Source organism: Fictibacillus enclensis, from assembly GCF_001457035.1.
GTDB classification, from domain to species: Bacteria; Bacillota; Bacilli; order Bacillales; family Fictibacillaceae; genus Fictibacillus_C; species Fictibacillus_C enclensis.
On record NZ_KQ758617.1, the window covers coordinates 1,655,188 to 1,712,858 of the forward strand.

Annotated in this window: 61 protein-coding genes, 1 other RNA gene and 1 riboswitch (2 of these 63 only partly in view); of the genes, 9 read left to right on the forward strand and 53 right to left on the reverse strand. The window is 44.3% G+C overall.

The window, feature by feature from the left end:
* From AS030_RS08485 to AS030_RS08515, 7 genes are all read right to left on the reverse strand, one after another.
* Nucleotides 1-151, reverse strand: partial view of a DUF421 domain-containing protein gene (locus tag AS030_RS08485; protein ID WP_061970509.1) — the start only. Its footprint begins 554 nt before the window's first position; 151 of the gene's 705 nt are visible here — the first part of the coding sequence; its start codon is at nt 149-151; its stop codon lies off the left edge, out of view.
* A 452-nt stretch (nt 152-603) separates the two neighbouring features.
* Nucleotides 604-1,740, reverse strand: a complete 1,137-nt coding sequence (locus AS030_RS08490; protein ID WP_061970512.1) for a THUMP domain-containing class I SAM-dependent RNA methyltransferase — start codon at nt 1,738-1,740, stop codon at nt 604-606.
* Between the two features lie 110 nt (nt 1,741-1,850).
* Nucleotides 1,851-2,243, reverse strand: an RNA gene (rnpB, locus tag AS030_RS08495) — RNase P RNA component class B.
* Between the two features lie 79 nt (nt 2,244-2,322).
* Entirely contained in the window at nt 2,323-2,631 is a 309-nt protein-coding gene (gene gpsB, locus AS030_RS08500) for a cell division regulator GpsB (RefSeq protein ID WP_420889640.1), read from the reverse strand.
* Nucleotides 2,632-2,815: 184 nt separating this feature from the next.
* On the reverse strand, nt 2,816-3,388 hold the full coding sequence (locus tag AS030_RS08505) for an SLOG family protein (RefSeq protein WP_061970517.1): 573 nt from the start codon (nt 3,386-3,388) through the stop codon (nt 2,816-2,818).
* Nucleotides 3,389-3,761: 373 nt separating this feature from the next.
* A complete protein-coding gene (locus AS030_RS08510; protein WP_061970520.1) occupies nt 3,762-5,012 on the reverse strand; it encodes a ribonuclease H-like domain-containing protein in 1,251 nt (416 codons plus the stop codon).
* Nucleotides 4,981-7,287 (reverse strand): DEAD/DEAH box helicase, encoded by a 2,307-nt coding sequence (locus AS030_RS08515; RefSeq protein ID WP_061970523.1) that lies wholly within the window; start codon nt 7,285-7,287, stop codon nt 4,981-4,983. Before AS030_RS08515 ends, AS030_RS08510 begins: the two co-directional genes overlap by 32 nt.
* 350 nt (nt 7,288-7,637) lie before the next feature.
* Between AS030_RS08515 and AS030_RS23535 the strand changes: the two genes are divergently transcribed.
* Nucleotides 7,638-7,787: a hypothetical protein gene (locus tag AS030_RS23535; RefSeq protein ID WP_156412561.1), complete on the forward strand. Its 150-nt coding sequence runs from the start codon at nt 7,638-7,640 to the stop codon at nt 7,785-7,787.
* A gap of 7 nt (nt 7,788-7,794) precedes the next feature.
* Here the strand turns inward: AS030_RS23535 and AS030_RS08520 are convergent, their stop codons facing one another.
* The 10 genes from AS030_RS08520 to mutM form a co-directional block, all read right to left on the reverse strand.
* Complete coding sequence (locus AS030_RS08520; protein ID WP_061970525.1) at nt 7,795-8,415, reverse strand: NTP transferase domain-containing protein; 621 nt, start codon at nt 8,413-8,415, stop codon at nt 7,795-7,797.
* Nucleotides 8,416-8,513: 98 nt separating this feature from the next.
* A complete protein-coding gene (locus AS030_RS08525; protein ID WP_061970527.1) occupies nt 8,514-9,254 on the reverse strand; it encodes a 5-oxoprolinase subunit PxpA in 741 nt (246 codons plus the stop codon).
* Nucleotides 9,255-9,434: 180 nt separating this feature from the next.
* A complete protein-coding gene (locus AS030_RS08530) occupies nt 9,435-10,232 on the reverse strand; it encodes a formate/nitrite transporter family protein (protein ID WP_061970530.1) in 798 nt (265 codons plus the stop codon).
* Nucleotides 10,233-10,399: 167 nt separating this feature from the next.
* Nucleotides 10,400-11,533: a Gfo/Idh/MocA family protein gene (locus AS030_RS08535; protein ID WP_061970532.1), complete on the reverse strand. Its 1,134-nt coding sequence runs from the start codon at nt 11,531-11,533 to the stop codon at nt 10,400-10,402.
* Between the two features lie 16 nt (nt 11,534-11,549).
* Nucleotides 11,550-12,572, reverse strand: a complete 1,023-nt coding sequence (locus tag AS030_RS08540; protein WP_061970535.1) for a Gfo/Idh/MocA family protein — start codon at nt 12,570-12,572, stop codon at nt 11,550-11,552.
* Nucleotides 12,573-12,589: 17 nt separating this feature from the next.
* Complete coding sequence (locus AS030_RS08545) at nt 12,590-13,738, reverse strand: GntR family transcriptional regulator (protein WP_061970538.1); 1,149 nt, start codon at nt 13,736-13,738, stop codon at nt 12,590-12,592.
* A gap of 110 nt (nt 13,739-13,848) precedes the next feature.
* Nucleotides 13,849-14,679 carry a carbohydrate ABC transporter permease gene (locus AS030_RS08550; protein WP_061970541.1) on the reverse strand — a complete coding sequence of 277 codons (831 nt, stop codon included), beginning with the start codon at nt 14,677-14,679 and terminating at the stop codon, nt 13,849-13,851.
* 15 nt (nt 14,680-14,694) lie between these two features.
* On the reverse strand, nt 14,695-15,549 hold the full coding sequence (locus tag AS030_RS08555) for a carbohydrate ABC transporter permease (protein ID WP_240482296.1): 855 nt from the start codon (nt 15,547-15,549) through the stop codon (nt 14,695-14,697).
* A 102-nt stretch (nt 15,550-15,651) separates the two neighbouring features.
* On the reverse strand, nt 15,652-17,034 hold the full coding sequence (locus tag AS030_RS08560; protein WP_061970544.1) for an extracellular solute-binding protein: 1,383 nt from the start codon (nt 17,032-17,034) through the stop codon (nt 15,652-15,654).
* A gap of 214 nt (nt 17,035-17,248) precedes the next feature.
* On the reverse strand, nt 17,249-18,058 hold the full coding sequence (gene mutM / locus AS030_RS08565; protein ID WP_061970547.1) for a bifunctional DNA-formamidopyrimidine glycosylase/DNA-(apurinic or apyrimidinic site) lyase: 810 nt from the start codon (nt 18,056-18,058) through the stop codon (nt 17,249-17,251).
* A 123-nt stretch (nt 18,059-18,181) separates the two neighbouring features.
* On the opposite strand from mutM, the gene AS030_RS08570 reads away from it, so the two are divergent.
* Entirely contained in the window at nt 18,182-18,538 is a 357-nt protein-coding gene (locus AS030_RS08570) for a DUF2512 family protein (protein WP_061970549.1), read from the forward strand.
* A gap of 64 nt (nt 18,539-18,602) precedes the next feature.
* Here the strand turns inward: AS030_RS08570 and AS030_RS08575 are convergent, their stop codons facing one another.
* Together AS030_RS08575 and AS030_RS08580 are read right to left on the reverse strand one after the other, a co-directional pair.
* Nucleotides 18,603-19,802: a phosphoglycerate dehydrogenase gene (locus tag AS030_RS08575; protein WP_061970551.1), complete on the reverse strand. Its 1,200-nt coding sequence runs from the start codon at nt 19,800-19,802 to the stop codon at nt 18,603-18,605.
* 112 nt (nt 19,803-19,914) lie between these two features.
* Nucleotides 19,915-19,993: riboswitch (ZMP/ZTP riboswitch) on the reverse strand.
* A 271-nt stretch (nt 19,994-20,264) separates the two neighbouring features.
* A complete protein-coding gene (locus tag AS030_RS08580) occupies nt 20,265-20,762 on the reverse strand; it encodes a metallophosphoesterase family protein (protein WP_082635744.1) in 498 nt (165 codons plus the stop codon).
* Between the two features lie 202 nt (nt 20,763-20,964).
* Here AS030_RS08580 and AS030_RS08585 point away from each other — a divergent pair, with 202 nt between their 5' ends.
* Nucleotides 20,965-22,353 (forward strand): peptide MFS transporter, encoded by a 1,389-nt coding sequence (locus tag AS030_RS08585; protein ID WP_061970553.1) that lies wholly within the window; start codon nt 20,965-20,967, stop codon nt 22,351-22,353.
* 301 nt (nt 22,354-22,654) lie between these two features.
* The gene (gene putP, locus AS030_RS08590) at nt 22,655-24,148 is read left to right on the forward strand and encodes a sodium/proline symporter PutP (protein ID WP_061970555.1); all 1,494 of its coding nucleotides are present in this window, start codon (nt 22,655-22,657) and stop codon (nt 24,146-24,148) included.
* Between the two features lie 40 nt (nt 24,149-24,188).
* Here the strand turns inward: putP and AS030_RS08595 are convergent, their stop codons facing one another.
* The 7 genes from AS030_RS08595 to AS030_RS08625 form a co-directional block, all read right to left on the reverse strand.
* Nucleotides 24,189-24,374: a hypothetical protein gene (locus AS030_RS08595; protein ID WP_061970556.1), complete on the reverse strand. Its 186-nt coding sequence runs from the start codon at nt 24,372-24,374 to the stop codon at nt 24,189-24,191.
* Between the two features lie 99 nt (nt 24,375-24,473).
* Nucleotides 24,474-25,385 (reverse strand): oxygen-dependent tRNA uridine(34) hydroxylase TrhO, encoded by a 912-nt coding sequence (gene trhO, locus AS030_RS08600; RefSeq protein WP_061970558.1) that lies wholly within the window; start codon nt 25,383-25,385, stop codon nt 24,474-24,476.
* Between the two features lie 169 nt (nt 25,386-25,554).
* Nucleotides 25,555-26,025 (reverse strand): hypothetical protein, encoded by a 471-nt coding sequence (locus AS030_RS08605; protein ID WP_061970560.1) that lies wholly within the window; start codon nt 26,023-26,025, stop codon nt 25,555-25,557.
* On the reverse strand, nt 26,026-27,249 hold the full coding sequence (locus tag AS030_RS08610; RefSeq protein WP_061970563.1) for a DEAD/DEAH box helicase: 1,224 nt from the start codon (nt 27,247-27,249) through the stop codon (nt 26,026-26,028). It lies immediately after the preceding gene.
* Nucleotides 27,250-27,254: 5 nt separating this feature from the next.
* Nucleotides 27,255-27,782, reverse strand: coding sequence for a hypothetical protein (locus tag AS030_RS08615; protein WP_061970565.1), 528 nt, complete (start codon nt 27,780-27,782; stop codon nt 27,255-27,257).
* Nucleotides 27,783-27,932: 150 nt separating this feature from the next.
* Entirely contained in the window at nt 27,933-28,307 is a 375-nt protein-coding gene (locus AS030_RS08620; RefSeq protein WP_240482243.1) for a YppE family protein, read from the reverse strand.
* Nucleotides 28,308-28,369: 62 nt separating this feature from the next.
* Nucleotides 28,370-28,888 (reverse strand): MerR family transcriptional regulator, encoded by a 519-nt coding sequence (locus AS030_RS08625; RefSeq protein ID WP_061970570.1) that lies wholly within the window; start codon nt 28,886-28,888, stop codon nt 28,370-28,372.
* Between the two features lie 191 nt (nt 28,889-29,079).
* Here AS030_RS08625 and AS030_RS24545 point away from each other — a divergent pair, with 191 nt between their 5' ends.
* On the forward strand, nt 29,080-29,202 hold the full coding sequence (locus AS030_RS24545; protein ID WP_276203847.1) for a hypothetical protein: 123 nt from the start codon (nt 29,080-29,082) through the stop codon (nt 29,200-29,202).
* Nucleotides 29,203-29,488: 286 nt separating this feature from the next.
* Here the strand turns inward: AS030_RS24545 and AS030_RS08635 are convergent, their stop codons facing one another.
* Nucleotides 29,489-30,475: a DUF2515 family protein gene (locus tag AS030_RS08635; protein ID WP_061970575.1), complete on the reverse strand. Its 987-nt coding sequence runs from the start codon at nt 30,473-30,475 to the stop codon at nt 29,489-29,491.
* Nucleotides 30,476-30,584: 109 nt separating this feature from the next.
* Here AS030_RS08635 and AS030_RS08640 point away from each other — a divergent pair, with 109 nt between their 5' ends.
* From AS030_RS08640 to AS030_RS08650, 3 genes are all read left to right on the forward strand, one after another.
* A complete protein-coding gene (locus tag AS030_RS08640) occupies nt 30,585-30,833 on the forward strand; it encodes a glutaredoxin family protein (RefSeq protein WP_061970577.1) in 249 nt (82 codons plus the stop codon).
* An 84-nt stretch (nt 30,834-30,917) separates the two neighbouring features.
* Nucleotides 30,918-31,544, forward strand: coding sequence for a Holliday junction resolvase RecU (recU, locus tag AS030_RS08645; protein ID WP_061970579.1), 627 nt, complete (start codon nt 30,918-30,920; stop codon nt 31,542-31,544).
* Between the two features lie 58 nt (nt 31,545-31,602).
* Nucleotides 31,603-34,299, forward strand: a complete 2,697-nt coding sequence (locus AS030_RS08650) for a PBP1A family penicillin-binding protein (RefSeq protein WP_061970582.1) — start codon at nt 31,603-31,605, stop codon at nt 34,297-34,299.
* A 45-nt stretch (nt 34,300-34,344) separates the two neighbouring features.
* On the opposite strand, the gene AS030_RS08655 is transcribed toward AS030_RS08650, so the two are convergent.
* The 19 genes from AS030_RS08655 to AS030_RS08740 form a co-directional block, all read right to left on the reverse strand.
* A complete protein-coding gene (locus AS030_RS08655) occupies nt 34,345-35,616 on the reverse strand; it encodes a glycosyl hydrolase family 18 protein (RefSeq protein ID WP_061970584.1) in 1,272 nt (423 codons plus the stop codon).
* A 54-nt stretch (nt 35,617-35,670) separates the two neighbouring features.
* Complete coding sequence (locus AS030_RS08660; RefSeq protein WP_061970587.1) at nt 35,671-36,135, reverse strand: YpoC family protein; 465 nt, start codon at nt 36,133-36,135, stop codon at nt 35,671-35,673.
* Complete coding sequence (gene nth / locus AS030_RS08665; RefSeq protein WP_061970589.1) at nt 36,122-36,808, reverse strand: endonuclease III; 687 nt, start codon at nt 36,806-36,808, stop codon at nt 36,122-36,124. The genes AS030_RS08660 and nth overlap by 14 nt, the downstream gene beginning before the upstream one ends.
* Before the next feature lie 56 nt (nt 36,809-36,864).
* A complete protein-coding gene (locus tag AS030_RS08670; protein ID WP_061971667.1) occupies nt 36,865-37,584 on the reverse strand; it encodes a DnaD domain-containing protein in 720 nt (239 codons plus the stop codon).
* A 192-nt stretch (nt 37,585-37,776) separates the two neighbouring features.
* Nucleotides 37,777-39,069 carry an asparagine--tRNA ligase gene (asnS, locus tag AS030_RS08675; RefSeq protein ID WP_061970592.1) on the reverse strand — a complete coding sequence of 431 codons (1,293 nt, stop codon included), beginning with the start codon at nt 39,067-39,069 and terminating at the stop codon, nt 37,777-37,779.
* Between the two features lie 78 nt (nt 39,070-39,147).
* Complete coding sequence (locus AS030_RS08680) at nt 39,148-40,332, reverse strand: pyridoxal phosphate-dependent aminotransferase (protein ID WP_061970594.1); 1,185 nt, start codon at nt 40,330-40,332, stop codon at nt 39,148-39,150.
* A gap of 18 nt (nt 40,333-40,350) precedes the next feature.
* Nucleotides 40,351-40,830, reverse strand: a complete 480-nt coding sequence (locus AS030_RS08685; RefSeq protein WP_061970597.1) for a hypothetical protein — start codon at nt 40,828-40,830, stop codon at nt 40,351-40,353.
* A gap of 14 nt (nt 40,831-40,844) precedes the next feature.
* Complete coding sequence (locus AS030_RS22975) at nt 40,845-41,015, reverse strand: YpmA family protein (RefSeq protein ID WP_074440488.1); 171 nt, start codon at nt 41,013-41,015, stop codon at nt 40,845-40,847.
* An 84-nt stretch (nt 41,016-41,099) separates the two neighbouring features.
* Entirely contained in the window at nt 41,100-43,910 is a 2,811-nt protein-coding gene (gene dinG / locus AS030_RS08690; protein WP_061970600.1) for an ATP-dependent DNA helicase DinG, read from the reverse strand.
* A gap of 83 nt (nt 43,911-43,993) precedes the next feature.
* A complete protein-coding gene (gene panD / locus AS030_RS08695; RefSeq protein WP_061970603.1) occupies nt 43,994-44,377 on the reverse strand; it encodes an aspartate 1-decarboxylase in 384 nt (127 codons plus the stop codon).
* An 8-nt stretch (nt 44,378-44,385) separates the two neighbouring features.
* The gene (gene panC / locus AS030_RS08700) at nt 44,386-45,243 is read right to left on the reverse strand and encodes a pantoate--beta-alanine ligase (RefSeq protein ID WP_061970605.1); all 858 of its coding nucleotides are present in this window, start codon (nt 45,241-45,243) and stop codon (nt 44,386-44,388) included.
* A 1-nt stretch (nt 45,244) separates the two neighbouring features.
* Nucleotides 45,245-46,078: a 3-methyl-2-oxobutanoate hydroxymethyltransferase gene (gene panB / locus AS030_RS08705; protein WP_061970608.1), complete on the reverse strand. Its 834-nt coding sequence runs from the start codon at nt 46,076-46,078 to the stop codon at nt 45,245-45,247.
* Between the two features lie 207 nt (nt 46,079-46,285).
* On the reverse strand, nt 46,286-47,272 hold the full coding sequence (locus tag AS030_RS08710; RefSeq protein ID WP_061971669.1) for a biotin--[acetyl-CoA-carboxylase] ligase: 987 nt from the start codon (nt 47,270-47,272) through the stop codon (nt 46,286-46,288).
* Nucleotides 47,257-48,444, reverse strand: coding sequence for a CCA tRNA nucleotidyltransferase (locus AS030_RS08715; RefSeq protein ID WP_061970609.1), 1,188 nt, complete (start codon nt 48,442-48,444; stop codon nt 47,257-47,259). The genes AS030_RS08710 and AS030_RS08715 overlap by 16 nt, the downstream gene beginning before the upstream one ends.
* A gap of 8 nt (nt 48,445-48,452) precedes the next feature.
* A complete protein-coding gene (gene bshA, locus AS030_RS08720) occupies nt 48,453-49,580 on the reverse strand; it encodes an N-acetyl-alpha-D-glucosaminyl L-malate synthase BshA (protein WP_061970612.1) in 1,128 nt (375 codons plus the stop codon).
* A 10-nt stretch (nt 49,581-49,590) separates the two neighbouring features.
* A complete protein-coding gene (gene bshB1 / locus AS030_RS08725) occupies nt 49,591-50,283 on the reverse strand; it encodes a bacillithiol biosynthesis deacetylase BshB1 (protein WP_061970614.1) in 693 nt (230 codons plus the stop codon).
* Nucleotides 50,280-50,696, reverse strand: coding sequence for a methylglyoxal synthase (gene mgsA, locus AS030_RS08730; RefSeq protein WP_061970617.1), 417 nt, complete (start codon nt 50,694-50,696; stop codon nt 50,280-50,282). The genes bshB1 and mgsA overlap by 4 nt, the downstream gene beginning before the upstream one ends.
* A 15-nt stretch (nt 50,697-50,711) precedes the next feature.
* Nucleotides 50,712-51,515 (reverse strand): 4-hydroxy-tetrahydrodipicolinate reductase, encoded by an 804-nt coding sequence (dapB, locus tag AS030_RS08735; RefSeq protein ID WP_061970619.1) that lies wholly within the window; start codon nt 51,513-51,515, stop codon nt 50,712-50,714.
* Nucleotide 51,516: 1 nt separating this feature from the next.
* Nucleotides 51,517-51,855 carry a nucleotide pyrophosphohydrolase gene (locus tag AS030_RS08740; RefSeq protein WP_061970621.1) on the reverse strand — a complete coding sequence of 113 codons (339 nt, stop codon included), beginning with the start codon at nt 51,853-51,855 and terminating at the stop codon, nt 51,517-51,519.
* 144 nt (nt 51,856-51,999) lie between these two features.
* Here AS030_RS08740 and AS030_RS08745 point away from each other — a divergent pair, with 144 nt between their 5' ends.
* On the forward strand, nt 52,000-52,872 hold the full coding sequence (locus AS030_RS08745) for a YitT family protein (protein ID WP_061970624.1): 873 nt from the start codon (nt 52,000-52,002) through the stop codon (nt 52,870-52,872).
* Between the two features lie 100 nt (nt 52,873-52,972).
* Here AS030_RS08745 and AS030_RS08750 read toward each other — a convergent pair whose 3' ends face one another.
* The 7 genes from AS030_RS08750 to AS030_RS08780 form a co-directional block, all read right to left on the reverse strand.
* Nucleotides 52,973-53,650 carry a zinc metallopeptidase gene (locus AS030_RS08750; RefSeq protein ID WP_061970626.1) on the reverse strand — a complete coding sequence of 226 codons (678 nt, stop codon included), beginning with the start codon at nt 53,648-53,650 and terminating at the stop codon, nt 52,973-52,975.
* Nucleotides 53,651-53,721: 71 nt separating this feature from the next.
* Entirely contained in the window at nt 53,722-54,522 is an 801-nt protein-coding gene (locus AS030_RS08755; RefSeq protein WP_061970628.1) for a sporulation protein YpjB, read from the reverse strand.
* 62 nt (nt 54,523-54,584) lie between these two features.
* Nucleotides 54,585-55,166 carry a lipoprotein heptaprenylglyceryl N-acetyltransferase LhaT gene (gene lhaT / locus AS030_RS08760; protein ID WP_061970631.1) on the reverse strand — a complete coding sequence of 194 codons (582 nt, stop codon included), beginning with the start codon at nt 55,164-55,166 and terminating at the stop codon, nt 54,585-54,587.
* Nucleotides 55,167-55,235: 69 nt separating this feature from the next.
* Nucleotides 55,236-55,994 (reverse strand): menaquinol-cytochrome c reductase cytochrome b/c subunit, encoded by a 759-nt coding sequence (locus AS030_RS08765; RefSeq protein ID WP_061970634.1) that lies wholly within the window; start codon nt 55,992-55,994, stop codon nt 55,236-55,238.
* 138 nt (nt 55,995-56,132) lie between these two features.
* Nucleotides 56,133-56,804 carry a menaquinol-cytochrome c reductase cytochrome b subunit gene (qcrB, locus tag AS030_RS08770; RefSeq protein ID WP_061970636.1) on the reverse strand — a complete coding sequence of 224 codons (672 nt, stop codon included), beginning with the start codon at nt 56,802-56,804 and terminating at the stop codon, nt 56,133-56,135.
* Nucleotides 56,805-56,807: 3 nt separating this feature from the next.
* A complete protein-coding gene (locus tag AS030_RS08775; RefSeq protein ID WP_061970638.1) occupies nt 56,808-57,311 on the reverse strand; it encodes a Rieske (2Fe-2S) protein in 504 nt (167 codons plus the stop codon).
* A 133-nt stretch (nt 57,312-57,444) separates the two neighbouring features.
* A protein-coding gene (locus AS030_RS08780; RefSeq protein WP_061970640.1) for a YpiF family protein crosses the window boundary here: on the reverse strand, nt 57,445-57,671 show its 3' portion. Its footprint extends 235 nt past the window's final position; the window shows 227 of its 462 coding nt (coding positions 236-462); the start codon falls outside the window, past its right edge; the stop codon is at nt 57,445-57,447.

The window sequence follows — 57,671 nt, forward strand, 5'->3', positions numbered from 1 at the left end:
ATATAGCCATGATAAAATCAAGCAATCTTAACTGAGATATCGAACGTTGACCCATGATTTTTGTTGATAACAATAAGAAGAAAAAAGAAAAAACGGCTCTTATAATCCATTGAAAAATTGACAACGAATCTTGACCATAAAAAAAATGCACATCTTTCACACCTTTCCAATCAAAGTATCCGTTGTTTTAAGGCTTATTATTCCTATATATATCTAGTGTAAAAAAGAAGCCGTTTAATGAAACAAGCCCTCCCCGTAAAAAGGCGTTTTATACAATCTGACCCATTCCTAAGTCGAATGGGTTATTAATTATGTATCTATTTATTTGTTTGTAATTCCATTTTCCAGCTAATGCGTTGTAGTGAAAAGACACGTGTAAGTCAGCTTTTGCGCATTAGAAAGTCGTTCGTAAAGGAACATATGTCATTTCAGAGCCGGTTTTGTACATTGTAATCGTGTGTGGTAATAAGTATCGGTATTCTGCAACAAAAAAGACCACATCCTTTTCCTAAAATGATTTAGAAAAATAATGTGGTCACCAAATTACTTTTTAAATATTACATTAACCAAACGACATAAAACCCTTAAAACCCTTGCTACGCTTTAGCTTCTTGGCGGTCTCTTGCCAAAATACTGGTAGTAATCGGTTTTAATATGGCCGTTGTACAGCTTTCGCTTCTTGGTAGCAGGTCTTCCGTAAAGCTGCTCAAATTGTTCATTGGAGGTGATAACATAAACCGACCACGTTTCAAGCGAACGGAATGCATTACCCATGTCACGGTAAAGCTGTTTCACTTCTTCCTTCTCACCGATCCGCTCACCATATGGCGGATTGGAAATGACATACCCGTATTCTTTCCTTGTGGTAAAGTCCCTCACCTGCATCTGCTTGAACGTGATAAATTCGCCGAAACCCGCTTCCTCTGCATTATTAATGGAAAGCTCAATCATCTTGTGGTCAATGTCTGAACCCTGGATATCAAGTGGGGTATCATATTTCGCCAGATCATTTGCTTCTTCAACAGCCCGGTACCAAACCTTTTTATCAATCCAGGACCATTCTTCGGATGCAAATTCCCGGTTCAGACCCGGTGCAACGTTCTGGCCAATCATGGCAGCTTCAATAGGAATGGTTCCGGAACCGCAAAACGGGTCTACAAACGGTTTATCCGGGGTCCAGTTGGTTAATTTAATCAGGGCCGAAGCCATCGTTTCCTTCAACGGTGCTTCACTGTGAAGCGCCCGATATCCCCGTTTGTGCAGTCCGGTGCCGCTCGTGTCAATCGTCAGTGTAGCAACGTCCTTTAACAGAGCCACTTCGATCCGGTAAAGGGCACCATCTTCCGGAAACCAGGTTTCTCTCTGATAGGCATTCTTCATTTGATCCACGACCGCTTTTTTTACGATCGCTTGACAATCAGACACACTGAATAATTTGGACTTTACCGATTTGCCAATCACCGGAAATTCGCCGTTCTCCGGGATAAAATCCGACCAGGGAAGCGCCTTCGTCTGTTCAAACAATTCATCAAACGTTTCTGCTTTAAACTCACCAACCAAAAGCTTTACGCGGTCGGCCGTTCTCAGCCAGAGATTGGATCTGCAAAGGGCGGATTCATCCCCCTTGAAGATCACCTTTCCGTTTTCCACTTTTACATCTTCAAAGCCGAGGTCTCTCACCTCATGGGCAACAAGAGATTCCAGCCCCATGGCTGCCGTCGCAATATACGTTAAATTCATAAGAGATCTCCTTATGTTTGATTTTCCAGTACTAATATACCCTAAATTTCTTATGTAAAAATAAAAAAGGCCTCTAGGGCCCTCTCATTTGTTAAGTGTCACCAATAACGTTCTGTAAGCCATGTTCTGTTCCATTGTACTGCATGCGGCTGCCGCCTCGTACTCCGGTGGTAATCATCTATCTCCAGATGGCTTTAACATCTGTTCTTCTTCGCGTTCATTTCCGCGAAGAAAACTCCCCTACCATAATTTGGGTTTCTCGCTCGTGGGGTTTACCGCGTTCCACTCTTTTCGTTTCCGAAAAGACTACGTCACTGTGGCACTTTAAAGGTAGTGTCACCATATCCAAAAGGACTTAGGTGAGTTCCCTGCCGTTAATCCAGTCGAAACCGGAATACCCTGGCTTATCGTTTCGCCAGGCACGAACACTACGGCCATCGCAGACCGTGCGAGCATGGACTTTCCTCAACATCTTTAAAAAGATGCCGCGATTACCCGAACGTTATTAGTTTGTAATTTATCAAAGCAAAATTCAGTATAACAGGATACGGATTAAAAATCAAATGGATAATAATAGCTGAATCAATCGTATAACTTGCTTCCGAACACGTGCTTCTCAAGGTTCGATAAGCGCTGAAGAATATCAGAATTGATGTTCATTGATGAAGTAGGAACTCTTCTTGTCTGTTCAGAAGAATTCTGAACTTCTTTTCGAAGTCGGTTGTTTTCCTGAATGACTTTGTCAAATTCTTTTTGGAAGTTCTCATAGTCCTTAATGATCAAATCAAGAAACTTATCGACTTCATCCTGATCATAACCTCTGAACCCTTGTTTAAAATCTTTTTCCAGAATTTCTTTCGCTGTTAAATTCAATCGCTTTTCACCATTCACTGGTCTCACCTCAATATTTTAGCTTGTTTTCATTTATACTTTACGGTGTAAAGCCATGCTTTACACTTGTAAAGCTTAAAACACCGTTGCATACCCTATTGAACGACTTGCAAATACATTAATCTAGCCTATATTTTTTCAAATGTTATAGAAAAAGTCAATTTCTATTCTCAGCCGGCTTGCTTCATTCCCAAAATTGCCCCTTTTGATCCTGTTCATCCTGATAAATCAGTTCAAGGTCATACGGTGTGATATATAGTATTTCGTAGGACGAGTCTTTTTCTTGCCTGCGCCTGGCCGGTTCAAGGTAAAAACGGGGCGTCCCTGGCGTATCTTCATCGTATAAGACAAGCATGCCATCCGTTTTTTCCACGAGAAATCCGTTTTTTGCAGCAAGTTGCTTGGGACTGATATACGTCTTGTTGGAAATCGATTCAACAAAATCTGCCTGCGCGAGGAGAGAATGATACTGCTCCTGCCGGCCCTCATTCCAGTTTGCTTCCTGCTCCAGAAAAGGAGTAAGGACTGCCAATTTAAGTTCCGGATAGCTTTTATCCCTTAGAGCGACAACCACTTCTCCTGCCCACATCTCCACCCCTGGCTGGCCGCTGATGATTACCCACTCCAATCCTTCCCTGAGCAATGCGGTCAGCTGTTTTTCCAGCGCTTTTTTAATATAGTGTACCCCGGGATCTTTCTCTTTAAAAATCCCAAGTTCATGGGATTTATATCCAGTTACCAGCAGATTTTTTACCATGAACTTCACCTTTTTTACTCCAGATTTCAAAAAAAGAACCAATCAAAAATGATTAGTTCCCTCACGTAGCATGACTTAATTCATTTGCAACAAACAACGTTAGACCCAAAACAAGAAAAAAAGCAAACAAAACCCATTGCCTCACGGAAACATCTCTCCATTACATAATATACTAGTATATTTTTACAGGAAAATGTCCGATTCCCCAATTTTTTACACACACTTATCATTTTTTGCGAATTTCGTCAAAGCGGCGCACTTTTTGCGCTTGCCTGGGGAATAAATTATTATTTTCCTATGAAAATCTCCATTCCTATTCTACACAATACAGGACAAGATTAAAATACATTTATCCACCAAAATTTATATTTTTTTAGCACAATTCACATTTTTTTCTTAATCGCTGGATTCTGTTTCCGAAGGCCGCCTTTTCCTTTTCTTCCGTCCGTTTTAAAAGCCGTTTTTTGTTTTTCCAAACCCCATACGCCGCCTCTGCAAAATGCAGGGCTTTTTGAGCATCTTTTCTCTGATGTTCGTACCATTTAGATAATTCAATAAAGGGAGTTTCGTCATTTTGCAGAGCATCCTTACATAACTCCTCCCATAACGGTACGGCAAGATCTTCGCGTTTTTGTTTTTTGTACAGAGCTGCAACCGCCTTTTTGGCCAGCCGGCTATGGCTGTTTTCAGTCGCAAGAAGCGCGCTGTACTTTTGCAGCGCAAGTTCATGCTGTCCAACCGCTTCATACCATCTCGCACTCTCAAATTGTTCCACGGTGGTCATTAGTGTGCTGCTGCCCTGCAAGAGTTTGGAAATATGAATATAAAGGGTGATCAGAGAAAGTACATCCCATTCGTTATGGGTCATTATCCCTTTTACAAGTTCGGGATCGTTGTTCTTCAGGTATTGAAAATAAAGCATGGGCGCCAGGTATCCAGGCGTGTCATGCTCCCGCTTTACATCCAAAATCTCCTTTTCCACCACAGACAGCCGAACGGATTCCAAACTGCTCTTCCACAGTCTTCTCGAACCATGCAGCAGATCAAAATGACCAAAGGCAGGCAATGATGGGACAAAGTCACGAATGAGCGTGTGTCGTGTTTTTACCTGTGGCCAGTCAAATGATTTTCCGTTATACGTGACCAAGTTCTTCAGTTCTTTCACTTGCGTTAAAAAATAGTGGTACATGGCTATTTCGGCACCCGGCCCCGGGAGGAAGTGTTGCTTCACCTTCACTTCTTGGTCTTCCACCTGGCTGTGGCCCAGTAGAAAAATTGTATTTCCCGCTCCTCCGCTTAAACCCGTCGTTTCCGTATCGAAAAACAAAAGATCAGAGGGAGTCAGCTGGCCGGACGACAGCGGATGGCCATCACCCGCCTGCTTCCATCCCTCCATTACTCCTTTCAGTTCTTCAAAAGAATAACGCCCCCAGCGGTGGTTGATGGGATAACGAACTTCTCTGATCAGGCAAAATGCATCCTCATAAAAGTAGGGAGACGTCTCAAATGATGCCCAGGTTTCACCATGCTCGATATCCTGAACTGGAAGGGGTTTGATAACGGGGGCTTTTTTCTCCGAAACTAGATGCTTCTTAAAGCGCTTCAGTTTGGACTGCATCGACATGGAGATCTCTCCTTACTTTTTTCAGCAGCTTAAGCGAAAGTTCTTTCGCATTTTCGCCTTCAAGCATGGTGCCGGTACAGGAAGGACATCCTGACTCACAAGGGCAGGTGTCAATAACATGGTACGCTTCACTGATGACGGTGTCCCAGATCTTATACACATTTTCACTTAAGCCGATGCCACCAGGATAGCGGTCGTACAGGAAAATAGTCGGCTTGCCCGAATGGACCGCTTTAATCTGCGGCACTACATGCAGGTCATTTGGGTCACACATCACGAACAACGGAGCTACATTCTTTAGCACATTGGCAATTCCGATCAGGCCCTGTTCCATGGAGCTTTCAGCCACATCATCAAATGACTTCCGGTCAAATTCCAGCCATGTCGCTGACGTGTGAAGCTCCTCTTCAGGCAAATGGATCGGTCCGGAACCGATATTCTCATGCGTTTCAAATTTGATTTTTTTAAATATCGTGGCCATGGCATTGACTGTAACTTCCCCAAACGCCCTTTCCTGACCTTGTAAAACGGTGTTTTTATCGACTTCAAGTACTTTCAGCGAAACTGCAAGATTTGCGTCCGTAAAATAATCTACATCCACTTCTCTTACATAGGCTTTCTTTTCCTCATAATCCAGTTTCTCCACTTGATACTGAACACCCTGATGCAGATAAATGGCCTCTTCATGCAGAAGCGTCATGGAACTGAACCGGTCCATCTCACCAATGATCCTTACGTTCGCCACATCACTCTGGTCGACGATCACAACATTTTCCTGTGAAGCCGAGCGCAGAGAAATATTATGAGCAGGAAAGGAATCGTTCATCCAGAAAAAACGTTTCCCTTGGTGATGAAGCACCTGCTCTTCTGTTAAAAACTCAAGGATATCCTCAATCTCAACCTCTCCAAATGTGTCCCCTTCACCAAAGGGCAGCTCATAGGCGGCACATTTCACATGATCCACCAGAATAATGAGATTTTCAGGATTAATGCGGGCAGATTCGGGAGAACGGTCGAAAAAATACTCCGGCTGGCTGACGATGTATTGATCCATTGGGCTTGAGCTCGCGACCATGATGACCACAGACTCATCCTGCCGCCGGCCGGCCCGTCCTGCCTGCTGCCAGGCACTCGCGATCGATCCTGGATACCCTGTCAAAATACAGGCATGCAGCTGACCGATATCCACTCCAAGTTCCAGGGCATTCGTACTAACAACGCCCATGATTTCCCCATTGCGCAGCCCTCTTTCAATAGCCCTGCGCTGGGTTGGCAAATAACCGCCACGATATCCCTGGATGGATTTCATGCCGTACTCCTTTTTGGCCAGTTCCTGAAGGTACGTAAGAAGAATTTCAACCCGTACCCGGCTCCGTGCAAACACAATGGTTTGTATCTTGTTTTTTAGAAAGTATCCTGCCAGATCCCTTGCCTCCAGGGTGGCCGATTTCCTTACATTGAGCGGCTTGTTTACGACAGGCGGATTATAGAAAATAAAGTGCTTCCTGCCGCTTGGGGCCCCGTTGTTATTAATCAGCTTCATGGGTGATCCTGTCAGCTTTTCAGCCAAATCCTTCGGGTTAGCGATGGTGGCTGATGTGCAAATAAAAATCGGATTGCTGCCATAGAAAGAACAAATTCTCTTCAGCCGCCGGATTACATTGGCTACATGGCTGCCAAACACCCCGCGGTATGTATGAAGCTCGTCGATCACGATATATTTCAGATTTTCAAACAGAGATACCCATTTCGTATGGTGCGGCAAAATCGCCGAGTGCAGCATATCCGGATTGGTCATTACGATATTACCTGCTTTTCGGACAACCTGCCTGATGTTGGCCGGTGTGTCCCCATCATACGTATAACTTTTAATATCCAGTTCAATCGCATCAATGAATGCGTTCATTTCTGCTTTTTGGTCCTGAGCGAGCGCCTTGGTCGGAAAAAGATACAATGCCCGGCTATCAGGATGATTGGCAATCTCCTGGAGCACTGGGAGATTGTAGCACAGCGTTTTACCGGATGCCGTTGGTGTTACAGCTACAATACTCTTTCCTTCGAGCGAAGTTTGAAACGCCGTAAGCTGATGTGAATACAGAGAGGTTACCCCCCTGTCTTTCAATGCTTTCTTTATATGTGAATGAAGGGAGTCAGGAATTGCTCCTGTTACCGCCTCTTTTTCTTCGATGGTTTCCCAATGAACAATCTGATTTGAAATAGAAGGCTCCGTTCGTAATAATGCAAGCAATTCCTGCATTGTTTTTTTGATTTCCATATCGTCACCTCATCTCCTATTTTATCGAATAAACGTTCGCAAGAAAACCATTAACTTTTCATTTGACATATATACTCTAATTAAAGTATGAAATGAAGCATGCCAGATTGAAAAATTCTACATTTGGAGGGACGATTTTATAAATAAAGAGATTATTTCATTGAAGGAAGCCAGGGGCGTGATGCCCTTAAAAAAGACATTTATAAAAGCTTCCAAAACTTTAGTAATCTCCGTTCGTTATACGCCTCTCTTTTTTTAAAAAACAAGTAGACCTCGGAAAAATTATCGATCTTACGGAGAAAGCGGTTGAACGGACAAAAAGGAGATTTCAACTGCTATATGATTCTCAAATGCCTGAATGGTGGGGAATTTACAGCGAAAAAGTCTCGGAAAACATATACTTTATTACATCGCACGCCAGAAGCAACATCGAGTATGACCTTGGATGGCTTGAAAAGCTGCTGATTTTTCTTCGCAAGATGGCAACAGATAACGGTTGAGACAGGTTCAACTTGATGTATATTTTATTGCTTTTTCATAGTCTTTTATTTGATCTACATCAAATAATAAACGGTCATCCTTAAAATCGATAAATGATCCCTGTCCGATTTGGTGATTTGCAAAAAGGGATTTTGCACCCTGGTCTCCCTCAAGCTTTAGCAAACTGGGGAAAACACGGCTGGAAAACAGAACGGGAGGCTGAATAATCCCCTGTAAACGGGCCGCAACAAATGGAGGATCAAACCTTTCATACTGATTAATCAAGTCCTCAATTATTTCTTTCGTTACAAAAGGCTGGTCCGCCAGCATGATCACTATAGCATCTATCTGTAATTGTATCGCTTGCTTAATGCCGGTTTTTAATGATTCTGCCTGCCCGTGGTTTTCAGTTCCGCAACGGACAAGATTCAAGCCGTTATTTTTCGTATTGCCTCTTAGGGCAGGATCTAACCAGTCAAGATCATCCTCTTTTCTTACAACAACGATTATGTCATCGAGTCTTGAGCTCAATGCATTTTCCAAACCCAGGCTTCCTACCGTTGAGTGTTTTAAAGGAAGAGCTAGTTTATTTACACCCATCCTCCGGCTATATCCTGCTGCCAAATAAATCCCCATCATTTTTCGCATAAATTGATATCACCTTCTAATAGTATATTGATGAAAAAGCACTAATCATATGTATAAGTAAAGAACCTCAATTTATTACGGCAAATAAAAACTCTTGGCTAGACCAAGAGTTTTTTACATGAGCGGATACTCCACCCAGCATGAAAAAGTGTATTGTGAACCAGTTTCATAATATGTGGGGCATCGGGTGTATCGCTATGTACACAAACGGTCTGTAAATCATATGAATCCTGGTCGAGTACCTTTAAAACCGTTTCAGCAATTTCGAAAGGGCTGCCGATCTCCTCTTCGCACCATCCAAATCGTTTTTCACCATTCTTACCATATGGCCGATCAGCATAATACTCATTCATGACCCGTAATCCAGCCTGGTCTGCCCTTATGCTCAGTTCTGACCGTGGCAATGCATAAATATCCAGTTCAGGGTTGTACGCTTGAATCGCCTCAATGGTGGCACAGCTAATGTCTTCCTGTTCCGAAGCCATCATATAGAGGGAACCATGAAGCTTAATATGTGACATGGACAATCCTGCTATTGTTAAGAACCCGTCCAGGGCACCAAGCTGGTAGATGATATAATCATAGACTTCCTGAGCTTTTGCTTTTATTTCGCGGGTTCCAAATCCTGCCCGGTCCGGAAATCCAACATGGGCTCCTATGCGTACGCCATAAGAAGCGGCAAGATCAATGGTCTTTTTAATGACGTGTGGATCTCCTGCATGAAATCCGCAGGCGATATTGGCAGAACTGATGAAAGGCATCATGGCTTCATCTGCCCCGTATCGATAAATCCCAAAGCTTTCTCCAACATCACAATTTAAATCCATCTTTTTTTTCACACGCCATCATCCCCGTTTAGAAAGTTTTCCTAAGTAACTTGAGCATATAACATATACTACCTCGTTTCATGTTATATGTAAGGTTTTCTAACACCATTTCTTTGCTCCACCAAACACACGTGTGAGATTATCCAAACAAAAAAAGCTCTTACGATTCTTCGCAAGAGCTATTCGAACACTTTAGGAAATTTTTCTTTTCGCTTTGTCCTTTATATTTTTATGGTAGGTAAAAAAGTAAACGAATCCTACAAATACAGCTCCACCAATTATGTTACCAATAAAGGTAGGGATGACATTTGCGATGAAATCCATCCATGTGTAATAACCGGCAAAGATTGCAGCCGGAATGAGGAACATATTAGCGACCACGTGCTGAAAGCCAATAGCTACAAACGCCATGATTGGAAACCAGATTCCTAAAATTTTCCCGACAACATCATCAGCTCCATACGCCAGCCAAATGGCCAGACAAACGAGCCAGTTGCAGCCAATACCTGAAATTAACGTTTGGAAAAACGACTCTTCCAGTTTTCCCTGTGCAATGGCCAGTGTCTTAGCGAGAAAAGGTCCTGTTTCCGTCAGTCCCACTACATGTCCAAAAAAATAGGCCACAAAAAGTGCTCCGATCAAATTGGCAATCGTGACAAAGACCCAATTCTTCAGCAGGCCTTTCCATGTAATCCTTTTCGCGTACAATGCCATTGGCACAGACATCATATTGCCCGTAATTAACTCACTTCCCGCAAGAACAACGAGTACAAGCCCGACCGGAAAAACGGCTGCCCCAAGAAAAGAGCCAAAGCTTCCCCAGTCTTTCGGCAGGTTGCCACTGACCCGGATATCAAGCAAAAACCCAAGTGCAATGAAAGCTCCGCCTAAGAAACCGAGGATTAGGAGCGTCAATACCGGTGATCGTGCTTTATCAACGCCTGCCTCAATGGCGATTTCACTAACTCTATCCGGCTTATTAAATGCCATGGTGATGCCTCCCTGTTGATAGTTTAAAAGCCAAATGCAAATACTTATATATTTTTAGAATTTAGCCCAATATTAGGAAGTATAAACCTGTAAAGGTGTTATGTAAACTAAAATTCCCCTATAAAAAAAGCGGCAGAGAGCTTCTCTGCCGCTTTTTAGCTATTCAATTATTGTAGCACCTGATCTGTTCTTTTTTCATCGGGTATTTCCTTTTCATTATCGTCAAAATAAACCGCCTGCCCTGTTCTTGCCGATTCGTATATCGCTTCCAAAATTTCCGTTACAACGAGCGCTTGCTCCGGTTTCACCACTGGTTCCTTATTATTCAGGAGAGCATCGATCCAAAGTCTTGCTTCATGATCAGCATCGCTTTCCTGGTCTGCATCATAGAACGCAACGCCTTTTCCATCAATTTGAATTTGATTGGTGTAAAGTTTGCCGAGATCTTCTCCATTGATCCTCAGGCCATCGTGCATATCTGCTCCTCCCTCTGTTCCGCATAACGTACAGCGGGCTTCACCTGTATGCAGTGTATTGAGCGCCCAGCTGGTCTCAAGCGAAATGGTCGCGCCATTTTTCATCGTAATCATGCCAAATGCAGAGTCCTCTACTTTAAATTTGTCAGGATCCCAGGAACCCCAGGCATTGGCTGCATCTTTTTTCTGTCCTAATTTATGAAACGTCGTGCCAAGAACAGCTTTTGGTTCATAGTTGTTCATCATCCACAGCGTCATATCCAGTGAATGGGTTCCAATATCAATGAGTGAGCCTCCACCCTGCTTTTCTTCGTCTAAAAAGACTCCCCATGTCGGTACCGCACGACGGCGGATGGCGTGAGCTCTTGCATAATAGATGTCTCCAAAGTCACCTCGCTCGCACAGCTTGTGCAAATGCCAGCTGTCGGCACGGAATCTGTACTGATATCCGATAGTCAGCTTCTTCCCTGTTCGTTTTGCTGCATCGACCATGCGCCTCGCATCGGCCGACGTCTTGGCCATTGGTTTTTCGCACATGACATGCTTGTCGGCTTCAAGCGAATCAATGGTAATTTCTGCGTGAGAGTGATTGGGCGTGCAGACATGCACTACATCCACGTCTTCATTTTGAAGGAGTTCTTTGTAATCGATGTAGACTTTTGCATCGTTTATTCCAAAATCCCTGGCTGCTTTTATCGCCCTTTCTTCCTCAATATCACAAAAAGCGATAAGCTCCACCTCATCAATCTTTGACAAACTCGGCATATGCTTTCCATTGGCAATTCCGCCGCACCCAATGATTCCGATTCTAATTTTTTTAGACATATATGTTCCCCCTTAATTATTTATTAAATTGAACTTCCTTCATTTCAGAAACCAATATTCTTCGTCCTTCACGATTAGACTTTTCAGCCGCTTCATTAATGAGAGTCAGGTCACAAACATCCTTTTTTGTGATCGTTGTTTTCTCATCCTTTACGATGGAGGATATCCATTGTTCCATCGGCATAGGGAGTGCTTCAGGCAGTTGGTCTGGAGTTATCCAACCGTCTTTCCCAACAGAAGAGCTGTTCAGCCTGACCTGATTTTCCTCGATGAGCAATGCTCCTTTTGTGCCGTATAGCTCCAGCTTAAACGGGCTGTTTTCCGATAAAAAACCCGTTTCTATCGTTCCGAGAGCCCCGGATTCGTAATGAATCAGCACGGTTGCATTCTCTTCCACCACTCTTTCACTGCTTTGCTGAAAGATGGCGGTGACAGAGGCAGCAGGGCCAGCCAGTCTGTTGGTCAAATAAATGGGATGGGCGCCGAGATCGATCAATGCCCCTCCTCCGCACGCTTCTTTATCAAAAAAATGTTCAGGAAGCCAGCCATTTTTACTGCCAGCTGAGGGAACCGCCCCGTTATGCGCGAGCCGGCAGCGGATCGAGGTTAAATCACCAATCCAGCCCTGATCCAAAGCATGCTGTGCATACAAATAATAATCCGAAGTTAAACGGGGAAGGGAAACCATCAGCTTGATTCCCGCTTTTTCGGCCGCGTCATAAATTTCTTCACACTCTGCTGTCGTAAATGCCAGCACCTTTTCCGTAAACACATGCTTCTTGTGCTCGATGGCAGCCATAATGATTTCTTTGTGCTTGTTGGTCGGCGTATTCACGATGACGGCATCAATTTCGGGATTTTCCAGTATAACTTCCAAATCTTTTTCGAATCCCACACCCAGTTCCTGAGCCCATTTTCTCCCGCGGTCTTCCTCCTCATCCCAAACCATGTGAATGGCAATGGAAGGATTATTGTTTGCGTCTCTGGCGTAGTCATCGGCATGAACATGCCATCGGCTCAGCATTGCGGCTTGTATCATTTACAATCACACTCCTGTTAAAATGATTTACTGGTTTGTTTGACAGGTATTCTGTTCATCGAACACGTCGAATTTCCTTCAACAAGTTGGGCATCCAGAAATTCTTTTTTTATTTCTAGATTTCCGTTCATCATCTCCACTAAGCGGTTCATGGCCAAGCGTCCCATCTCTCTTTCATTTTGCCGCAGGTGTGTAAATTCCCAACCGCTTAAATTATTATCGTGTGCATCAAAGCAAAGAATGGACAGATCCTCAGGTACACGCAGACCGAGCTGGTCAGCCGCTCGTTTGGCCAGGACAGCAATATTGTGCTCGATCGCGAACAATGCAGTCATTTCCGGATGCTTCTTCAGATGATTCTTGATGATATCAATGTCATGCTCAGGCGTGATGTTCTGGCTGAAGGCAATCGGCAGCGACTTTTTTAAGTCCGTACACCATAATTGCCGGTTCACGATTTTGTTTTGTTCCTCATAGGCTTGCAATATGCCCGAAAAACGGTCGACAATCGTGGTTGTTTCAATGATGGAAGGCGCGAGAACGCCAATGTGTTCATGACCTAAATTAAATAAGTGTTTCATTCCTTTTTTCGCTGCTTTAATGTTGTCAGTGGATACAAAAGCTGCCCCGACTCCTTTAAACGTCCGGTCAATCAGAACCAGTGGATACTCCGCGATAATCATTTTTAAAATTTCCGTTCCATAATGCTCCGCCTGAGCAGGATAAAGGATTAATCCATCTACCCCATACCCTATCAGCTGTCTGATCGCCTCTGCTTCTTTTTCAACAGAGCCAAGCGTCCGTTTGAAGATCACAAAGCACCTCTCACCGGCCGCTTCTTCAATGCTCGATATCACTTTTGATACATAGCTGTCATCAAAATCTGTTATGACAAGTCCCACCAGAAAGTTATTTTTACTTTTTTCGAGAGTTTCCGAACTTTCCTGGCTGTCCTTCATGTCGGAAACAAATGTGCCTTTTCCACGCTGGCGGAAGACGAGTCCTTCTGTAACCAGCAGTTCGATGGCTTTTTTGCTTGTGATTCTGCTCACCTGAAAAGAGTTCGATAACTCTTTTTCAGAAGGCACACGTTCGCCTGCCGCGTATTTGCCATTCATGATGTTTCTTTTGATTGATTGATAGACTTGTTTGTATAAAGGCTCCATAAAACCACTCCAAAACCAGAAATATGTATACAAAAATTCGGAAAACGCATACATATTTATTATACCTGAATGGTCAGATAATTCTAACACTCATGCTTATTTCTGTAAATTTATCCCTTGGAAGCTCCACCAAGGCTGAAGCCCTGTGACATAAACCGCTGAGAAAAAATATAAAGCACGATTGCCGGGAAGGTATACATAATCGAAAAGGCAGCAAGTTTTCCATACTCCACCATGCCAAAGTTCCCGAAAAACTGATAAATGGTAACCGAAGCTGGCAATTTTTCCGGTGTTTGAATCAAAATATATGGAACAAAGAAATTGCCCCAGCTTCCTGAAAAGGTAAAGATGCCGACTGTACAAATTCCGGGAATCATTAAGGGGGCCACAATCCGTTTGAGTCCTTGCCATACGGACGCGCCATCAATCCATGCTGATTCTTCAAGTTCGAGCGGAACAGCATCCATAAAATTCTTCAGCATCCAGATCGCATACGGCAAGCCGGCAGCTGTTAAAAAAAACATTGTTCCCCAAAGGGAATCTTGAAGCTTCATATAAATAAAAAGCTGATAAACCGGGACCATGACTGCCGTTATTGGCAAAGAGGTCATGAATAAAATGGTGAACATAAACGGCTTTTTATACCTGAGCTGATACCTGGATAGAGGGTACGCAGCAAGACCCGCCACGAGGACAACGAGCAGCCCCTGTCCCATTGAAAGAAGAAGCCCGATGATAAACGCACGGATATTCACAGGGTCCGTTATGACACTTTTAAAATTATCCATTGTAAATGCTGACGGCACTTTAATCGAAGAATTGGCATTGGGATCAACCGAAGCAACAACCACCCAAAGCAGTGGCAGAAGGAACAAAACACCAATCACCGTTAAAATGCTGTACGGCAGCACTTTTTCAACCTTTATCGATTTCCGTTTCATTATTCTTCTCCCCCCCTACACTTTAACCTTCATCGATTTTAAATAAAGTACACTTACAAGCACTCCAATTAACAAAAGGATCAGCGAAATGGCCGTGCCATATCCGAGCTGATAGTTTACAAAGGCCTGGTTGTACATAAAAATAGGCAGTGTCTGTGTTGATGTTCCAGGACCCCCTCCAGTCATTGCGTAGATCAAAGTGAACACGCCTAACGTTTGAAGAGTAACCAGTATCATATTGGTTACTACTGAACCTTTGATCATGGGCAATACAATTTTGTAAAGCACCTGAAACCTTGAGGCACCATCTACCACTGCCGCCTCTTCAATGCTTTTGGGCACATCATCAAGCGCTGCCTGAAAGACCAGCATGGAAAACGCCGTTCCATGCCAGATGTTTGCGATAATGACACTTGCCATCGGAAAAGTGAAAAGCCAGGCTACAGGCTTTAAGCCCACCTGCTGAAGCAGAGCATTCAGTGTTCCGCTGTCATTTAAAAATGCCACCCAGCAGAATGCGACCACAATCTCTGGTGTTACCCAGCCGGCTATGATAATAATTCCGATCACACGCCGAAATGCAGGATTTTTTTCTTTCATCAGAAGAGCAAGAATAAATCCAAGCACCTGCTGTCCGATAATAGCTGAAAACAGTAAAAATATCACAGTCTTCATCACGCTAATCCGAAAGTTGGGATCCTGAAACATATTCAGGAAGTTGCTGAATCCAACAAACTGTGTGGATTGTGCCTCACTGCCTGTGAGCGATAAATTGGTAAACGCAAAATAAAAGGTTAAAAGAATGGGTCCAATAAAGAAAATAAGCAGCAATAACCAGGCCGGCAGCAAAAATAGAGCGGAGGCCCACAGCTTTCTGTTTTGCTTTTTACGAGAGGAGGATCCTCCATCAACCGCAGTTGACGAAGAGATCACAGGGTGTGCATCCACAAGAATCACTCCTTTCCATACAAGTTAACGTTCGATCACCTTGTCTTTTCCCACGACGCGAGTTACGTTTTTCTTGTAGTTTTCAACCGCCTGTTTTGGTGAGAGCTTGTCTGTTACCACATCTTCAACAGTTGATTGAATAACCGTTGACACAGATGGATATTTATCAACAGAGGGCCTGAAATGAGTGTTCTTCAAAAACTCTGATGCCTCTTTAAACATCGGCAGATCCAGATACTCCTTCTCTTTTGAAACATCCTTACGCGGTGACAAATTGTTTTCTTTCAGCAGCAGTTTAAGGTTGTTTTCTTTTGAGGAAACAAATTTAATGAACTCCCACGATAAATCCTTGTTATCTGATTTTTTGGGAATGGAGAACGCCCATCCGCCTGACATTGAAGTTGTTCCAGGCGCTTGCCCCTTTTGTGTTGGCATTGCCGTAAAGCCAAGCTTATCAAATGCCTCTGGCCAAGGAGCGGGCCCGTCTTTCCGGTAGTTCCCAGCCTGCCAGATTCCGTCCAGGCCAATTCCGATTTTCCCTTTCGGCATCAGCTGGGTATAAGCAATCGTTCCACCCTGCCCATTGAGAACTTGGGATAAATTCGGTCCGAGCTTTTCTTTATAAATCGTATCAATGAATGTATACGTATCCTCCAGCCCAGGGCTATTAACAATCCATTTTTGCTTGTTCTCATCGTATAAAGGATCCTCTGTTCCGTACAATAGCATTTCAAATGTCTGCATGGATGTGGCTTCACCAGTTGCTTTTCCGGAATTCATCCACATAGGAATCACATCAGGAGACTTCTTTTTAATCGTTCGAGCAGCGGTTAATATATCATCCCACGACTTTGGCTCCCATGGCACCGGCAGACCTGCTTTTTTAAATACTTCCTTGTTATACCAAAGTCCGCGTGAATCAGTATTAAAAGGCACACCATATGTTTTTCCGTCCTGTGCTTTTACACCATTTTTAACATTATCAATATATTGATCCCATTCATCCCAGCTTTCGATCCTGTTATCAAGCGGTTCAAGGTACCCTGCGCTGGCATCGGAGTTCACCATAAAAGTATCTTCTGTCACGATGTCAGGCGCCGATTGGTCCGATTTCAGCATGAGCGCAACCTTTGCAAAATAATCACCTTCCGAAGCGCTGATGGGCGATAGCTTAATATTTGCTTTTGGATGCTCTTTTTTGAACGCAGGGATTATGTCGTTATTCAACCATTGTGTCAGTCCTTTATTCGTTCCTCCACCATCACGGAACGTAATGCTGATTGTGTTTTTATCACCTGCCGTTTTTTTCCCTGAAGCGGAATCACTGTCCGAACATGCCGAGCTAAAAAGGACACTTCCTGCGATCACTGTTACAGCCGCAAGTTTTTTACAGCTTTTTACTTTCATTTCAACCCCTCCTCAATATTAATGGAATGTATGTAGATTCTTGGAGGTAAGTATGATAGCGCTTTCAAATTGAATTAAAAAAGGCCTCCTTTCTGAATTTTCAGTAAATAGTTCCTATCAATAACTTAAATGATATAGATGATATATGTCAACATATTATTTAATAAAAAAAGGAGACATTTCTGTCTCCTTGCATAATTATGGTCTTTACCGATTATTTCTGGCAGTCAGGACATGAAAATGATTTTCTGGAAGCAATCTCTGTTTTTTGAATACGTGTTCCACAGCGCCTGCAAGGTTGGCCTTCTCTGTCATATACCAGCAAATGGTGGTTATATCCACCTGTCTTTTGGTCTCCCTTATAGGTGGGATTCTCCATATAACCACCGTGTTCAATACCCCTCGTGAGTATAGGTTGAATGGCTTGAAACAGCAGGCGGACTTGGTCCTTAGTCAACTCAGAAGCTTTTCGTTCCGGCTGTAGCCGGGCCTGCCAGCAAATTTCATCGGAATAACAATTTCCAATCCCTGCGATAAACTTCTGGTCAATGAGCACTGCTTTCAGTGTTCCCCTTTTCTTGCTTATATGCTCTAGAAAGATTTTTTCTGTAAAATTCGGATCCAACGGTTCAGGACCCAGTTCCTCCAATTTTTCTTTCAATTGCGCTGCTGTTAATAAATGAAGGTAGCCCAATCTAAGCCCAATAAAATACAGCTTTCGATCACCAAAAGACAATACCACCTGCTTGGTTCTCTCAGGGTTGTCTTCGTCATTTCCAATGTACATCCAGCCTCCGAGCATGAGGTGAAGAAGCAGGGCATATCCGTTATTCAATTGGAAAATCAAATGTTTGGCCCGCCTTCTGATGTCAGTAATCATGGCTCCTCTCACACGGGCAGTGAAAAGCGATGGATTAAGATTAATGGATTTTTCCCGGTTAATCTCCACTTGCGTAATGGGTCTGCCTTTTAATTGATTCGATAAAATCGTTCTGAAGGTTTCCATTTCTGGTAATTCCGGCATCTTTCAAACCTCCCGCTCCCATTTATTTGAGGTTTAGTATTTGCCATTTTTCTGACGTTCAGACATGAAAGTTTATCATCGTGGTTACAATATCAAAGAAGAACAGGAGGTAGGAGGTACAACATGAGCAGTCTGATCATAAAACTTATAGCGATTCCCGTTGTGTTAATTCTTTCCGCCGTTTTCCTTCCAGGCGTACATTTTGAGGACTATTGGCAAATTGCCGTTGTTGCCATCACCCTGGCGGTACTTGGTGTGCCACTCGAATATTTTGTTTTAAGAAAAGGAGTACTTTGGATCAGTGTCCTCATTGATGTTATGGTTTCATGGATCCTTGTTTACTATGCCTCGAACTTTCAATGGGAGGCATCCATGACATGGTATGGGGCCTTATTGACGAGCCTGTTGCTCGGTGTTCTGGAATATGTAACTCATCGTTTTCTTTTGGCAACCCACAGGGCTCATAGCGAACCCATTTAACTTTCAATAAAAAAGGCCGCCATTCCATTCTTGGAATGACGGTCTTTTTTCGTAAGAGAACCATTTAAATGACACGTGTTGATACAATACCTTCAATGTTTTTAATTTTTTCTTCCAGTCCCGGAATGACGTCGCCGTTTACCTTATTGTCAATATCAACAATGGTATACGCATATCCGCCCCGGCTTCTGTTCACCATGTCGGCAATATTCAAATGATAGCTGGACACCGCCTGAGTGATTTGGCCGACCATATTGGGCACATTTTCATGAAACGCGGCCACTCGAAGCTTACCTGTATATGGCAAAGAGGCGTTTGGAAAGTTAACAGAGTTCTTGATATTACCGGTTTCCAAAAATTCTTTGACCTGCCGGGTAGCCATAATGGCACAGTTTTCTTCAGATTCATTTGTGGATGCGCCAAGATGTGGAATAGAAACCGTATTCTTCATCTTCAGCACGTTTTCGTTTGGAAAATCCGTAATATAGCGGCCAACAGTACCGTCTTCCAGTGCGGCCAGCATATCAACTTCGTTTACAAGCTCACCACGGGAGAAGTTTAGGATATGCACTCCGGGTTTCATTTCGTTAAAGGCCTTTTGATTAAACATACCTTTTGTATCTGGTGTAAAGGGAACATGAACCGTAATATAGTCACACTCTTCGTACAGCTGCTCAATCGTCATCGCCCTCTGGACATTTCTGGACAGGTTCCATGCTGTGTCCACAGAGATGAATGGATCAAAACCGATAACATCCATGTCAAGATCGAGCGCATCATTGGCAACGAGCGCACCTATCGCCCCTAAACCGATCACACCTAGTGTTTTTCCTTTGATTTCTTTTCCGACAAACTGCTTTTTCCCTGCTTCAACCAGTTTTGGAATTTGGTCTCCTTCCCCTTCAAGGGTTTTTGTCCAGGCTATGCCTGCAAACAGGTTACGGGAAGAAGCCATCAGTGTAGTAAGAACCATTTCTTTTACAGCATTGGCATTTGCACCTGGAGTATTGAAAACAACAATTCCCTTTTCTGTGCATTGATCGACCGGAATATTGTTGACACCGGCTCCCGCACGCGCGATGGCTTTTAGTTCATCACCGAAAGTTAAAGCATGCATATTAAAGCTTCGTACAACAATGGCATCAGGATTTTCACTTTCATTATCAATCTTATAAATCCCGTTGCTGAAAACCTTCAATCCGCTTTCCGCGATATTGTTCAAGGTTTTGATGGTCTTTACTGTTTCCAATGCAGTTGTGGTCATTTTGGTTCTCTCCTCTTTTTTTATGGGTTTGTGTCTCGCCTCTTTGCCAAAAAGATAAGGTGAACATGCCTTGACAAATAAACGAAAAGAGGCAAAGGGATAAATATCCCCTTACCTCTGCCCAGGCGAACGGCAACGACACTATGTGCTCCCTCGCGGTGATCCGCGTTTCGCCAGTTACACATAGCCTTTAGATTTTGTATCATTCTATCAGACTTTTCCGCACGTATCAACACTTATTTCGTAAAAATTCTGTTAATATCATTCCTAGTATGGTTAAATATTCTGGAATCTGGCTGATATTGTCATTGTTGCTGGTTGAAATCATATTAATTACCGAGCAAGTTCTCATCGCTTTGTAAGATGATAAATATGTAAACACTGCTAATGTGTCATAAGGCATAAGGGATAAATTCCAATTTTTGAAAACATGAAATGAAAGGTGTATAATGATTAATAATGTTAATTTTTATTATCATAAAATATATGTTCGGCAGTCATCTCATCATCAATTGTAAGAATTGCATGGGAATAACACTTTTCCCTTCTTTTATCCGTCGGTGATCCGGGGTTTAACATTAAGACTCCGTTACGGCGATAATTTTTTGGAATATGCGAGTGGCCGAAGATGATACAATCCACATCTACTTCATTAAATGCGGCTATTGCCCTTTTTTCAGTTGTTTGTTTGGTGCCATGGCCATGAACTACACCTATAATAAATTGATTCACATTCAGTAAAAGGGTTTCATTGAAAAAATTTCTCATTTCGGGCCCGTCAACATTACCGGTTACCCCCTCAACCGGAGCATACTGCTTCAATTGATGAAGCAAATCTGGTGTCTGCCAGTCACCGGCATGGATGATTAAATCAGCAGTCTTGAGATCGGCAATTAGCCTCTCAGGTATTTTTTTAGCCATTTTGGGCATGTGAGTATCCGATAATACAACAATTTTCACAGAAAAATTCAGCTCCTTTTTTCTTTTTGATTCATTTGGCACGGGTCAATTTTCACTGTACCCGCAAGGAAAACGGTTTATGTTTTGATAATTCATTATTTTCATAATTAAATTATAATAACATTTTCCTATAATTTTCATTGACTACTAAATATTTAGTAAATTAAAATATTAATAGTTTAAATATATTGGAGGCATCAAGATGGAAGCAACTGTTAAAGTGGAGCAGGACATTCAGCTCCAGACAAAAAAGAAACATCCACCTGGCCTATACTTGCTCTTCTTCACTGAGATGTGGGAAAGATTCAGTTATTATGGCATGAGAGCAATTCTTGTTCTTTATTTAACAAAATCGTTGATTAGCGGCGGACTCGGTATGAGTGAAGGCCTTGCGCTTAGTATTTACGGATTCTTCACCGGCGCCGTTTATTTTACCCCGTTAATAGGAGGATATTTAACCGACCGTTTCTTAGGGAAACGTCTGGCGATCACCATTGGCGGTGTCACAATGGCACTTGGTAACTTTGTATTGTTTGCCAACCAAAGCCATGCGGCATTTTACATTGGGTTAGCCTTATTGATTATCGGGAATGGTTTCTTTAAGCCTAATATTTCTACACTCGTTGGGGATCTATACCCGCAAAGCGATGCACGTAAAGATGCTGCATTTACCATTTTCTATATGGGTATTAACATTGGAGCCTTTTTCTCTCCATTAATTGTTGGTTTCCTGGCTGAAGATTACTTTAAGACTACGGTAAATGGAGTGGAGCACTTCGGGTTCAAATTCGGATTCCTTGCTGCTGCGATCGGTATGATTGTCGGGCAGCTTCTGTTCAACCTTCTTGGCAATAAGTATTTGGGAGATATCGGCAAAAAGCCGGTCGGCGTTTCGCATAACACAGTCAGCACAGAAGAGAAAAAGAAACCTCTTACCAAGGCTGAAAAAAGCCGAATTAAAGTTATCTTTATTTTGACTTTCTTTGTTATTTTCTTTATGGCCGGATTTGAACAAGCCGGTAGTTCGTTAACCCTTTATACAGACAAGTTTATTGACCGTACGGTATTTGGATGGACTGTTCCAACCTCTTGGTTCCAGTCATTAAACCCTCTTTTTATCGTAATCTTTGCGCCAATTCTTTCTGTACTATGGGTAAAATTATCAAAAACGAAGCGTGGCGATTTGGCTACACCAACCAAAATGGCAACAGGCATGATCTTGCTTGGCGCCGGATTCGCTGTACTTGTCCCTGCTCTTCTTCAAACAGGAACAGGCGACTCTTCTGCTGTTAAGGCCAATATGATCTTTATGGTCCTTACCTACTTCCTTCATACGATCGGGGAGCTATGCCTGCAGCCAGTAGGTTTGTCCATGGTAAGTAAGCTTGCACCAGTTAAGCTGGCTTCACTGTTGATGGGTGTGTGGCTTGCTGGGTCCGGATTTGCAAATATTCTTGCCGGACAATTGGCTTCAACCACTGAGTCACTTGGTTATTTCGAAGTGTTTATGATTATCGGCGGTGTAACCATTTTCCTTGGTTTGGTTCTTTTAGGACTATCCAAAAAATTGGTCCAAATGTCCGCTCAATAACGTTTTGTACGAGGATTCTTGGTCCATTTTCTAATGGATCTGAATCCTCTTTTTTGTGGTGATTGCCTGACTGAAAATTTGAAATTATTTTACTTTACCTCTTTCTTATTTCCCCTGAACCTCTTGTCCTGTATACGCTCAACCTGTTTTTCCAATCGATTTGCAAACAGCTCGCGACTTGAAGGGATGTAAAGTTTTTGTTAGGTTAAGTAACCGTAAGCACTTTCGTCGGAAGAACCGGCAGCTGCTCGAAGATGAAAAAACCAGCTGTTAAAGAAAAACTTAAAAAAGGGGAGATTTGGTGCAAATTGGTGTTATCACTTCGCTGGCTATCTATATGGCCGGCATGCTAGGAATTGGATATTGGGCGTACAAGAAAACGTCCGATCTGTCAGATTACATGCTTGGGGGCAGAGGTCTCGGACCCGCGGTTACCGCGCTTTCAGCAGGAGCTTCAGACATGAGCGGATGGATGCTTATGGGTGTACCCGGAGCCATGTATGCGACCGGGCTATCAAGTATTTGGATTGCCGTAGGATTATTGATTGGAGCATATGTAAACTATCTCGTGCTTGCTCCACGCCTTCGTACCTACACTGAGGTAGCGAATGATTCCATTACTATTCCTGACTTTTTGGAAAATCGTTTTAACGACAAAGCCAGGATCTTACGATTTGCTTCAGCGATTGTCATCATCGTTTTCTTTACTTTCTATTGTTCCGCCGGATTGGTGTCAGGCGGCCGCTTGTTTGAAAGTTCTTTTAACCTTGATTACAAAGTGGGATTATTCGTTACAGTCGGAGTAGTGGTTGCTTACACGCTGTTTGGAGGTTTCCTTGCGGTAAGCTGGACCGACTTTGTACAAGGCATCATTATGTTTATTGCCCTTGTGCTTGTGCCTATTGTTGCCTTTACAGACGTAGGCGGAGTGCAATCAACGATTGATACCGTTAAACAGATGGATGCAACCAAATTTGATCTGTTTAACGGTACGTCAGCAATTGGGCTGATTTCCATGCTTGCCTGGGGACTCGGATATTTTGGACAGCCCCACATCATCGTCCGCTTTATGGCGATTACGAACATCAAAGATTTAAAAGTTGCCCGCCGTATCGGAATGGGCTGGATGGGTATTTCCTTGCTGGGAGCAGTCCTTACTGGTTTGGTCGGAATCGCATGGTTCCATAAATCAGGAATTAAACTGGGCGATCCGGAAACAGTATTTATCAAGTTTTCAACGATACTGTTTCACCCGCTGATCACCGGATTCCTGCTCGCTGCCATTCTGGCTGCGATCATGAGTACGATCTCGTCTCAGCTGCTGGTTACATCCAGTGCGATGACAGAAGACTTTTATAAAGCCTTCTTCCGCCGAGAAGCTTCAGATAAAGAGCTTGTAACCATTGGACGTTTGGCTGTATTGCTTGTAGCCGTTATTGCGTCTATCCTTGCCTACCACCCAAATGATACAATCCTGTCTCTTGTAGGCTATGCGTGGGCTGGTTTTGGTTCAGCGTTTGGTCCAGCGATTTTGCTCAGTCTTTACTGGAAACGGATGACAAAATGGGGAGCACTTGCTGGTATGATTGTCGGTGCTGTAGCTGTTATTACCTGGGTACAGTTCCCTGGTTTAAAAGAGCAGGCATATGAAATGATTCCTGGTTTCTTCCTCAGCCTTATTGCTGTTGTGGTTGTAAGTTTGTTGACGAAATCACCAACCAACAACGTACAAAACACATTTGCAGAGATGGAAGAAACATTGACAGAAGAAGTAAACAACATGAAGAACGCTTAAATAAAAAACGAGGCAGCATTGAGCTGCCTCGTTTTTTTAATTAATGTTTATTATGAAGATAATATTCTTTCATTTTTGCTTCTGCCTCTTCTGCTTTTTTCAATTCACGTTCATGAAGTTTTTTTAGGAACTTGACAGTCATCCATGCAAGGATCACGAAAATAATAAAAATAAATACAGCAGGGAGCAGTTCCAGTTTATTTTCCGGCATCTCTACATCGATCATCAACTACACACCTTCCCTGTTATCTCTCCTGTCCATTATACACCGTAGACTCCCGGCTAAAAAAGCATCCTTTTTGTCAAAGGATGCCTTTTTTACGATTTATGATGGTGCTATATTTTTCTCTGTGACATAACGGTTCCGTTCATGATCTCTGCATTGCGTGCTGCACGCTCTTTTAGACCTGTGTTCACAAGGTTCACACATTAATAGATGTTGATTGCATTCGGGATTTCCGCATTTAACATACCGCTCCTCCGGCTTTCCGCAGTGATAGCATTTGCCGACTACCTTTTCCGTTCCTGCACGATTAACCGCGACCGAGGTTCTTTCATCAAATACATAACATTTTCCGTCCCAAAGATCTCCTTTCACCTCAGGATCATAGCCATAGGAGATGATGCCGCCTTCGAGCTGGGAAACATCCTGAAATCCTTCCTTTATCAAAAATCCAGAAAACTTTTCGCAGCGGATCCCTCCTGTACAATATGTCAGCACCTTTTTATCTTTGAATTTATCAAAATTATCTCTGACCCAAGCAGGAAGTTCTCTGAAGTTTTCGATCTCCGGCCGGATGGCTCCTTTAAAGTGCCCAAGGTCGTATTCATACGTATTTCTGGCATCAAGGATTACCACATCCTCCTGCTGCAATGCTTCATAAAATTCTTTCGGGGTAAGATGTTTTCCTGTAAGTTCGTTCGGATTCACATCATCATCCAAACTTAAATTTACAATTTCCTTTTTGAGCCGGACCTTCATTTTTTTAAACGCATGATGATCCGATTCTTCAATTTTAAAAACCATATCTTGAAAACGTTCGTCGTTCTTCATACGGTTCATATATTCAGATGTTTGCTCCAACGTTCCGGAGACCGTACCATTGATCCCTTCCTTCGCCACCCAAATTCGCCCTTTCAAGCCTACTGACTTACAGTAATCAAGATGAGAGGAAACAAACGCTTCCGGATCTTCAATCGCAATATATTTATAAAACAGCAATACCTGATAATTCACTTATTTTCACTCCAATTGCGTAGTTTGAACTCAACTATCATATCAAATTTCCAAGAAAAAGGGCAGACCTCTTATTAGCGGCATTTCCCGGTGCAGCTATGTATAAAAGTATGATTCATTTGATTCTTAATAAAAAGGTCCCGTGCTCTTGGCACAGGACCTTTCCGGTTTAGGCAACCCCTTCATCCTTGAAACCTTGCGAGACAGCTTCATAATGATGTTCTAAGGAAATTCTCTTTATTTTACTGAAAAATTCATCAGGAAGCTCCTGTACGAGCTCCTTGGCGATCTTCCATGCTTGAACTTCTACAAGCAGTTCAATTTTTTTTCGTTTGAATTCATCTTCTGTCGAATCATAAAGCTCCACGAGTTTTTGCAAATAAGGATCTGTGGCGTGTCCTGCTTCATGAGCAAAAATGACACTCGCATACTCTACGAAAACATCCTCATTGGGAAACAACCACTCGCTTTGTGCCTGAATTTCTTCCAGATACAATGTGATGGACTGTTCGCCCGCATTATATTTGCCTCCGATATTCCGGTTCAGCGGGCATTTGGCTTCAATGTGAATGTCCACCGAAATATTAAAGTTTTCAGCCATTTGATTTATTTTTTGTACCAATCGTTCATTAACCAGCAATTACTTCCCCTTCTTTTTTATAAAATTACCGCTTCGCTGGGGTGTTGATTTCCTTGGATTTCTCTTTTTGGCTGGCTTCTGCTGAATCTGTGAAGCCGGCAGCAGCTGGTCCTGCTTAATCACTGCCTTTTCTGCAGGCATATTGAGCTTTTTTGCCCATTTTAACAGAACATTTTCCTCTCTTTCGGTAACCAGCGAAATGACGGTTCCTGTTTGTCCCGCTCTTCCTGTTCTGCCAGAACGGTGTATGAATTGTTTTTCGGAATCGGCGAGATCGAAATGAATAACATGTGTTAATCCGTTAATATCAAGTCCTCTGGCAGCAAGGTCTGTAGAAAGAAGCAACGCATGGTTGCTGGAACGAAATTCTCTCATTACCTTTTGCCGTTCCTGTTTTGTTGCCTGTCCGGATAATACACCTACAGTAATGCCCCGGTAAGCAAACTTGGCGGCGATCTCTTCAAGTTTTAAATTGGCCCCAAAGAAAACGATCGCTTTCATGTTCGAATGGTGTCGAATTATGCGCCTCAGATTATCTATTTTATCACGTCTTTCAGAAATCAGATAGATATTTGCAATGGACTCCCGTTCTTCCGTATCACGGCTGATTTTTATGAAATGCGGAGTATTCATCCACTCTTTGGCGATCTCTTCTGCTTTGTTAGAAATGGTTGCTGACACAAAAACAAGCTGACGATCCTTCATCGTTCCTTTAACAATATTCTGTACTTCATCCATTAATTCCATATCATAAACAATGTCAGCTTCATCGACAACAATGGTTTTCACCTCATGAAGCTTTACTTTTTTATTTTTATAAAGCTCCAGGATTCTTCCCGGTGTACCGACTATGTAATGCGGTTTTTTCTTGAGCTTTTCCACTTGCCGCTGCACATTTACCCCGCCGATTAATGTTGTCCCTGTAATGTTGCTTCCTTTCGCGTATTCCTGAAGGACCGAGTGAATTTGCATCACAAGTTCTTTAGTTGGCGCGATTACAACAGCCTGCAATGCCGTTGATAAGCTATCAATCTTATCAAGTAAGGGCAGACAATAGGCGAGCGTTTTTCCTGTCCCTGTCGGTGATTCTACGACAAGATCCTTTCGCTCAAGCATAAACGGCAGCATTTCTTTCTGAACTGGCGTTAAGGAATCGAAAGCCGCCTCCTTCCAATTCTCCTGCAAATAAGGCTGTAATTCTTGAATCGGTGTTTTTGTAGCCATAACGATTAACGTCCCCCTTTATTTAGTATTCGTTCAGCAGCAAGAAGGATCCGGTTAACATAATCCTCAAGCTGTTCACTATTTTCTTCATGCAATTTGAGATGAATCACAACATCGATTTGATTCTGGTAGCATCCTCTTGGCAAACCATAAATATAGGAAAGAGTTTGTGTAACCTCTCCATCCGTTTTCCACAGTCTTCTCATAGCTTCACCAATCCTGGAACATTCTGCATCTATATCCTGTACAGTGGTGTAAAAAGTAACAGAAAAAATACAGCCTGTACGTTCGGTTTCTCTTTCCATTATTTCATCAGCCAGATCTTCTAAACCAGCTTTTAATCCGATTTTCGCGCGGACATCCTTTTCTTTTTTGCCGCTTAACAAAACCTCTAAACTGTAGGTTCTGCTCATCGAAGCCAAGTCAACGAGGTCTTTCCGGCCGGTTACTTTTAAAACTCCTTCAAAATCAAGATCGTAAGCCATTCCCTCAAGAATAACTTTCAAGTTTTCATAGATGGTCGGATCAAACATGTAAGTACCCTTTCTTTTAAATCATTATAATACGGTACGTGAAATTATTTTAATGAATGACAATTTCATTTCTTTTATTTTACTCATTTCATCCGGCCAGCGCGAATTTATAACGGGCAAAATAAAAAAGACGGTGGCAGTTTCCGTCTTTTATGAAAGAAGCCGATCCAGCAATGTACTCAGGACATAATCAATGGATTTGATCATCTCGGTAAATCGTTTTTCCCGGGTGTCGAGCTGGAAAGCAAATACCGCAATAAAGTTCAGATTATCAAACGTATCATTTATCTGGGGCACATGGATATACTTTGGACGGTTGTTTTCCACCCACTTAAGCGCAAGGGGTTTCCATTCCTCTGTTAACATCTGGATTTCGTCGGCAAACGGCTTAACCTCGCCATAGAAGTCGACTTCATACCCTTCTTTTTTTGTTTTAGTAAGATATTGGTCCATTGCTGCTTTGTTTTTACCCAGCAGCTGTTGAGTAAGTTGAATAAGACGTTGTTCCATACGTAATGATTTCACTCCTGACCCCTCTATCCTATCAAAACAAAGGATAAAATGCACGAGCTTCCTTTAAAAGAAGGTTACAGCGTGAAAAGTCCCACCAGCCAATTGCGGCGCTGTTTTTTAAACCCTGAAGCATCTTCCTGTGCGCCATCCGGCATTTTTAAAAGTTTTACTTCAATATCTTCAATTTTTTCTTCTATTTTAACCAGCCGCTTCATCATGTCATCCATTTCTGTTGCATGCTGCAAAACCTGGTATGACAACACATCGTCTGCTTTTTCCTCCAGCTTTTTTTCCAGCTTTTCGATCTGGGCCATCAATTGATCGAACCGTTCATCAAACGCTCCTGCCGGCTTGGCGATAGGCTCAGGCGTTTTAATCTTTGCTGCTGCGATTTGAATATCTCCCATTAGCAAACCTGCGTCCAGCTGTTTTTTGATTTCCCGCAAATCTTCAATATCCTGCTCGGAAAACAGATAATGACCATGGTCGTTTTTCTGGCACGCAAGATTGAAATGCTTTACCCAGCGCTGAATGGTAGTTGGATTGACACCAAGTTCTTCCGAAACCGTTTTTGTTTTAAACACCATTTCCATTTCTAATTCCCTCCCCGTTATCTTATAACAAAAGTATTCACTCCTCTTTAGCGTTTCCCTTCACAGGTGACAAAACTAGAACTGATTCGGCAAAGAAAGTGGTTTTATTCAAAAAAACCCGCCTTTCGACACTGTTATCCTGTATGAAACAGGACCTACTGCCTAACACTACGAGAAGGAGGTGAAGAAACATGGAACAGCACGAAAACAGCCTGGAGCAGGAGCAGGAAAAAATGACAAACGCCCCTGAACAGGAAAAAAAAGAAGGATACGGCGACAAAAAACTGGAAGGCCCCAACTACCCAGCTACATAAAGAGAAAAGCTGAAGGACCCGTTTAGAGACGAAAAGCATTGGAGGTCTTTGTCATAAAAGGTTTTTTCTTTTCTGACAAAGAGTGAAATGAGCGAGTCTCTGGGTCCTGAAGTTGGATCATGAAAAGCTGAAGGACCCGTTCAGAGACGAAAAGCATTGGAGGTCTTTGTCATAAAACTTTTTTTGTTTTCTGACAAAGAGTGAAATGAGCGAGTTTCTGGGTCCTGAAGCTGGATCATGAAAAGCTGAACCTACAAAAAGTGCCCCGCTCATCCGGGACACTTTTTTAACGTTCTTTTTTCCAACCATTTTTATCTTTAAATATCAATTCCTGCAGCAAGATACCGAGCTGCAGCTGCAATTCTTTGTGGTGATACCAGTTTGTTAAGTTAATGTTTCTCGGAATAGTGAGCTTATGGTAATACGCCTGCAGGTTTTTTGTTTTCCGGCTCCAGTCGGGCAGCGAAGGACGGCCATGCTGCACAAGTGGATATATAAGCCTGAGAAGTTCCGGTTCCCGCCTCTGGTTGGGATAAACGTATTGTTCATAGTCATGCCGGGATCCGGTGTGGGGTATGACCCGCGAAAATTCATCAAAAGCTTTGGCGTACGGAGACTGAAACAATAGCCAGGCCAGCCTCCTTCCAAGCAAAATGCGGTTTTGCACCTTTCGGAAACCATGTACGGAAAAGCCGTAAATTTCTCCGTTCAGGGTGGGAAAAAGCACCGTGCTGAAATGAAGCCAATTCTGAAGCCTGTACGGCATAGACAAAAAAACACGCTTCCGGTATACCGGGTGCTCAATCACCGGTTTTTGGATCAAATGCTGTTCATTAATGATGAGGGAGGTCCAAAGCCGCTCTTCATCCCCTTTTTGCCAAAATGCAATCCATTCTTTTTGCATAAAGGCAGAAACATTAAACAATGGAAGAAGGGAGAAAAGAGGTTTTCCTGCCTCCTTGCTTTTTTCATAAAGAAGCAACTGGGGGTATGCATCGGAAAAAATGAGCCAATTCGCCCGTTCATAGGTTAGGAAAAGAAGGTTTCGATAGTGAGGCACAATGGAACGGCTGAACCATTCACCTTCAAGGTCACACATGTTATAACCCGCATTTCTAGACACAAGCGAAGCGAGAAACGACCACTTGATTTCCGGATGGTTTCTAAAAAAACGCTCATATAATACGGTACGTGAAATATTATCTAGATTGCCGGCATCCGTTCTCTGCCGGATTTCCTCCACAATGGCATTTCCCCATGCTCTGCTGGTCATACAAGCCCTCCCTTCATTTCTTTTAGCCTTTGCAACTGTTGGTAAAATATTTGTAAGACAGATAGAAAAACGCTAAAATGAAAGGATAAGAATCTGTCTGGAGGATCTCATGAAGCAAAAAGTAATCATTTACACGCAGGAAACCTGTTCCCCATGCTTTGCTGAAAAGGAATGGCTGACTTCAAAACAAATCCCATTCGAGGAACGCGATATCCGCAAAAACCCTCAATACATGAATGAAGTGATTGACCTTGGAGCCAGTGCCACTCCTGTGACCGTCATCATGGACGGAGAGTCCAAAAACATTGTGCTTGGATTCAAACAAGACGAACTGGAATCCCTTCTTCAACTGGGATAAGAAAGTGAACAAAGGGAAAAAGACTATGCCGGCCATCATGCTGACATAGTTTTTATTTGCCATTCTTTAAAAGGATGTGAAAACATGGCACCGATTCAATATCCTAATGGAAAAAAACCGTCTTCTGCCCTGTCTTCCCCTGCTTCGAAGAATAAAGTTTCTTACGGAAACCGGGGAATGACGCTGGAGGAAGATCTGAACAAAAGCAATGAATTCTATCTGGAACGGGGGATTGCCGTCATTCATAAAAAACCGACACCGGTTCAAATTGTTAATGTTGAATATCCGAAGCGGTCTGCCGCTGTGATTAAGGAAGCCTACTTTAAGCTTGCTTCTACCACCGATTATAATGGTATATACCAGGGAAAGTACATTGACTTTGAAGCGAAGGAAACAAAAAACAAAACTTCTTTTCCGCTTCGCAATTTTCATGAACACCAGATTCGGCATATGGAAGCAATCATTGCTCATGGGGGAATAGCCTTCATCATCCTGCGTTTTTCAACATTAAATGAAATCTACCTTCTCGACGCCGGCCACCTGATCCCCTATTGGAATGATCAAACGAACGGAAGAAAGTCGATACCCAAAAAAGAGATCGAGTCGCTTGGACACCCCATCTCACCGGGTTTTTTGCCGAGAATTGACTATTTGAAAATCATTGATAAAATGTACTTTCATAACGAAGATGAAGGCAAGGTTCATAAATAACGGCTTATTGACGAATAATCATAATGTACATTGCAGTTATTGAAAGGTTGATACAACTATGGCGAATGAATACCGCAGCAGGCAAGAACGAAGGCAGGCAGCCGAAAACGGCAAACAACCTGTCCCAAAAAGGAAAAAGAAGTTTCCTTTTTTTAAAGCGATTCTAGCTTTTATCGTTATCATGTTCATAATAGGAACGATTTCGGTCGGCGTCATTATGGCGAAAGCACCGAAGCTCGATCCTGACAAATTAAAAACGCCTTTATCTTCCCAGATCTATGATAAAGACGGAAAAATGGTCACCTCGCTCTTTTCCGAGCAAAATCGGGTAAAAGCTGGAATAAAGGATATCCCGCCAAACGTCCGGGATGCGTTTGTGGCAGTAGAGGATGTTCGTTTCTATAAACATCACGGTGTTGACGTGCGGCGTATTTTCGGTGCCGCCCTTGCCAATGTAACCGGCGGTTTCGGTTCACAGGGTGGAAGCACCATTACGCAGCAGGTGGTGAAAAACACCATTTTAACGAACCAAAAATCTCTGACCCGTAAAATCCAAGAAGCCTATCTGGCGATCAAGCTCGAGAAGAAATACTCGAAAGAACAAATTCTTGAAATGTATCTTAATAAGATTTATTTCGGGCATAACGTGTACGGCATCGGAACAGCAGCCAAAACCTATTTCGATGTGGACCGGCTCGATCAGCTGACGCTTCCGCAAACCGCATTGCTTGCCGGGCTTCCAAAAGCACCAAGCAACTATGATCCATTAGTTCACCCCGAAGCTGCAGAAAAACGAAGAAACGTCGTTCTGGGTCAAATGGAAAAGTACGGTTATATTACGAAGGCGGAAGCAGACAAAGCAAAAGCCACACCGGTTACGAAAGGCCTGCACAAAGGAAGCCTTCAGGAAACGCGAATCCATGAAGCTTATCTTCAACAGGTAATCAAAGACATTCAGAAGATGGATGGCATGAAAAATGTCGATGTGTTCGCCGATGGTCTGAAAATTTACACCAACATGGATACGAAAGCACAAGAAGCCACCGAAGATGTTCTGCAAAACGCTTCGTTCCTTAAAAACGAAAACAAAAAACTGCAATCAGGCATCGCGATCGTCGACACAAAAACAGGCAGCATCCGCGCCATTGGAAGCGGCCGTGAGGAAAACCTTATGAGTGCCTATTATGCTTCCGGAAATCAGCGTCAGCCAGGTTCCACCATTAAGCCAATTTTGGACTATGGTCCTGCCATTGATCATTTTAAATGGAATACCGGCCACATTTTGAAGGATTCACCTATTACAATTAATGGTTCGACCATCCATAATTTTAACGATGAGGAGTTCGGCGAGGTTTCCATGCGCCAGGCGCTTGAAAAATCAGAAAATACGCCGGCCGTCCGCACATTTATGGAAGTGGGCGAAGATAAAGCCGTTGATTTTGCCAACAAGCTTGGCATCAATATTGATTCAGCTCCTCCCGCCTACGCCATCGGAGGATTCCAAAAAGGGATCACACCGCTAAATCTTGCGGGTGCCTACGCAGCCTTTGGTAACGAAGGGGTCTACAATGCACCAACAACGATCCGAAAAATTGAATTTCCAAATGGCGACGTTGTTAAACCGGATACTAAACCGGTCAAGGCGATGAATGACTTTACCGCTTATATGATCACCGACATGCTCAAGGGTGTCATGAAAAGCGGAGGAACAGGGGCAATGGCGAATGTTCCCGGCTTAAATCTTGCCGGAAAAACAGGAACCACCAACCTGCCGAAGGAGTTCAGGGACGCCAACGGAATCCCGAAAAGTGCAACAAATGACGCCTGGATGGCGGGTTATACTCCTTCCTACTCCGCAGCCGTGTGGACAGGTTATAACAGCAAAAAGGACAATGAAGGGGTTCATTATCTGGATACAAATCAGCGGAACTATTCCAAGCTCATCTTTAAAGAGGTCATGAGCAGGCTTAACCATGACGGTTCAGATTTCAAAAAACCGAATTCAGTTGTCGATGTCACGCTTGAAAAAGGCACCAATAAAAAGGCAGGCGAATTTACACCTGAGAACGAGAAAGCGCATGAATTGTTCGTACGCGGTACAGAGCCAAATCAAGTATCAGATAAATACGACCAACCCGCTTCTATTGAAGGCCTTAAAGCCGAGTACAATAAAAAGAAAAATGCCATTGATGTAAAATGGAACTATAAAGGCAATGATAAGACCATTTATAAAGTAGCCGCCAGTGTGGATGGCACACAGGCAGCCGAACAAACGATCAAGGACCTGTCCTTTACCGTTCCTAATGCAGAAGCAGGAAAAACCTACAGCTTCCAAGTGACCGCCATCAACAGTGAAACGAATAAGGAAAGCCCGCCTGCGCAAACGTCGGTCACGGTTCCTGGCGAACAGCCTCCTGCCCAAAGTACTCCGCCTGATCAAAATAATCCTGGCGATCAAAACCAGGGTGGCAAAAAACAGCAGGGCGGCAAAAAAGAGCAGGGCGGCAATCAAAATCAGGAGCAAGGTGATCAGAACAAAAACCAAGGCAGCGAAAGTAATCAGCCTGATCAAGGCGGAAACCAGCAAGGCGGTACCGGGCAGCCAAACACGGCAGAGCCGCAAAATCCACAAGGCCCTGAAGGAAACCAAAACGGCCAGGGAAATGGCCAAGGAAATGGGAATAACCAAGATCAACGGCAGCAGCAGCGACAGAACGATCAGCAATTCCCTGCCCTTCCGGATCTTAACCAATAGAATAAAAAAGAACGCCGACCCGAGCAGCCAGGGCGGCGTTCTTTTTTATGATTGAAAGCGGATGTTGTACCGGTCCTCCAGGTAATTCCACAAACCCGGATAATCAAACGCGAGGTTCCAAAAGCTGGCGCCTCCCAGCTTATACTCATCAATCAGATCAAATTTGGCTTTCATGCTGCGGTAATCCTCGAACCAGACTTTATGCTCTTTCTTTTCTTTATCATAATATACAAAATACGGAGCATGGTCCTTGCTGTCATATTGGATCGCCGCTTTTCGCTTGGCCGCGAGCTGTACAGCCTGAACCGGGCTGAGCGCCTTGGCCTGCGGCCCTCCCTGAACAAAGGGAAGCTTCCAGTCATAGCCGTAAAGGTTGATCCCCATGAGGATTTTGCTTCTCGGAATCACTGTTACCGCATAGTCAATCACTTTTTTCACTTCTGTGAGCGGGCTTACCGGCAATGGAGGACCACCGCTGTATCCCCATTCATATGTCATGAGAATTACATAATCCACGGTTTGTCCATGTGCCTTGTAATCATGGCCTTCATACCAAATGCCTTTTTGTTTTTCTTTGGTCTTGGGAGCAAGAGCTGTAGTGGATATATACCCGTCTTTATGCATACGTTCGGTCATGGCGCGCAGGAACCGGTTATACCGCTCTCTGTTCTCTCCCCCGATATATTCAAAATCCACGTTAACGCCCACATACCCTTTTTCTTTCATGACTTTCGCTGTATTCTCGATCACCTTATTGCTGATGACCTGGTTTTTTAAAATAGTGGTAGCCAGTTCCCTGCTGAACGCTCCATCTTTTATGGTTGTCAATGAAAGAAGCGGACGGACATTTTTTGTTTTGATATCCTGTAAAAACGAGCCATCATCCAAGGGTTTCAGATCACCATTTTCTTTCACTTCATAGCTGAACAAAGAGATATAGCTCAATGCCTTGGCCGCATGATTAAAATTTTCCTGGGACTTATCCGAAGGTTCGGCGAAAGCGTTCGTTGTAATCGTGCGTTTGCGTTTCTGAGGCACAGTGAGTGCGAGCCCTTCCTTCAGCTGGCCTTCCGATACTTCAGGATTTGCCTGCTGAAGTTCAGTTTTCGTAACGCCTAGCTTTGCGGCAATCTTGTCGAACGTGTCTCCTTTTTTCACTTTATATTCAAAAGGCGCAGGAATAAGCAGCGTTTGTCCGACTGCCAGCACATCTTGCTGGCCAAGGGCATTCACTGAAGCAATTTTTTGCCAAGGTAAATTATAAAATTGTGACAGCTTATACAGCGAATCCCCTTTCTTGACGATATGGATTTGCATAACTCCCCCTCCTAGACGTTCTCATGACACATTCTATGTGATAAGAATCTGTCCCTATTCCTTGTGGGGGAAACGGGAATGGGTAGCAACCTTTTTTTCCAGTTCCAAAAACAGCTCATTCAGCTGAATCCACGCTGTAAAATGGGCGGGCCGGTTAATAATCATCTCCAGCCGCTCCACGATATTGACAGGCTTTACCGGGAGGGAGGGCACTGTGTCGTGCCATTGAACCAAATCGTCCACCCTTCTTTTGTTGGACCAATACAGCGCCTGTATGAAACAGCTCAGCTGGCGGATCATGGGGCCTCTTGCTTCCTGGGGCTTCCGCTCTGAAAATAACTGTCTGATCCTCTCACCCTCTGTTTTCCACTGATCAAACTTATTCTGCAGCTGCTCAGGGGACAACGGCCATTGATGCGGAAAGCTAAGGGCCTCTATGTCTTCCCTAAACGGGACTTTTGCCCGGTTATTGTCCTTTCCAAAAAAAAGCGGATGGTTCATGGAATCAGGAATTTTCATCTTTTTTTACAAGTTGAGCTTTTTTGACGCTCAATTTCATTCGTTTTTGGCCCTCCCGGCATAGTTCAAGCAGCGGGCATTCCGGACAGCGCGGACTTTGTGCCTTGCAATGATACCTTCCGAAAAAAATGAGACGGTGATGAGTGATGCCCCACTGTTCTTTAGGCACCTTTTTCATTAATGTTTCTTCAACCTGCAGCACAGAGTCCTTCCATTTGCAGATGGCCAAACGCTTTGTCACCCGTTCCACATGCGTATCCACGGCTATGGCCGGAATGCCAAAGGCAACAGAAACGACAACATTGGCCGTTTTTCTCCCGACACCCGGCAGCTTTGTAAGCTCATCCCGGTCCTCGGGCACCTTGCCGCCATAATCGTTCAGCAGCATATAACACAGCTTTTGTATATTTTTTGCCTTGTTCCGGTACAGTCCTATGGAACGTATATCATCCTGCAATTCCTCAATCGGAACCTTTAGGTAATCATCTGGTGTTTTATATTTGGCAAAGAGCCCCGGTGTGACTTTGTTCACCAGGGCATCTGTACACTGTGCCGATAAAAGAACAGCGATAGTGAGTTCAAAGGGATTGCTGTGATTCAGTTCGCAATGGGCATCGGGAAACATCTCTCCTATGGTATCCAAGCAATAAGCAATCTCTGTTTTATTCAGCATAGTCATCCTCCTGATTTAATACCCTTACATGCAAAAACAGACGAGATTTTCCTCGTCTATGATTGCTCAAGCCAGTTATATACGGGAACAGAGAATTGATTGCGGCTGTCAGAGGATTCTGCCGGCCTGGCCGCATGTTTGTTTTGCCGCGCCCTGAACTTCTCTCCGTACGTTCTGGCTTGTTCTGGTGTTTGTATATTATTCTTCTTCCATTCAAACAGAATCCGGTCGATATAGCGAAAATTAAGCTTACCTGTCATGACTGCTTCCTTTAACGCGGAAATGATCAATGGCGAAGTATGCCTGTCCTGATCGATCCAAATCTTCAGAGTTTCGCATTCCATGGGAGACAGCGGCCGTCCAAATTCCCGTTCAAAAATGGTATAGACACTTTGTTCTTCTTTTTCTTTATTGGCTAAGTCCCGCTCAGCTTCCTGGCCGGAAAGGATAGAAAGCAATTTTTCCCAAAGCGGATTCAGGGAATACGCTTCGTAGTACATGCCTCGTTCATCGTCTTCATATTGGCCGATCTCCAATAACCCCTGCTGGATAAAACCTCTCAGCATTCCCATGCAACGGGTGGGGGTAATACTCATCCTTCCGGAAAGCTCCTCCGGAGTCGGGAAGGGATTCCCCGATTCTATAAATGTATGTACATGCAGAAGTAGCATGCATTCTTCGTCCTGAAGTCCGATGGACCGGTAATGCTTAAACAGAACATGGGGTATTGAAATCGTTCCTTCTGACAGCCATTTCAAAAATAATGCCTTTTCCATCATAACACCCCTTCTTCATCAGTATACCACGAGTAAGCCTTCTTTCCCCAATCATGATGTTGCCGTGAAAACATCGATGAAGCTTAAGACGGATAGGTGTAACCGCCCTACAGACAGGTCCCGGGTGAAAGGTGAAAAACCTCCTTAAAGAGGAGGTTTTTTAAAAGTTTTTTCTAAAGTAAGTTTAAAAAATCAAGGATACAGTCGGTTCAGCAAACGTGGGAACGGAATGGTTTCACGGACATGTTCGGCGCCGGTGATCCAGGCGACAGTACGCTCAAGACCCAGACCAAATCCGGAATGCGGCACACTGCCATATTGGCGGAGCTCAAGATACCATTTGTAGGCATCATCTGTAAGTCCATGCTCTTCATAGCGGGCTTTCATGAGTTCAAGATCGTCAATACGCTGGCTTCCTCCGATGATTTCCCCATAGCCTTCCGGTGCAATCAGGTCGGCGCAAAGCACGACATCATCTCGTTCAGGATGCGGCTTCATATAAAAGGCCTTGATTTCTTTTGGATAATTGGTGATAAAAACAGGCTTGTCAAAACTTTCGGCAATCGCTGTTTCATGAGGCGCACCAAAATCTTCTCCCCACTCGATATCATCAAATCCTTTTTCTTTCAGAAGTGTAATCGCATCATCATAAGAAATCCGCGGAAACGGAGCTTTTACATTTTCAAGCTTGGAAAGATCTCGGCCTAGCACAGTCAGTTCAAGCTTGCAGCGTTCAAGCACGGATTGTACCACATGGCTGACAAACTGCTCCTGAATCTCGAGGGATTCTTCATGCTCCACGAAAGCCATCTCAGGCTCAATCATCCAGAATTCGATCAAATGGCGACGTGTTTTTGACTTTTCGGCACGGAAAGTCGGACCGAACGAGAATACCTTTCCAAGCGCCATGGCTGCAGCTTCCATATACAGCTGTCCGCTTTGAGAAAGATATGCATCTTCGTCAAAATATTTGGTATGGAACAAAGTCGTTGTTCCTTCGGCGGAACTGCCTGTCAAAATAGGCGGGTCGACTTTGATAAATTCATTTTTGTGGAAAAACTCATACATGGACTGAATAATTTCATTTCTGACTTTCATAATCGCATGCTGGCGTTTGGAACGAAGCCAGAGATGGCGGTGATCCATCAGAAACTCTGTGCCATGCTCTTTTGGCGTAATCGGATAATCCACTGCTTCGTTAATGATCTTCACGTCTGAAACAACGAGCTCCACACCTGTTTGAGAGCGGTCATCCTGCTGGACTTTCCCTGTCACATAAAGACTGGTTTCCTGTGTAAGTCCTTTGGCTGTTGTCCAGATGTCTTCAGCCACTTCAGCTTTAACGACCACTCCTTGAACAAAGCCCGTTCCGTCCCGAAGCTGCAAGAATGCAATTTTGCCGCTTGAGCGCTTATTGCTCAGCCAGGCACCGATGGTTACTGTCTCATCGATATGGCTTTTTAATTGGGATATTGTTGTTTTCACGTGACACCCTCCAAATCATTCTATGTATAAGTGATTATCATCTAATCACTTATAAAAATCAAATACCCTCAAAATCTGTTATTTGCTCTTTTTTTCCATGAACCGGGCAATCCGCTCCAAAGCTTCCTCAAATTTTTCAAGGGATGTAGCATAAGAAAGCCTTACATTGTCCGGTGCTCCAAAGCCTGAACCCGGAACAAGCGCAACCTTCTCCTCCTCAAGGAGCGCTGCCACCCATTCATCCACACTGTTAAAGCCGGTCAATCTAACCGCTTCCTTCACATTCGGGAAAAGATAAAACGCACCTTTTGGTTTCACGCATGAAAAGCCCGGAATTTGAATCAGCTTTTCATAAACGGTATTCAGACGGGATTCAAAAGCAATCCTCATTTCTTCCACCGGTTCCTGGCTTTCCTCATAAGCAGCAATCGCGCCATATTGGGAAATCGTGGTCGGATTGGATGTACTGTGGCTGTCCAGGTTGGTCATTGCTTTAATAACCGTACTGTTGCCTGCCGCATAGCCGATCCTCCATCCCGTCATGGAATGGGACTTGGAAACCCCATTAATAATTATGGTCTGTTCTTTCAGCTCCGGAGAAAGCTGGGCAATCGACGTATGCTGTGCACCGCCATAAATTAATTTTTCATAGATTTCATCCGAGATGATAACAATATTATGTTTTAAGCATACTTCCCCGATTTGTCTCAGTTCTTCTTCATTGTACAGAGAGCCTGTTGGATTGCTTGGGGAATTGATGACGATCGCTTTTGTTTTTCCTGTCACCGCTTCTTCCAGCTGTGCAGGTGTAATTTTAAACGCATTGTCTTCCTTGCCTTCCACATAAACCGGTACACCGCCTGCCAGTTTCACCTGCTCGGGGTAGCTCACCCAGTACGGTGTTGGAATAATGACCTCGTCTCCGTCGTTTAGTAAAACCTGAAAAAGTGAATAGAGCGATTGTTTCGCTCCCGTTCCAACTACAATTTCCTGAGGCGAATAGTCAAGATTCTGGTCTTTCTTGAATTTTTCTGCAATCACCTTTTTAAGGGCAGGCAGGCCTCCGGAAGCGGTATACTTCGTATGCCCTTCCTTCATGGCCCGGTAGGCAGCCTCAATGATGTGTTCAGGGGTATTAAAGTCCGGTTCTCCTGCGCCCAGTCCAATCACATTATGCCCCTCTGCTTTTAATGCATTCGCTTTTGCCGTGATGGCCAGTGTTGTAGATGGTGTAAGTGCTTTTACTCGGTTTGCCAGTTCCATTCTTCTCATCCCTCACTTTTAGATTTCTTGCTTGATGCTGTATTTTTTATAGCGTTCTCCTGTTTGGAAATCGCCGTAGTAAAACGTATACCTTCCGTTATCATCCAGATAAACGGCTTCCCATACCACCTGGTTGTTCTCCATTCCAAGCCGGAGATTCACCCATTCCTTTGGTTTGAGGTTTTTGTCCACATATTTCTTCATTTGCTGCTTTGTCAGGCCATCACTTTGTTTTACCAGTTTGGTCTTGCCTTTGTTATTAACCAGCACATATACCTTCCCATACTTGCCGGAGGTGCCGCTTAGCACATTCAGCGCCTGATTGCCGTGATAATAATCCATCTGGTGAACCTTTAAATGATAATCGTTTTGTGCGGCCTGTACTGCTCTCTCCTGTTCCGCATCACGGTTTAAAAGAATCTTATTATACAGTGAAATGCTCTGCCAGAGGATAATTACGATACAGGCTATCCCCAGAATAATCCACCATTTTTTCATCTCGTGCACCCTTTTTATGTTTTGTAGATGGTAAATATCATATTATTTTCATCCTGTTCATCGAGTGCCAGACCGAACATGACATCTTTGTGTTTCAATGTTTTGTTTAATTCGGTCACAACCTTGTAAAGGTCAGGCGATTTGCTGATCTTCACAGTGGAAAGAACTTTGATTCTGCTCTCCAAACCTGCTGCCTCCTTACCCAATTCCATCTCGTAACTTACTATATCAGACTTCTGCCATTTTTGGACAGGCAATCTCCATCTATTTTATGACGGATCGAGCCATCCTTCAAGATCGGTCAGCAGGTCGGCCATCAGACCCTTTTGCACGGGTACCGGCGGCAGAGAAGTAACGAACGATTTGCCGTAGCGCGTCTCTGTTATCCTTCTGTCGAGAACAAACACGACACCCTTATCCCTTTGTGTACGGACCAATCGTCCAAACCCCTGCTTGAAGCGGATAATGGCCTGCGGGAGGGAAAGCTCCATAAACGGATTGCCTCCGTCTTTCTTAAGTTTATCTGCCCGGGCTGCCGTGACCGGATTATCAGGCGGCGCAAACGGAAGCCGGATGATGACAAGACAGGACAGATCTTCGCCGGGAATGTCGATCCCCTCCCAAAAACTGCTTGTGCCAAACAGAATCGACTGTTCAAATTTCTTGAAATTCTTCGTCAACCGTGCCCGGCTTCCGCTGTCAATTCCCTGTCCAAACAGGACAAACTCGTCTGAATCCGAAATGTTTTTGAACACATTGTAGGTTTCCCTAAGCATGTCACTCGAGGTAAACAGAACAAGCATTCTGCCTCTGGTTACTTTGGCAATATTGTAAAGCTGCCGTGCAATAACGGCAACAAAGGTTTCCTGGTCCACTTCATTGATGAGCGGAACATCCTCAGGTACCATGAACTTCACCTGCTGATCGTAAGAGAACGGTGATGGAAGATTAGCAGTCATTGGCCCAAAATCATCTAGACCCAGCCGGGAGGTCATATACTGAAACGAATTTCTGACCGACAGCGTTGCCGAAGTAAGAACCGCGCTGTTCTTTTTGGCAAAAAATTCATCAGCCAGCATATCCCCGATCACGATCGGTTTGCTGTAAAGATACACGGCATTTTTTGCGCCCTTCGCCTCCACCTCAAGCCAGAATACTTCATCATCGTTCACCTCCCATAACAGGTGACGCAGTTTTTCCTTTTCCTCTTGCAGCTGGTTTCTCACACCATTAAAATCAGCGACAAGCCCTTTTTGTTTAAAGTTGAAATGGTCTTCTTTTTCATCGCACAGCTGTGCCGTCTTTTTTAACAGCTTTTCCAGATCATTGACTTCAAAATGAACACGCTGGGACATCTCCATGATCGCCTGCCAGGCTACGCGTTTTCCTTCCCGTTCACCGTACCGGTAGCTCACTCGGCCAAAGTCGTTCATACTGCTTTTTTTGGCTTCAAGCACATAGTCACGAAGGGTACGGAACAACTCATCTAGCTCCATTTTAAGATCTGGAAGCTTAAGGGCGATTTTGTCCAGGGCCTCTTCCAGTCCTGTCACTTCTGCGGCCTCTGTCAGTTCGTAAAGCTTTTGCACAAGCCCGTTATCTTCCTTTGTCCCCATCCGTTCAAGCAACCTTGCAAACACAAAATAATCCGTTTGAACGCCGAAATGGTCGCTTACCACTTCCTCCACATGATGGGCTTCGTCAATAATTACCTCCTTGTAAGAAGGCAGCAGCTGGGCGTCGGATTTTACATCGGTAAACAAAAGAGCATGGTTTGTGATGACAAGGTCCGACACCATGGCCTCTTTTCGTTTACGATGATAAAAACATCTGGAAAACCAGGGACACCGCTGATTCAGGCATGAGCCCGAATCGCTTTTCACCTGTTGCCAGAACAGCTTGCCGCCTGATGCAAGGTTTAACTCTTCAACATCGCCCTGGGTGGTTTCAGTCAGCCAGACGAGCAGTTGGGCCTTCGTCAGATTCGTATCGTAATTATCATCGTAGCTGTCATCCAGTGATTGTTCAAACTTGCGCAGGCACAGATAGTTATTGCGGCCTTTCAGGACTGTGGCATGAAATGGGAACGGCAAAATGTTCTTCAGAATGGGAATATCCCGCTCCATAAGCTGCTGCTGAAGCTGAATCGTATGTGTACTGATGACGATCGGCCGGTCATGCTGCTTTCCGTACACCAAGGAAGGGATAAGGTAGCCAAGCGACTTTCCAACACCTGTTCCGGCTTCAATCACGGCATGCTGATGATCTTCCATGGCTTCAAAAACCATACCGATCATCTTTTGCTGACTTTCTCTTGTTTCATAATGTTCCATTTCCTCCGCAAGGGTGCGAAGCAATGATTGAGAATCTACGCCGGCGTCTGCTCCGATGTCCTCTTTTTCAACCGGTGAAAAAGATTTGATCGCGAGCTGCCGGAAATAATCCATTCCTTCCTCATCTTCTATTCTGGAAGACTTCGAAATGATGATGTCCTTTACGATTTCCTCCAGACTGCTCTGCATCTTTTTCAAAAAGGGTTCAAGTCGCTGAAGCGTCAAGAGCGGAAGAGTGTTGAGCTTATCGAGCAGCTGAACGAGCAAATGTGCGGTTACTTCCGCGTCACTATCGGCCTGATGCGGGTTTTCATGGACAATACCCAGGTAATCTGCCAACTGCCCCAGCTGATAGCTGTCGGCCTGCAGCAATAAAACTCTGGAAAGTTCCACGGTGTCAATCATTGGTCCGGAAAATCGCCGGTACCCGCTGTTTTCAAACTCTTCCTGCAAAAAGTTCAAATCAAATAATACGTTATGGGCGACGAAATAAGATCCTTCAAGCATCTGTAAAATGGCCGGTGCAATCTCTTCAAACAAAGGGGCATCCGTAACCATCTCATCATTGATCCCGGTAAGCTGCTCAATAAACGGAGGAATGGGGATTTCCGGGTTCACAAAGGAAGAAAAACGGTCAACGATTATGTCATTTTCAACCACCACAGCTCCGATCTGAATGATCCGGTCTCCGCGTGCGGGGGAGTTTCCAGTCGTTTCTACATCAATCACAACATAACGGTTGTTCATCCTTTTCACCTCGGGTCAAACGGCATGCACTTATAAGCAGTGCAGCTCTTGTATGTAAATAGAAAAACCCCTTGAAGAAGGGGTTAAAGAATCGTTGAAGCCGGTTCATAACCTAATATTTCTGTAATACGGTTGTTTTCATCCATGATCGCAACCCTTGGCTGATGAGCCGCGGTTTCCTCTTCAGAAAGCATGCAGTATGAAATCACAATAATAACATCGCGTTCCTGCACAAGGCGTGCAGCTGCACCATTCAGGCACATCACTCCGGTTCCTCGGGGACCGGGAATAATGTAGGTTTCAAATCTTGCCCCATTATTATTGTTGACGATTTGCACCTTTTCGTTTGGAACCATGTTAACCGCATCAAGAATATCTTCATCTATCGTTATGCTTCCCACGTAATTCAAGTTCGATTCGGTTACACGGGCGCGATGGATCTTGCCTTTCATCATTGTTCTGTACATAACATCACCTATAGTTCCCTTTCCTTGGGTGTAATCAGTAGATTATCAATCAGCCTGGCATTCTTATACTGGACGGCAAGCGCGATGATCATGGTTTGCGTGGAGTAGGGAACTTCCTCAAGTTCAGGGTAGGAAAGAATCTCAAAATAATCGACATTTCCGCTTGTTTCTGTCTCTACATACTCTACCATTTTTTCTTTCACAAGTGTAATATTTTTCTCTTTTTCCAGGAGTTCTGCTGCCAATTTCAACGAGCGGAATAATACAGGCGCTTCTCTTCTCTCCTGCGGTGATAAGTAAACGTTTCTCGAGCTTTTTGCCAGACCATCCTCTTCCCGCACAGTCGGGCAGGCCACCAGCTCCATTGGATAATTCAAATCGGTAATCAATCCTTCAACAACCGCCACCTGCTGAGCATCCTTCATTCCGAAATAAGCTCTTGTAGGGGAAACAATGTGAAACAGTTTGGAAAGAACGGTTGCCACTCCATCGAAGTGCCCTTCCCTTGTTTTCCCACAAAGTGCTTGAACCCTTCTTTTCACGTGCAAAACGACAGATGGGTTATTCGGATACATCTCATGCACTTCCGGATAAAATACTACGTCAACCGCATTGTTTATCGCCACATTTTCATCCCGTGCAAAATCCCTTGGATACCGTTCAAAATCTTCATTTGGTCCAAATTGAAGCGGATTGACAAAAATGCTGATAACCACACAATCATTTTCTTTTCGTGCTCTGTCCATAAGAGCTCCATGCCCTTCATGAAGATACCCCATCGTCGGAACAAACCCGATGCTCTTTCCTGCTGCCAATTGTGCTTGGCTGTAGGCGCTCATCTTTTGGATGCTTTTTATGATTTTCAATTTATTTCCCCCCATACAGCGCTTGTGCTTCTTCTGGTTTCATGGAAAACGAATGCGCTTCATCAGGAAAGGTTCCGGCTTTCACTTCGGAAACATACGTTTCAATCCCTTTCAGCATCGGATGGGCGGAGTGGGCAAACATTTTCACAAATTTCGGTATATGGTGAAAACCATATCCGATCAAATCATGGTAGACAAGCACCTGACCGTCCGTTTCACTACCTGCTCCAATGCCAATCACCGGTATTTTGATCGATTCGGAAATCAGTTGTGCGAGCTGCTTAGGCACACATTCGAGAACAAGAGCAAAGGCTCCGGCGTCCTCTACCCGTTTCGCATCATCAAATAGCTGCCTGGCCTGTGCGGATTCTCTTCCCTGTACTTTATAGCCGCCCAGCACACCGGCCGTCTGCGGCGTAAGACCAAGATGGCCGATAACAGGAACGCCGCCTTCCACCAGATAGCGGATGGTCTCGATGACGCTTTTTCCTCCCTCAAGTTTAAGGGCCTGTGAACCTGTTTCCTGCATGATTCTCATGGCGTTTTTAACGGTCTCAGCCCTTGTGCCGTGATAGCTCATGAACGGCATATCGGTGACAATAAAGGTATCTGGCGCTCCCCGTTTTACCGCTTTGGCATGGTGGATCATGTCATCCACGGTAACCGGAACGGTTGAGTCATATCCAAGAACCACCATCCCGAGCGAATCACCCACCAGAATCACATCCACTTCTGCTCTTTGAGCCAGTTGGGCAGATGGGTAATCATAGGCTGTCACCATTGCGATCTTTTCCTTGTTTTGCTTCATTGCAAGAAAACTTTGAGTCGTTTTCATCCTTACTCCTCCTTTTTTAAGGAGGCACAGAGGAAAAACCCCTCGAAGTAATCAGAGGGGTTTTAAAGTACGTGTGTTTCTGCAATCCCTCTGTCCCGGTCCTTTATGGATCTAGGCAGATTAATACGTTAATCTTTCCTTCTCAGAAAGTGCAGTTCCTAAATGCAGGATACCGCCTTTTCTACACCTATTACTTTACCACAATATTCAGGTTCCGGGAATCTCAATGTCAGCCGAATAAATCGGGTGGATGTTCCCTTCATCATCCTCAAGAAGCAAAATTCCATCATCAGTAATGCCTTTTGCGATGCCTTCAATCTGCTGATTGAGGGTGCGCACGCGAATGCGCCGTCCGATGCTGTTTGCGTAGCTTTCCCACATAAGCTTCACGAGCGCGAATCCGTTGTTTAAATAATCATGATAAAGTTCTTCCATTTCTTTAAGAATGGATGAAATGAGTTCTGCCCGTTTGATTTCTTTTCCTGATTCTATTTTCAGGGAGGTGGCAATATCCTTGAGCTCGTCGTTAAAATCGTCACGTCCCACGTTTACATTAATACCTGGGCCGATAATGACCGCATGTACACGGTCGGATTCCGCCTGCAGTTCCGTTAAGATTCCGACAACCTTTTTACCATTAACCAGAATGTCGTTCGGCCATTTGATCTCCGGACGGAGACCGGTAACTTTCGAGATGGCTTTGGTGATGCCGACCGCTGCAAGCAGGGTAAGCTGGGGAGCCTTTTGGAGAGGAATGTCCGGGCGAAGAATGAGGCTCATCCAGACTCCTGTTCCTTTTGGCGACTGCCATTGGCGTCCGAGACGCCCGCGTCCGCCGGTCTGTTCATCGGCAACCACCAGCGTTCCTTCATACGCACCAGACTGTGAAAGCCGTTGAGCAATCTCTTGTGTACTTTTAACAGATTCCTCGTACACTATTGTCCTCCCGAGAACCTCTGTTTTGAGCCGCGCATTGATTTCTGCCGCTGTGACTCGGTCAGGTGCAGATTGGATCCGGTATCCCTTGCGAGGCACCGCTTCAATCACATATCCTTCCTTGCGCAATTCCTCAATATGCTTCCAGATCGCTGTGCGCGAACAGCTCAGTTTATCGCTGATTTGCTGTCCCGAAACATACTCCCCCTCATTGTTCATGAGCATCTGCAGCAAATGCTGTCTCATTTTCCCTTCCAACTCCTTACCCAACTCAGAATTTCCTCTTTATTGTTTTGCACTGTCTTTTCGACGACACCTTTTTCAATTTCACCAAGAATCTCCTGAATCCAGGGTCCCTTTTCCCTTTCAAACGATTTCACAATGTCCCGCCCATTGACTGCCAGTTGCTTTCTCGAATGGATGGGCAGTCTGCGATAGGATTCCTGTAGCTTGCTGAGCTCTTCATTGGCCTTTTTCCCCTGCAGCAGATTCCTTATCCGTAAACATGACACAGCCCGTTCCTCGCCTAGTTCGTACAAATACACCGGCTTCCGTACATCCTTGTCCAAAAAACGGAAGAGCAGACCAACCTCCCGGATGAGGGCATTGGACCGTTTCCAGGCTTTTAAAAAACCAGTCAAATCAGAAGCCCCAAGCAAAAAAAGAAGAGCCGCCCATCTTTCTTCATCCTTTTCTAAACCGGTCCACCCAAATGAAGAAAGCGAGTCCGCCCTGTCTTTGTATCTCTCGAGTTCTGGCAATGAAGAAGAAAATCCTTCTTCAAAGATAAACGCCAGGCAGATTGGAGCATCCATCCCCCGAAGCAGCTTAGTAAACTCGACTGCAAGCCGTTCTACCGCAATTTCCCTTAATTCTTTGGACAAGGACACACAGGCCATTTTCGTTTGGGTTTCAAGCGAAAACCCTATGACCGACCAAAACCGGAGGGCTCTCATGATTCTAAGAGGGTCCTCAAGGAATCGTTTAACAGGATTTCCGACGGTTTTTATGAGCTGATTTTGAAGATCCTGTCTGCCGCCAAAAGGGTCATAAATTGTCCCGAACCGGTCCATGGCCATTGCATTGATGGTAAAATCTCTTCTTGCCAGATCCTCTTCCAGGGAATCAATATATTCGACAGACGAAGGATGACGGCGGTCCACATACTTCCCTTCTTTTCTGAACGTTGTCACTTCATATGAAACCGCCCCATGCCGAACAATCACCGTTCCGTGTTCAATACCGACGGGGATTGTTTTTGGAAATAGAGAAGAAACCTCCACCGGAAGCGCGGAAGTGGCAATATCAATATCCCCCATTTTCCTGTCCAGCAGAAGATCACGGATACAGCCGCCAACCATATAAGCCTGAAACCCTGCCTCTTCCAGCCTGTCCATAATATATTGTGCACCTTCAAAAAGATCTTTCATTTGGCATCCTATCCTTTTAAAACGCTATAGTATAGCTGCTCATAATCTTCCACGATCTTGGAAGAATGAAAATGATCTCTTACATGCTGCATCGCCTGATAGGAAAATCTCTGTTGTTTGCTTTCATCCGTCAGAATGGAAAGCGATGCACGGGCGATACCATCGATGTCTCCCAGTTTACAAATATACCCCGTTTCTCCGTCCAGAATTACTTCTGGTATTCCGCCGATGTTCGTCCCAACGACAGGTACTCCACAAGCCATTGCTTCAAGCAGAACCAGCCCAAAGCTCTCTTTCTCAGAAAGGAGAAGCTTCAAGTCGCTTATAGAAAATAATTCAGCCACATTTTCCTGCTTTCCTAGGAAGAGAACATGTTCTTCAATGTTCAGGTCCTGGACCAGCTTGCAGGCGACCGTAAATTCCGGACCGTTTCCAATCAACAGAAGTTTTGCTGGAATTTCGCTTACGATTTTATGAAACGCCTTAATAACATCAGGTACCCGTTTAACGTTCCGGAAGTTGGAAATATGAATAATGACCTTTTCTTCCGGTTTGATGCCATATCCTTTCTTCAGATGGCTCGCATCCTGCTTAAAATATTCCCGTTCATCTACAAAGTTATAGATGGGATAAATCTCATTTTCCACGCCTAGCAGGCGATATGTATCATTTTTCAAACTATTGGATACTGCCGTTACAGCATCCGACTTTTCAATCCCGAATTTGATCATCTCTTTCAGAGAAGGATCATATCCAAGAACTGTAATGTCAGTCCCATGGAGGGTGGTAACAATCTTTAGCTGTTCACCTGCCATCTGCTTCGCCAAAAAGGCACACACCGCGTGCGGTATCGCATAATGCGCATGGATAATATCCAGCTTTTCACGCTTGGCGACCTCCGCCATTTTACTCGCCAATGCCAAATCGTACGGCGGATATTTAAAGACGGAATAATTGTTGACTTCCACTTCATGATAAAAGATATTTGCATACACTTTTCCAAGGCGGAAGGGCAGGGCAGAGGTAATAAAATGTATCTCATGCCCTTTTTCAGCCAGCAGTTTTCCAAGCTCAGTAGCTACAACCCCGGATCCGCCGACAGTAGGATAACATGTAATTCCAATTTTCAGCTTCATTTGGTTCTCCTTACAATGTCTTTAATAAATAAGGCTTTTTGGTAATGAACCCTTCCGCGTAGGCGACACCCGCTTCAAAGCCAAACATCTTTTCCCTGGCGCTGACCGATTCAATGTATCCATTAACAAGCGGTGTAGCAAAGCTTTCATCGCTTTTAACGAATTGGCTTTCATAACAATTCAGCGCCGCCACCTTTTTTTCAAAAACAGACGATATATCAACGAGCAGATGAGGCTTGTGGAAACCGTTGATAAAATAAAAATAAATATTTTTCACCCTGTGTGGAGGCAGACCCTCGGGATCCGCAACATTTTTCACACCAGCGGAAAATGCCGCTTCTTCCACAAGTTTTGAACAATTGCCATGGTCCGGATGGCGGTCCTTCGGATAAGGAACAAAAATGCTGTCCGGTTTTACTTTTCGAATGACCGTCACGATCGACGCGATATGGTCCTCTTTCAGTAAGATACCGCGGTCGGGAAGTCCAAGATTCAGCCGTTCGGTTACACCAAGCACGTCAGCAGCCTTCTTTGCTTCTTCTTTCCTTCGCTCCACCGTACCGTTAGATGAAAGTTCGGCCTGGGTAAGGTCGCAAATGGTAACCCTTCCTCCATTGGCCGTGTGATTCGCAATGGAACCGCTCATTCCAATTTCAACATCGTCCGAATGAGCGCCAAACGCGAGCCAGCTTTCTTGTCTCATGATGATTGCCCTTCTCTCTCTCTAATAATGGTTCTCCAATTGAAATCGCCGCGCTCCATGGCCCGGATGAACAGTTCTCCACTCGCCACGTTCGTCGCTACCGGAATCTGGTAAACATCACAGAGGCGAATGAGCGCGGAAATGTCGGGTTCGTGCGCCTGTGCGGTTAACGGATCACGAAAAAATAGAACAAGATCCATCTCGTTCTGCGCAATTAACGCACCGATCTGCTGATCGCCACCAAGGGGACCGGATTGAAATCTGTGGATATTCAGCCCGGAAGCATCCATGATTTTTTGTCCTGTAGTGCCTGTTGCAAACAATTCATGCTTCTTCAAAATCGGTTCATAAGCAACTGAAAAATTAATCATTTCCTGTTTTTTATTATCATGCGCCACCAACGCAATTCTCATCGTTCCCCACCCTTTTTATTCAATAATATTTTCCAAGCCGTAAACAAGATGATCCACATTCATGACCGCTTCGACCGCCAGCTTGACACCAGGCATGAATGAAGCCCGGTTCATGGAATCGTGCTTAATGGTCAGCGTTTGTCCTTCTCCACCCATAACGACTTCCTGATGCGCAACAAGCCCAGGCAAGCGAATACTGTGAATCCGGATTCCATCGAGTTCGGCGCCTCTTGCTCCTTTAATGTCTTCTCTTTCGTCAGGGTGCCCCTGTTGTTTGGATTCCCTGACCTCACGAATCAACTGTGCAGTTTTCAGAGCTGTTCCTGACGGGGCATCCAGTTTTTGGTCATGATGCTTTTCAATAATCTCGATATCCGGAAGGTACCTTGAAGCCATCTGCGCAAATTTCATCATCAAAACGGCACCAACGGCAAAGTTTGGTGCAATAATAGCGCCCAGTTCACGCTCGGATGCGAGGTTTTTCAAGCGTTCAAGATCTTCGTCTGAAAAACCGGTAGTTCCGATTACCGGGCGAACATTGTGCTCCAGCGCCTGTTCAAGATGAATTTTTCCCACATCGGGTTTTGTCAAGTCAATCAGGACATCCGGATGGATTTCCGAAAAACACCTTGGCGCATCCTCATATACCGGAATATCAAGCGCAGGCATGCCCGAGACATCCTTCAGCTTCATGCCTTCATTTCTTGAATCAATAACCGCAACAAGTTTAAAATGCGGGGTTTCTGTTACCATCCGGACAGCCTCGCTCCCCATCTTTCCTCGTGGTCCTGCAATGACGATAGAAATTTCCTTGTTCATCTTATTGTTCCTCTCCTTCTTCAATCCGTGTCCAACGGTCTTTATCTCTTGTATTGAATTTTTTCATGACCAAATCAAACGATTTTTCCATACTAATATTGAGTGAATTGGCAAAACATAGTAAGACGAAGAAAAGATCGCCGAGTTCCTCTTCGATCGTCTGTTCTTTTTCGGTTGATTTTTTTGGTTTTTCCCCATAATAGTGGTTAACTTCACGGGCAAGCTCGCCAAGCTCTTCGGTCATTCGGGCGGTCATGGCCAGTGGGCTGAAATAGCCTTCTTTGAACTGGCTGATGTATGTATCAACTTCTTTTTGCATTTCTTGCATGGTCTTGTTCATCGTATATCACCTCATGTTCAATCCTACGTTAATGTTAGCGGAGAATAAAGCATTTGACAAATTTCTTGAGCGATTGAACGGCCCCCGTTTTTGCTTTATAATGAAAACGCCATCAAGGCGACGCAACAGAATCAGGAGGCACGTATGACTTTTCCCATCCGCATCAAAAACGTCTTTTTTATCTTGTTGGGCTCCGCCATCTTTTCTTTTGGCATCGTGCATTTCAACATGCAGAACAATCTGGCAGAAGGCGGTTTTACCGGCATTACCCTTATTCTTTACTTTTTGTTTCATATCGACCCTTCGTATTCTAATCTGGCGCTCAACCTCCCGCTTTTTTTTGTTGGCTGGAAGCTGCTTGGAAAAAACGCATTCATTTATACGTTGATCGGTACGCTTGGTGTGTCTCTTTTTCTTTACCTTTTTCAGCGTTTCTCTTCTCTCAGGGTTGACCTGAAACAAGATATGCCCCTCGCAGCCCTGTTCGCTGGCGTTTTTATCGGCATCGGACTCGGCATTATTTTCCGCTATGGCGGAACAACAGGCGGAGTGGATATCATTGCACGGCTCGGTCATAAATTTATGGGATGGAGCATGGGGAAAACAATGTTCATGTTTGATTTCGTCGTCATTTCCCTCTCGCTTGTCTATCTCGATTATAAAGAAGCCATGTATACCCTCGTCGCCGTATTTGTCGGCGCAAGGGTGATTGATTTCATGCAGGAAGGCGCGTATGCCGGAAAAGCAGCGATGATCATCTCCGAAAAAAACACCGAAATCGCTGCCCTGATCATGAAAGAAATGGACCGGGGAGCTACCCTTCTTACGGCCAAGGGAAGCTTTACCGGCACACAGAAGGAAGTGCTGTACTGTGTATTCGCCCGTAATGAAATCGTCCGTCTCAAGCAGGTTATTGAACGAGTCGATCCGCACGCCTTCGTGACCGTCAACGACGTTCACGAAGTCCTCGGAGAAGGCTTCACACTCGACGCAGACAAAAACCCAATAGGATTATAAGAAAAGCTGAGGCGTCCGCCTAGAAGCGCAGACGTTGGAGGCTTTGAACACAAATACGCGACACAAAAAACCTCCGCATTCTGCGGAGGTTTTATCAATTTTAATCATCATTATTCATGCCAACGAACATGAGCACAAAGCGCAAAAGTTCGAGAACGGCAACGAGCGCAGCTGCCACGTATGTGAGTGCAGCGGCATTCAGCACTTTTCTAGCCTGTCGTTCTTCGTTATTACGGATCATGCCGGTGGATACAATCTGGTCCATCGCCCGGCTGCTGGCGTTAAATTCTACCGGCAGGGTCACCAGCTGAAACAGCACAGCTGCGGCCATAAAGACAATACCGACCAACAGCAGGTTAGCTGATGTGAAGAGTATACCCGCTAAAATCAGAAGATACGAAAAGTTGGACCCGAGATTAGCAACAGGCACCAATGCATGCCGAAAGCGAAGCGGTGCATAGCTTTCTTTGTCCTGGATCGCATGTCCCACTTCATGGGCAGCGACAGCAGAGCCGGCAATTGAATGGCCGTAATAGTTTTCTTCCGATAAACGTACCACTTTTGTACGCGGGTCATAATGGTCGGACAGCCTGCCGCCAATCGGCTCAACTGCCACATTGTACAACCCGTTTTGGTCCAATATTTCACGGGCGACTTCAGCTCCCGTTTTTCCTGTAGAGTTTTCAACTTTTGAATATTTATTGTAGGTGCTTTTCACTTTCATTTGTGCCCAAAGCGGGATAATCAACAAAAGTGCAAAGTAGATGAGAAAAGACATTTATGGCATTCCTCCACTATTATTTATACTTTAATTTTATTAATCTGCAGCTCTTATGTCAATTAGAACGCTCATTCCTCCGGCCACTCTACTGCCTTTTCACTCTCTGTCTCTGCTTTATATTTTCTCCATCCGACATAAAATAATGTAGAGAAAATAATGCCTCCGATCGAAAAAATCAGCCAAAATAAAGAAGGATCTGAAGTGTCTTCTTTTGCATCAAACAGTTTTTCAAAATCTCCCTGAATCGAAGTGAGTTTTTCGCGGCTCTCCTTCGATGAAATCATGTTAGTTCTTGTGTTTTCGATATATTCCACATCCCGGTCGACCTGGTCAAAGACGGCTTCTGTCACGTCCATGCTCACAGCGGGGCGGATCATGTTGTAATTCGCCAAAAATTCGTTTGCAGCCTCCTGAAATGACTGATCTTCCTTCTTTTTTAGAGAAAGCTGCATCGATTTAATCGGGTTCATGATTTGGTACTCCGTCTGTTTCCACAGTGGCTGATGGTCTGAAACCAGAGCGTCCATAAGCAGCCGGACGCCGGTCAAGCGGCTGATTTTCACATCACGGGTTTCCTCTGCCCTGCCCAGAGCTTCTATCGTATTCTCCATGGTCATGTCCACCATTCGGATTTTGTCATCCGCGAGATCACTATTTGCCACATCTTTGCCAAACTGGGATGACATATAGAAGAGAACCTCGCTTGCTTCTTTATACCGTTCTTCCTTGGCAAGCTCCAGCGCTTTATCGGACAATTGAGTAACATTGTCAAAGTCTGGATGCTGGCCGCTGCCGATTGCATGCACAGCAGCCGGCATCAAAAGCAGAAAAGCGCTTAACGCTGCAACGGTTTTTCGTTTTATTCCCATTCCTGTCCCTCCCATACGGTATAACCCATCATATGAGAAAACGGACAAGGATAGACCTCTATTTACCCGCGATGCTGTACGTCACGGGTTAGCACATAGATCAGTGCAACTGAAAATGCGCTCAACCAGAAGGTCAGGTAGCCGATCAGTTGCATATGGTCGGCGAGTATATCGTAACGGGGCATCATTCCGTAAACATAGTCAATCATCTCATTATGGAACACCCACAGAGCGGCAACAGCCATGTGGCGAAGCCGGATCTTATAATATGAGGCGTACAAAAGTCCTTCTATGGCCATCCCCAAATGTGAAAATATCAACATGTAGCTTTCCCAATACAGCGGGGGAGCCACCAGGCCGCCAGCAATGTTCATTCCCACCGCCCATATGCCATATTTAAATAAGCTGACGGCGGCCAGTGCTTCGATATACGGAATATTTTTTCCGAACAGAAATGCAATAAGTACAAAGACAAAGAACAGACTTGCTGTAGGGCTGTCCGGCACAAAAAGAACAAATTTCAGCGGCGTCGCTGCCAGCTGGTCTTTATACCAGTAGTATCCATAAGCTGTCCCGATTATGTTGACAATCAGCAAACAGGTTAAAAACCACCTTTGCTTCAGGATTCCGTAAAGATAGATCATTTCTTTTCTCCTAACATGGCTGAATGATGTAAAAAAAAGCCGACTATAGAAGCCAGCTTTTTTCCATTGCTATTTTTCCAGTTTAGATATAAAGTTAGCCAATTTTTTTAAATCTTCTTCATTGCCCTTGTAAGCGTTGGCAGGCATCGCTCCACGGCCTTCCTTGGCAATTTTCATAATATCCTCAGGCTTTAGCCCGGTTCCGATCAGAGATGGACCCGTTCCGCCCGACAGCTCTGATCCGTGACAGCCTACACATGACTGACTTTTAAACACTTGATAACCAGGATCATTTTTATCAATATTGGTCTTAACGATCTTCCCTTGCTCTTTTGCCTTTTCCCAGTCATGGGTTACAACGGACTCCCACGTCAGATATGTAACGGAAATTAGTGCAATAAGCATTAAACCTGTTGCAACCGGCCGTTTCGAAGGACGTCTTTCAGCCCCTCTGTCCAGCCATGGGGCAAGCATCAATGCTCCAAACGCAAGACCCGGAATAACAATGGTACCGATTAATACATAATCACCGGCAGCATACTTGTATTTCAATAGCTGGTACAAGAAAAGGAAATACCAGTCAGGAAGCGGGATATACCCGGCATCTGTGGGATCTGCCTTACGCTCCAGCGGAGATTCGTGCGAAATGGTTAAGATTAAATACCCTATTAAAAAGACGGCACCTACCATCCATTCTTTTAAAAGGAAGTTTGGCCAGAATGCTTCTGTCTTTCCGGGATACTCTGAATAATCTTTTGGAATGTTTGGCTTTCGCTCTGCAGGGACACGCGAGTCGCCTACAAATCTCATTCCTTTGCCTCGATGCATCTTTCTCCCTCCCTTTTCGTAGCGTCTGGAAGCTTTCTAAATCAACAGTGGACGCTTCCAAAAGCCAACATCCTCTCTTTACCTGAAAGAGCGGTTTCAAGCTGAATTTTAAAAATAAAGATAATTAAGAAAACAGTTTTACAGCGGTCCGGAGATCCCCTGTTTACGAATCATGATAAAATGGGCTCCCATCAGCGCCAAAAGTGCAGCCGGCAGGAAGAAAACGTGAATGGCAAAGAAGCGTGTCAGCGTCTGTGCCCCGATAATTTCTCCTCCAGCAAGGAAGGTTTTTGCAATCGGTCCAATAACGGGAATTGTTTCAGCAATCTGGATCCCAACCTTCGTTGCGAATAGCGCTTTCATATCCCAAGGCAGCAAGTACCCTGTGAAACCAAGACCAAGCATAACGAAAAAGATCAATACTCCTACCACCCAGTTCAATTCACGAGGCTTCTTATATGCTCCCTGGAAGAATACGCGTAAAGTATGTAAAAACATCATAACAATTACCAAGCTGGCTCCCCAGTGATGCATTCCCCTAACAATGACACCGAATGCCACTTGATTCTGCAGATAATACACAGATTCCCAGGCATTTACAATATCCGGAACATAGTACATGGTCAAGAACATTCCAGACAGTATTTGGATGACGGTAATGAAAAACGTCAATCCTCCAAAACAATAAACAAACGCGGAAAAATGATGGGCGGGATTCACGTGCTCAGGCACTTCATGGTCAGCCACATCTCGCCAGAGCGGCGTAATATCCAAACGCTCGTCTACCCAGTCGTAAATCTTTTGCAGCACTGATTACGCCCCCTTTCGTGGTTTTGCCTTTCCTAGATACAATTTTCCGTCTTTTACCTGGCTGTCGTACACATCGAGAGGCGCAAGAGGCGGTGTACCTTTAATATTCGTACCGTCCTTCTCATAACGGCCCCCGTGGCAAGGACAATAAAACTGGTTCGGATGGGCAGGATCAGTATTCCAGTCAATCGTGCAGCCCAAATGTTTACAAACCGGTGAAAGCGCTATTAATTCACCTTTTCCGTTTTTGTAAACCCATGCTGATTGGGTCACCTCTGATTCATACCATCCGTCTTTCTGCTTGATTTTGAAGTTAAAACGCTTTGGTTCCTTGCCGATTTTGCTGACTTCAGTAACCGCTACCATATCCTGGCTCGCACCCTTTTCAAGAATGGGGTCGATGGCAAAACGCACCATGGGCATCAGCATTCCTGCAGCCATGAATCCTCCAACTCCGGTTAATGTGTAGTTCAAAAACTGGCGCCTGGAGATATCTTCCTTAGACATTTCGTTTCCCCCCCTTGCTGTAAATAACGTCCATCCGGACAATTGGTTTACACACATATTACTAGGACATTAACATGATAGCGTAAGTTGACTTTTACTGTCAATATGAACCTGAATCTCCAATGCTTGCTTTTTAGCTTTCCTGCCATTTATGCAAAATGACTTGAAACAGCTGTTTCACTTGCTCTTTGACAATTTCCTCCCGGTAATCTGCATCCATCGTCTCCATCGGAATGACAGGCATCCATAAGAGAGTTTCCCCAAGCTCCTGCTCTCGCTTTTTCCACCCAGGGTCACTCGTCAGAAAATAAACATGGCGGAGTCCTTCATCCTTGAGTTCCTTCACCCAGGAATGCAGGC

Bases quoted from the DNA above. Each gene is read 5' to 3' on its own strand.
- AS030_RS08490 (WP_061970512.1), bottom strand. From the start codon at position 1,740: ATGAATTTAACGTATATTGCGACGGCAGCCATGGGGCTGGAATCTCTT.
- AS030_RS08505 (WP_061970517.1), bottom strand. From the start codon at position 3,388: ATGGTAAAAAATCTGCTGGTAACTGGATATAAATCCCATGAACTTGGG.
- AS030_RS08510 (WP_061970520.1), bottom strand. From the start codon at position 5,012: ATGTCGATGCAGTCCAAACTGAAGCGCTTTAAGAAGCATCTAGTTTCG.
- AS030_RS08515 (WP_061970523.1), bottom strand. From the start codon at position 7,287: ATGGAAATCAAAAAAACAATGCAGGAATTGCTTGCATTATTACGAACG.
- AS030_RS23535 (WP_156412561.1), top strand. From the start codon at position 7,638: ATGCCTGAATGGTGGGGAATTTACAGCGAAAAAGTCTCGGAAAACATA.
- AS030_RS08520 (WP_061970525.1), bottom strand. From the start codon at position 8,415: ATGCGAAAAATGATGGGGATTTATTTGGCAGCAGGATATAGCCGGAGG.
- AS030_RS08530 (WP_061970530.1), bottom strand. From the start codon at position 10,232: ATGGCATTTAATAAGCCGGATAGAGTTAGTGAAATCGCCATTGAGGCA.
- AS030_RS08535 (WP_061970532.1), bottom strand. From the start codon at position 11,533: ATGTCTAAAAAAATTAGAATCGGAATCATTGGGTGCGGCGGAATTGCC.
- AS030_RS08540 (WP_061970535.1), bottom strand. From the start codon at position 12,572: ATGATACAAGCCGCAATGCTGAGCCGATGGCATGTTCATGCCGATGAC.
- AS030_RS08545 (WP_061970538.1), bottom strand. From the start codon at position 13,738: ATGGAGCCTTTATACAAACAAGTCTATCAATCAATCAAAAGAAACATC.
- AS030_RS08550 (WP_061970541.1), bottom strand. From the start codon at position 14,679: ATGAAACGGAAATCGATAAAGGTTGAAAAAGTGCTGCCGTACAGCATT.
- AS030_RS08560 (WP_061970544.1), bottom strand. From the start codon at position 17,034: ATGAAAGTAAAAAGCTGTAAAAAACTTGCGGCTGTAACAGTGATCGCA.
- mutM (WP_061970547.1), bottom strand. From the start codon at position 18,058: ATGCCGGAATTACCAGAAATGGAAACCTTCAGAACGATTTTATCGAAT.
- AS030_RS08570 (WP_061970549.1), top strand. From the start codon at position 18,182: ATGAGCAGTCTGATCATAAAACTTATAGCGATTCCCGTTGTGTTAATT.
- AS030_RS08575 (WP_061970551.1), bottom strand. From the start codon at position 19,802: ATGACCACAACTGCATTGGAAACAGTAAAGACCATCAAAACCTTGAAC.
- AS030_RS08585 (WP_061970553.1), top strand. From the start codon at position 20,965: ATGGAAGCAACTGTTAAAGTGGAGCAGGACATTCAGCTCCAGACAAAA.
- AS030_RS08595 (WP_061970556.1), bottom strand. From the start codon at position 24,374: ATGATCGATGTAGAGATGCCGGAAAATAAACTGGAACTGCTCCCTGCT.
- AS030_RS08610 (WP_061970563.1), bottom strand. From the start codon at position 27,249: ATGGCTACAAAAACACCGATTCAAGAATTACAGCCTTATTTGCAGGAG.
- AS030_RS08615 (WP_061970565.1), bottom strand. From the start codon at position 27,782: ATGTTTGATCCGACCATCTATGAAAACTTGAAAGTTATTCTTGAGGGA.
- AS030_RS08625 (WP_061970570.1), bottom strand. From the start codon at position 28,888: ATGGAAATGGTGTTTAAAACAAAAACGGTTTCGGAAGAACTTGGTGTC.
- AS030_RS24545 (WP_276203847.1), top strand. From the start codon at position 29,080: ATGGAACAGCACGAAAACAGCCTGGAGCAGGAGCAGGAAAAAATGACA.
- AS030_RS08635 (WP_061970575.1), bottom strand. From the start codon at position 30,475: ATGACCAGCAGAGCATGGGGAAATGCCATTGTGGAGGAAATCCGGCAG.
- AS030_RS08640 (WP_061970577.1), top strand. From the start codon at position 30,585: ATGAAGCAAAAAGTAATCATTTACACGCAGGAAACCTGTTCCCCATGC.
- recU (WP_061970579.1), top strand. From the start codon at position 30,918: ATGGCACCGATTCAATATCCTAATGGAAAAAAACCGTCTTCTGCCCTG.
- AS030_RS08650 (WP_061970582.1), top strand. From the start codon at position 31,603: ATGGCGAATGAATACCGCAGCAGGCAAGAACGAAGGCAGGCAGCCGAA.
- AS030_RS08655 (WP_061970584.1), bottom strand. From the start codon at position 35,616: ATGCAAATCCATATCGTCAAGAAAGGGGATTCGCTGTATAAGCTGTCA.
- AS030_RS08660 (WP_061970587.1), bottom strand. From the start codon at position 36,135: ATGAAAATTCCTGATTCCATGAACCATCCGCTTTTTTTTGGAAAGGAC.
- nth (WP_061970589.1), bottom strand. From the start codon at position 36,808: ATGCTGAATAAAACAGAGATTGCTTATTGCTTGGATACCATAGGAGAG.
- AS030_RS08670 (WP_061971667.1), bottom strand. From the start codon at position 37,584: ATGGAAAAGGCATTATTTTTGAAATGGCTGTCAGAAGGAACGATTTCA.
- AS030_RS08680 (WP_061970594.1), bottom strand. From the start codon at position 40,332: ATGGAACTGGCAAACCGAGTAAAAGCACTTACACCATCTACAACACTG.
- AS030_RS08685 (WP_061970597.1), bottom strand. From the start codon at position 40,830: ATGAAAAAATGGTGGATTATTCTGGGGATAGCCTGTATCGTAATTATC.
- dinG (WP_061970600.1), bottom strand. From the start codon at position 43,910: ATGAACAACCGTTATGTTGTGATTGATGTAGAAACGACTGGAAACTCC.
- panD (WP_061970603.1), bottom strand. From the start codon at position 44,377: ATGTACAGAACAATGATGAAAGGCAAGATCCATCGCGCCCGTGTAACC.
- panB (WP_061970608.1), bottom strand. From the start codon at position 46,078: ATGAAAACGACTCAAAGTTTTCTTGCAATGAAGCAAAACAAGGAAAAG.
- AS030_RS08715 (WP_061970609.1), bottom strand. From the start codon at position 48,444: ATGAAAGATCTTTTTGAAGGTGCACAATATATTATGGACAGGCTGGAA.
- bshA (WP_061970612.1), bottom strand. From the start codon at position 49,580: ATGAAGCTGAAAATTGGAATTACATGTTATCCTACTGTCGGCGGATCC.
- bshB1 (WP_061970614.1), bottom strand. From the start codon at position 50,283: ATGAGACAAGAAAGCTGGCTCGCGTTTGGCGCTCATTCGGACGATGTT.
- mgsA (WP_061970617.1), bottom strand. From the start codon at position 50,696: ATGAGAATTGCGTTGGTGGCGCATGATAATAAAAAACAGGAAATGATT.
- dapB (WP_061970619.1), bottom strand. From the start codon at position 51,515: ATGAACAAGGAAATTTCTATCGTCATTGCAGGACCACGAGGAAAGATG.
- AS030_RS08740 (WP_061970621.1), bottom strand. From the start codon at position 51,855: ATGAACAAGACCATGCAAGAAATGCAAAAAGAAGTTGATACATACATC.
- AS030_RS08745 (WP_061970624.1), top strand. From the start codon at position 52,000: ATGACTTTTCCCATCCGCATCAAAAACGTCTTTTTTATCTTGTTGGGC.
- AS030_RS08750 (WP_061970626.1), bottom strand. From the start codon at position 53,650: ATGTCTTTTCTCATCTACTTTGCACTTTTGTTGATTATCCCGCTTTGG.
- AS030_RS08755 (WP_061970628.1), bottom strand. From the start codon at position 54,522: ATGGGAATAAAACGAAAAACCGTTGCAGCGTTAAGCGCTTTTCTGCTT.
- lhaT (WP_061970631.1), bottom strand. From the start codon at position 55,166: ATGATCTATCTTTACGGAATCCTGAAGCAAAGGTGGTTTTTAACCTGT.
- AS030_RS08765 (WP_061970634.1), bottom strand. From the start codon at position 55,994: ATGCATCGAGGCAAAGGAATGAGATTTGTAGGCGACTCGCGTGTCCCT.
- AS030_RS08775 (WP_061970638.1), bottom strand. From the start codon at position 57,311: ATGTCTAAGGAAGATATCTCCAGGCGCCAGTTTTTGAACTACACATTA.